The sequence below is a fragment of the uncultured Oscillibacter sp. genome (assembly GCF_910587525.1).
In the GTDB taxonomy this organism is placed as follows: domain Bacteria; phylum Bacillota; class Clostridia; order Oscillospirales; family Oscillospiraceae; genus Oscillibacter.
On record NZ_CAJULS010000001.1, the window covers coordinates 1 to 57335 of the forward strand.

The 57335-nt window shown below is 60.0% G+C and carries 55 protein-coding genes (1 of these 55 running past the window's edge); 27 read left to right on the forward strand and 28 right to left on the reverse strand.

The features are described 5' to 3' along the window. From QZ326_RS00005 to QZ326_RS00085, 17 genes are all read right to left on the reverse strand, one after another. A partial coding sequence (locus QZ326_RS00005) for a chemotaxis protein CheC (RefSeq protein WP_295739785.1) occupies positions 1-685 on the reverse strand: 685 nt, incomplete at its 3' end. 5 nt (positions 686-690) lie between these two features. Continuing rightward, positions 691-1695, reverse strand: a complete 1005-nt coding sequence (locus QZ326_RS00010; RefSeq protein ID WP_295739788.1) for a flagellar motor switch protein FliM — start codon at positions 1693-1695, stop codon at positions 691-693. Between the two features lie 48 nt (positions 1696-1743). Beyond that, a complete protein-coding gene (locus QZ326_RS00015; RefSeq protein WP_295739791.1) occupies positions 1744-2526 on the reverse strand; it encodes a flagellar motor protein MotB in 783 nt (260 codons plus the stop codon). 27 nt (positions 2527-2553) lie between these two features. Then, complete coding sequence (locus QZ326_RS00020; RefSeq protein WP_295739792.1) at positions 2554-3381, reverse strand: motility protein A; 828 nt, start codon at positions 3379-3381, stop codon at positions 2554-2556. A 58-nt stretch (positions 3382-3439) separates the two neighbouring features. Then, the gene (locus tag QZ326_RS00025) at positions 3440-3655 is read right to left on the reverse strand and encodes a flagellar FlbD family protein (protein WP_016322654.1); all 216 of its coding nucleotides are present in this window, start codon (positions 3653-3655) and stop codon (positions 3440-3442) included. 82 nt (positions 3656-3737) lie between these two features. Further along, a complete protein-coding gene (locus tag QZ326_RS00030) occupies positions 3738-5048 on the reverse strand; it encodes a flagellar hook-basal body complex protein (protein WP_295739797.1) in 1311 nt (436 codons plus the stop codon). A 101-nt stretch (positions 5049-5149) separates the two neighbouring features. Further along, positions 5150-5530, reverse strand: coding sequence for a TIGR02530 family flagellar biosynthesis protein (locus QZ326_RS00035; protein WP_295739800.1), 381 nt, complete (start codon positions 5528-5530; stop codon positions 5150-5152). 6 nt (positions 5531-5536) lie between these two features. Next, entirely contained in the window at positions 5537-6145 is a 609-nt protein-coding gene (locus tag QZ326_RS00040) for a flagellar hook capping FlgD N-terminal domain-containing protein (RefSeq protein ID WP_295739802.1), read from the reverse strand. 27 nt (positions 6146-6172) lie between these two features. Further along, positions 6173-7249, reverse strand: coding sequence for a flagellar hook-length control protein FliK (locus QZ326_RS00045; RefSeq protein ID WP_295739804.1), 1077 nt, complete (start codon positions 7247-7249; stop codon positions 6173-6175). Positions 7250-7352: 103 nt separating this feature from the next. Next, entirely contained in the window at positions 7353-7802 is a 450-nt protein-coding gene (gene fliJ / locus QZ326_RS00050; protein WP_295739806.1) for a flagellar export protein FliJ, read from the reverse strand. A 35-nt stretch (positions 7803-7837) separates the two neighbouring features. Then, positions 7838-9139, reverse strand: coding sequence for a flagellar protein export ATPase FliI (gene fliI, locus QZ326_RS00055; RefSeq protein ID WP_295739809.1), 1302 nt, complete (start codon positions 9137-9139; stop codon positions 7838-7840). Then, complete coding sequence (locus QZ326_RS00060) at positions 9108-10022, reverse strand: FliH/SctL family protein (protein ID WP_295739812.1); 915 nt, start codon at positions 10020-10022, stop codon at positions 9108-9110. The genes fliI and QZ326_RS00060 overlap by 32 nt, the downstream gene beginning before the upstream one ends. Further along, complete coding sequence (gene fliG / locus QZ326_RS00065) at positions 10015-11076, reverse strand: flagellar motor switch protein FliG (RefSeq protein ID WP_295739814.1); 1062 nt, start codon at positions 11074-11076, stop codon at positions 10015-10017. The genes QZ326_RS00060 and fliG overlap by 8 nt, the downstream gene beginning before the upstream one ends. Further along, the gene (locus QZ326_RS00070; RefSeq protein ID WP_295739816.1) at positions 11069-12745 is read right to left on the reverse strand and encodes a flagellar M-ring protein FliF C-terminal domain-containing protein; all 1677 of its coding nucleotides are present in this window, start codon (positions 12743-12745) and stop codon (positions 11069-11071) included. The genes fliG and QZ326_RS00070 overlap by 8 nt, the downstream gene beginning before the upstream one ends. Before the next feature lie 136 nt (positions 12746-12881). Further along, positions 12882-13181 carry a flagellar hook-basal body complex protein FliE gene (locus tag QZ326_RS00075; protein ID WP_295739817.1) on the reverse strand — a complete coding sequence of 100 codons (300 nt, stop codon included), beginning with the start codon at positions 13179-13181 and terminating at the stop codon, positions 12882-12884. 20 nt (positions 13182-13201) lie between these two features. Continuing rightward, positions 13202-13666: a flagellar basal body rod protein FlgC gene (flgC, locus tag QZ326_RS00080; RefSeq protein WP_295739819.1), complete on the reverse strand. Its 465-nt coding sequence runs from the start codon at positions 13664-13666 to the stop codon at positions 13202-13204. Positions 13667-13754: 88 nt separating this feature from the next. Further along, entirely contained in the window at positions 13755-14138 is a 384-nt protein-coding gene (locus QZ326_RS00085; RefSeq protein ID WP_295739822.1) for a flagellar biosynthesis protein FlgB, read from the reverse strand. A gap of 648 nt (positions 14139-14786) precedes the next feature. On the opposite strand from QZ326_RS00085, the gene QZ326_RS00090 reads away from it, so the two are divergent. The 3 genes from QZ326_RS00090 to QZ326_RS00100 are packed head-to-tail and all read left to right on the forward strand — an operon-like array spanning position 14787 to position 19853. Beyond that, positions 14787-16901 carry a diguanylate cyclase gene (locus tag QZ326_RS00090; protein WP_295739825.1) on the forward strand — a complete coding sequence of 705 codons (2115 nt, stop codon included), beginning with the start codon at positions 14787-14789 and terminating at the stop codon, positions 16899-16901. Continuing rightward, positions 16898-17260: an Hpt domain-containing protein gene (locus QZ326_RS00095; protein ID WP_295739828.1), complete on the forward strand. Its 363-nt coding sequence runs from the start codon at positions 16898-16900 to the stop codon at positions 17258-17260. Before QZ326_RS00090 ends, QZ326_RS00095 begins: the two co-directional genes overlap by 4 nt. A gap of 40 nt (positions 17261-17300) precedes the next feature. Next, positions 17301-19853 (forward strand): hybrid sensor histidine kinase/response regulator, encoded by a 2553-nt coding sequence (locus QZ326_RS00100; protein ID WP_295739830.1) that lies wholly within the window; start codon positions 17301-17303, stop codon positions 19851-19853. A gap of 51 nt (positions 19854-19904) precedes the next feature. Here QZ326_RS00100 and QZ326_RS00105 read toward each other — a convergent pair whose 3' ends face one another. Next, positions 19905-20189 (reverse strand): hypothetical protein, encoded by a 285-nt coding sequence (locus tag QZ326_RS00105; RefSeq protein WP_295739832.1) that lies wholly within the window; start codon positions 20187-20189, stop codon positions 19905-19907. Positions 20190-20280: 91 nt separating this feature from the next. Here QZ326_RS00105 and QZ326_RS00110 point away from each other — a divergent pair, with 91 nt between their 5' ends. Then, entirely contained in the window at positions 20281-21075 is a 795-nt protein-coding gene (locus tag QZ326_RS00110) for a sensor histidine kinase KdpD (protein ID WP_295739835.1), read from the forward strand. A 439-nt stretch (positions 21076-21514) separates the two neighbouring features. Then, positions 21515-22576, forward strand: a complete 1062-nt coding sequence (mnmA, locus tag QZ326_RS00115) for a tRNA 2-thiouridine(34) synthase MnmA (protein ID WP_295739837.1) — start codon at positions 21515-21517, stop codon at positions 22574-22576. Positions 22577-23142: 566 nt separating this feature from the next. Here mnmA and QZ326_RS00120 read toward each other — a convergent pair. Both QZ326_RS00120 and ftsH read right to left on the reverse strand, forming a co-directional pair. Further along, positions 23143-25344, reverse strand: a complete 2202-nt coding sequence (locus QZ326_RS00120) for a PAS domain-containing hybrid sensor histidine kinase/response regulator (RefSeq protein ID WP_295739840.1) — start codon at positions 25342-25344, stop codon at positions 23143-23145. A gap of 307 nt (positions 25345-25651) precedes the next feature. Further along, positions 25652-27886 (reverse strand): ATP-dependent zinc metalloprotease FtsH, encoded by a 2235-nt coding sequence (gene ftsH, locus QZ326_RS00125; RefSeq protein ID WP_295739842.1) that lies wholly within the window; start codon positions 27884-27886, stop codon positions 25652-25654. Between the two features lie 219 nt (positions 27887-28105). Here ftsH and rlmB point away from each other — a divergent pair, with 219 nt between their 5' ends. From rlmB to QZ326_RS00140, 3 genes are read left to right on the forward strand one after another with little or no spacing between them, the layout of a single operon-like run. Then, positions 28106-28876 carry a 23S rRNA (guanosine(2251)-2'-O)-methyltransferase RlmB gene (gene rlmB / locus QZ326_RS00130; RefSeq protein WP_295739844.1) on the forward strand — a complete coding sequence of 257 codons (771 nt, stop codon included), beginning with the start codon at positions 28106-28108 and terminating at the stop codon, positions 28874-28876. Between the two features lie 13 nt (positions 28877-28889). Continuing rightward, on the forward strand, positions 28890-31115 hold the full coding sequence (locus QZ326_RS00135) for a hypothetical protein (protein ID WP_295739847.1): 2226 nt from the start codon (positions 28890-28892) through the stop codon (positions 31113-31115). A gap of 13 nt (positions 31116-31128) precedes the next feature. Then, entirely contained in the window at positions 31129-31719 is a 591-nt protein-coding gene (locus QZ326_RS00140) for a hypothetical protein (protein WP_295739850.1), read from the forward strand. Positions 31720-31772: 53 nt separating this feature from the next. Here the strand turns inward: QZ326_RS00140 and QZ326_RS00145 are convergent, their stop codons facing one another. The 3 genes from QZ326_RS00145 to QZ326_RS00155 form a co-directional block, all read right to left on the reverse strand. Further along, entirely contained in the window at positions 31773-33566 is a 1794-nt protein-coding gene (locus QZ326_RS00145) for an ABC transporter ATP-binding protein (RefSeq protein ID WP_295739929.1), read from the reverse strand. A gap of 97 nt (positions 33567-33663) precedes the next feature. Further along, positions 33664-35427: an ABC transporter ATP-binding protein gene (locus tag QZ326_RS00150; protein ID WP_295739853.1), complete on the reverse strand. Its 1764-nt coding sequence runs from the start codon at positions 35425-35427 to the stop codon at positions 33664-33666. Further along, positions 35424-35867 carry a MarR family winged helix-turn-helix transcriptional regulator gene (locus tag QZ326_RS00155; protein ID WP_295739856.1) on the reverse strand — a complete coding sequence of 148 codons (444 nt, stop codon included), beginning with the start codon at positions 35865-35867 and terminating at the stop codon, positions 35424-35426. Before QZ326_RS00155 ends, QZ326_RS00150 begins: the two co-directional genes overlap by 4 nt. 504 nt (positions 35868-36371) lie before the next feature. On the opposite strand from QZ326_RS00155, the gene QZ326_RS00160 reads away from it, so the two are divergent. From QZ326_RS00160 to QZ326_RS00175, 4 genes are read left to right on the forward strand one after another with little or no spacing between them, the layout of a single operon-like run. Further along, entirely contained in the window at positions 36372-36551 is a 180-nt protein-coding gene (locus tag QZ326_RS00160) for a hypothetical protein (RefSeq protein ID WP_295739858.1), read from the forward strand. A 14-nt stretch (positions 36552-36565) separates the two neighbouring features. After that, complete coding sequence (locus QZ326_RS00165) at positions 36566-37117, forward strand: DUF2975 domain-containing protein (RefSeq protein ID WP_295739859.1); 552 nt, start codon at positions 36566-36568, stop codon at positions 37115-37117. An 8-nt stretch (positions 37118-37125) separates the two neighbouring features. After that, entirely contained in the window at positions 37126-37347 is a 222-nt protein-coding gene (locus QZ326_RS00170; RefSeq protein WP_295739861.1) for a helix-turn-helix transcriptional regulator, read from the forward strand. Between the two features lie 48 nt (positions 37348-37395). Beyond that, positions 37396-38916 (forward strand): DUF4153 domain-containing protein, encoded by a 1521-nt coding sequence (locus QZ326_RS00175; protein ID WP_295739864.1) that lies wholly within the window; start codon positions 37396-37398, stop codon positions 38914-38916. 71 nt (positions 38917-38987) lie between these two features. Here the strand turns inward: QZ326_RS00175 and QZ326_RS00180 are convergent, their stop codons facing one another. Beyond that, positions 38988-39839: a GDSL-type esterase/lipase family protein gene (locus tag QZ326_RS00180; protein WP_295739868.1), complete on the reverse strand. Its 852-nt coding sequence runs from the start codon at positions 39837-39839 to the stop codon at positions 38988-38990. 297 nt (positions 39840-40136) lie between these two features. After that, positions 40137-41054: a sugar phosphate nucleotidyltransferase gene (locus QZ326_RS00185; protein WP_295739870.1), complete on the reverse strand. Its 918-nt coding sequence runs from the start codon at positions 41052-41054 to the stop codon at positions 40137-40139. A gap of 184 nt (positions 41055-41238) precedes the next feature. On the opposite strand from QZ326_RS00185, the gene QZ326_RS00190 reads away from it, so the two are divergent. From QZ326_RS00190 to QZ326_RS00200, 3 genes are read left to right on the forward strand one after another with little or no spacing between them, the layout of a single operon-like run. Then, complete coding sequence (locus QZ326_RS00190; RefSeq protein WP_295739873.1) at positions 41239-41652, forward strand: Fur family transcriptional regulator; 414 nt, start codon at positions 41239-41241, stop codon at positions 41650-41652. Beyond that, positions 41639-42352, forward strand: a complete 714-nt coding sequence (locus QZ326_RS00195; protein ID WP_295739876.1) for a metal ABC transporter ATP-binding protein — start codon at positions 41639-41641, stop codon at positions 42350-42352. The genes QZ326_RS00190 and QZ326_RS00195 overlap by 14 nt, the downstream gene beginning before the upstream one ends. Next, positions 42349-43158, forward strand: coding sequence for a metal ABC transporter permease (locus QZ326_RS00200; RefSeq protein WP_295739879.1), 810 nt, complete (start codon positions 42349-42351; stop codon positions 43156-43158). Before QZ326_RS00195 ends, QZ326_RS00200 begins: the two co-directional genes overlap by 4 nt. Positions 43159-43480: 322 nt before the next feature. Here the strand turns inward: QZ326_RS00200 and QZ326_RS00205 are convergent, their stop codons facing one another. After that, the gene (locus QZ326_RS00205; RefSeq protein ID WP_295739882.1) at positions 43481-43825 is read right to left on the reverse strand and encodes a hypothetical protein; all 345 of its coding nucleotides are present in this window, start codon (positions 43823-43825) and stop codon (positions 43481-43483) included. A gap of 999 nt (positions 43826-44824) precedes the next feature. Further along, on the reverse strand, positions 44825-45430 hold the full coding sequence (locus QZ326_RS00210; RefSeq protein WP_295739885.1) for a hypothetical protein: 606 nt from the start codon (positions 45428-45430) through the stop codon (positions 44825-44827). 322 nt (positions 45431-45752) lie between these two features. Between QZ326_RS00210 and QZ326_RS00215 the strand changes: the two genes are divergently transcribed. Then, on the forward strand, positions 45753-45911 hold the full coding sequence (locus QZ326_RS00215; RefSeq protein ID WP_295739886.1) for a hypothetical protein: 159 nt from the start codon (positions 45753-45755) through the stop codon (positions 45909-45911). A gap of 153 nt (positions 45912-46064) precedes the next feature. Here the strand turns inward: QZ326_RS00215 and pta are convergent, their stop codons facing one another. Then, a complete protein-coding gene (pta, locus tag QZ326_RS00220; protein ID WP_295739889.1) occupies positions 46065-47045 on the reverse strand; it encodes a phosphate acetyltransferase in 981 nt (326 codons plus the stop codon). A gap of 302 nt (positions 47046-47347) precedes the next feature. On the opposite strand from pta, the gene QZ326_RS00225 reads away from it, so the two are divergent. The 11 genes from QZ326_RS00225 to QZ326_RS00275 all read left to right on the forward strand — a co-directional run. Then, on the forward strand, positions 47348-49261 hold the full coding sequence (locus QZ326_RS00225) for a peptidoglycan DD-metalloendopeptidase family protein (protein WP_295739891.1): 1914 nt from the start codon (positions 47348-47350) through the stop codon (positions 49259-49261). A gap of 664 nt (positions 49262-49925) precedes the next feature. Continuing rightward, positions 49926-50219 carry a helix-turn-helix transcriptional regulator gene (locus QZ326_RS00230; protein WP_295739893.1) on the forward strand — a complete coding sequence of 98 codons (294 nt, stop codon included), beginning with the start codon at positions 49926-49928 and terminating at the stop codon, positions 50217-50219. Positions 50220-50353: 134 nt separating this feature from the next. After that, positions 50354-50872 carry an RNA polymerase sigma factor gene (locus tag QZ326_RS00235; RefSeq protein WP_295739896.1) on the forward strand — a complete coding sequence of 173 codons (519 nt, stop codon included), beginning with the start codon at positions 50354-50356 and terminating at the stop codon, positions 50870-50872. Further along, positions 50853-51323 (forward strand): hypothetical protein, encoded by a 471-nt coding sequence (locus QZ326_RS00240; protein ID WP_295739899.1) that lies wholly within the window; start codon positions 50853-50855, stop codon positions 51321-51323. Before QZ326_RS00235 ends, QZ326_RS00240 begins: the two co-directional genes overlap by 20 nt. Continuing rightward, the gene (locus QZ326_RS00245) at positions 51320-51982 is read left to right on the forward strand and encodes a hypothetical protein (protein WP_295739902.1); all 663 of its coding nucleotides are present in this window, start codon (positions 51320-51322) and stop codon (positions 51980-51982) included. The genes QZ326_RS00240 and QZ326_RS00245 overlap by 4 nt, the downstream gene beginning before the upstream one ends. Then, positions 51969-52664, forward strand: coding sequence for a hypothetical protein (locus QZ326_RS00250; protein ID WP_295739905.1), 696 nt, complete (start codon positions 51969-51971; stop codon positions 52662-52664). The genes QZ326_RS00245 and QZ326_RS00250 overlap by 14 nt, the downstream gene beginning before the upstream one ends. Before the next feature lie 74 nt (positions 52665-52738). After that, positions 52739-53611: a CPBP family intramembrane glutamic endopeptidase gene (locus QZ326_RS00255; protein WP_295739908.1), complete on the forward strand. Its 873-nt coding sequence runs from the start codon at positions 52739-52741 to the stop codon at positions 53609-53611. 159 nt (positions 53612-53770) lie between these two features. Continuing rightward, the gene (locus QZ326_RS00260; RefSeq protein WP_295739931.1) at positions 53771-55255 is read left to right on the forward strand and encodes a DUF1846 domain-containing protein; all 1485 of its coding nucleotides are present in this window, start codon (positions 53771-53773) and stop codon (positions 55253-55255) included. A gap of 233 nt (positions 55256-55488) precedes the next feature. Further along, positions 55489-55872, forward strand: coding sequence for a hypothetical protein (locus QZ326_RS00265; RefSeq protein ID WP_295739911.1), 384 nt, complete (start codon positions 55489-55491; stop codon positions 55870-55872). Positions 55873-55942: 70 nt separating this feature from the next. Next, positions 55943-56293 carry a hypothetical protein gene (locus QZ326_RS00270; RefSeq protein WP_295739914.1) on the forward strand — a complete coding sequence of 117 codons (351 nt, stop codon included), beginning with the start codon at positions 55943-55945 and terminating at the stop codon, positions 56291-56293. A gap of 171 nt (positions 56294-56464) precedes the next feature. Continuing rightward, on the forward strand, positions 56465-57335 hold the start of the coding sequence (locus QZ326_RS00275) for a Tex family protein (RefSeq protein ID WP_295739917.1). Its footprint extends 1298 nt past the window's final position; only the first 871 of its 2169 coding nucleotides appear in the window; its start codon is at positions 56465-56467; its stop codon lies beyond the right edge, outside the window.

Below are 57335 nucleotides of genomic sequence, written 5' to 3' on the forward strand. Positions count from 1 at the left end.
TCATCATCCGGCTGCTGCCGCCGGAGGGCTCCTCCGCGGGGGCGGGGGCCGGGGCAGGAGCGGGAGGCGGCGCGGCCTCTTCCCCGTCGTCACTGAGGCCAAGTCCTTTCAGCAGCTCCTTGGCCAGCCTGACGGTGATGACATTCATGAACTCGCTCTCCAGCGCATCCTCAATCTTCAAGGCGAACCGCACCACTACCAGGGTGTCCTCTCCCTTGGGCAGGTGATTTTCCTTAAAGGCCTGGAGGTCTTCCAGCTCAAAGGGCTTGGGGGTGGAGATGTCCACCGGAAAGCCCAGAAAATCGCTCATAGCCGTGGCCGCCGCGCCCATCATCTGGTTCATGACCTCGCACACGGCGCTAATAGTCAGATCATTGAGCTCGAACTCCTCCTCCGGCGTCTCCGAGCCCATCAGGATATCGACAATGACCTTGATGTCCCGGCGGCGCAGCAGCATGATGTTGCTTCCCTCCAGGCCCTCCACATATTTGATTTCAACGCCCATGGCGGGCTCCAGGTTGCCGATGGTAAACTCGTCCGTGGGTACCACTGTCACCTTGGGCGTGGTGATGTCAACCCGGTGGTCCAGCAAATTGGAAACCGCTGTCGCAGAGGAGCCAAGGCTGATATTCATCATTTCGCCGAGGGCGTCGATATCCATCGGACTGAATAACTCTTTCTCCATACCGTCTATTCGCTCCTTTGCTCGGCCGGATAGCATACGTCATCTATCTTCACAGCCATATTTTTCTTATGGGTTCCCATGCGGCCTGTAAACCATTGGTAGCCGCCAATCTCCAGATAAATGGGGGAGTCTTTGGAGTATCCCAGGTCTATGACGTCTCCCACATTCAAATGATAAATATCGCTGAGATACAGCTGCGTGTTCGCCATCTCCGCCACAACCTCCAGAGTGGAGTCCTGCAGGCTGTCAAAGATTTCATCCGATTTGTCTTCAACCGCCACTTTCCGCACGGGGTTCTCCCGGCTGATCTCCGCAAAGACGGCCATCAGCATATCTCCCGGAAAGCAGATACTCATGCGGCCCGACAGATTGGTGAACTGCATCTTCAGATCCACAATCACCACGGTCTCGTCTACACCCAGCAGCTGGCTCAGCGTGGGGTTGGCGTCCGTGTGGTTATAGGTAAATCGAATGGGAACATAATTCTCCCAGCTGACGCCCAATACAGAGATAATGTCCTGCACCAGATCCTCATACAGTCTGAGCTCCAACTCCGTGTAACTGTACTCTGAATCCAGGTCGTCGTCCACCGAACCCTCGCCGCCCATCAGGCGGTCCATCATACTCAGAGCCGTTGCGGTGGAGAGGTAGAACATCACCGGCTGCTCCTGCGGGGCGTCCTTGATATCCACATCCGCCAATGCCAGCACGTCTCCCTCGGTCAAAGCGTTGGAGAACTCGTAGTAGTGCTGTTCCTCCACACTCTCCACCGTGATCTCGCAGCTCGCCCGGAGACGGGCATTCAGGCGGGAACCGATTACCCGAGAGTAGTTCTCAAAGATGCCGTTCAACATCTTGATCCGGTCCTTGGTGAACTTCCGCGGACTGGCAAAGTCGTATTTGGCGTATTTTTTCTCCTGCTCGGCAGGCGACTTTTTCAAATCCTTCTCGCCGCTGCGGACAGAATTCAGCAAAGCGTCTATTTGAGCTTGTGATAATACATCTGCCATAAGTCCCCCTGCCTGTGCTTGCTCCGCGGCAAAGCGCCGCGGACGGATTTACTGGGTCGTTGTGTAGGTCGTTGTATAATAGGTGGTCACGCCCTCGGCCTCCATCTGGAGGTCCCGGCCGCTGATAATCATCTCCACCCGGCGGTTCTGGGCCCGACCCTCGGCGGTGTCGTTGGTGGCCACCGGCCGCCACTGGCCGATACCCTCGCTGATGAGCTTCACCGGCGAGATGATGCTGTGCTCCTGAATGAAAATGACCACGTTGGTGGCTCGCTCACTGGACAGTGACCGATCTGTCTGCACTCGGTTGGGTCTCTTGGGATTGCCCTGGGCGGTATGCCCCAAAACCCGCACCTCACTGATGGAGTTGGACGCGGTGTCCAGCATGCCGCTGACCGCCTCCAGTACCGGCGTGGCCTCCGGCCGCAGATAGGAGCTCTCTCCGTCAAAGAACACGGTATCTCCAAAGGAGATGTAAATCTTTCCCCCGTCCTTAGAGGCAGTGATGGTGCTCTGCTGATCCGTCTGCTGGATATAGGCCTGAATGGCCTGGAACAGCTCCTCAATGTCCTCGTCGATCTCTGCCTGCGCCTCCATGACGCCGCCTTCATCGGCGTCGGCACTGGGGCCCTCGCCGCCCTCCGGCGTCTCTGTCGTGGTCTGCTTTGCCATGGGGTTAAAGCTCATGACCAGAGCCTCCCACTTGGCCGAGTCGATGGTGGACATGGAATAAAGCAGCACAAAGAAGCACAGCAGCAGCGTCACCATGTCGCCGTATGTATCCATCCAGTTGGCGCCGCCTCCGCCGCCGCTTTTTTTCTTTAGGGCCACTGCTTCTCACCTCTCCTCAAGTCTGTCTCACTCTCCGCCGCCCTTGCTCTCGCCCATCTCACGCTCACGCTGAGCCATGTAGGTCAAAAGGCGCTCTTTTAGGGCCTTGGGGTTCTCGCCGGCCTGAATGGCCATAACGCCCTCCACAATGATCTGCTTGCAGAGGACCTCCTCCTCGTCCCGGCCGCGCAGCAGCTGGGCCACAGGGCCGAAGACCATGTGGGCCATGATGCAGCCGTACAGCGTGGTAATCAGGGCGGTACCCATGGCGCCGCCCAGGTCGCCTGCGCCGCCTTCCACGTCCATGGACTTGAGCATGTTAATCAGACCCACCAGCGTACCCACCATGCCGAAGGCCGGGGCCACGCTGGATGCCTTGTCGTACATAGCCGCCGCGTCCTCATGGCGGGCGTTCATACACTCGATGTCATTCTCCAGAATGGCCCGCACCTTATCCTGGTCGTTGGCGTCCACGATCAGCATGATGGCCTGCTTGAAAAACGGATCCGTCTGCTCGTTGGCCTTCTCCTCCAGGGACAGCAGGCCGTTCTTACGGGCGATCTGCGCCAGCTCCACCAACTGCTCAATGTACTGCACGGGGTCGAAGACCTTGGTCTTCAGGATAATCCCGAAGTGCTTGGGCATGGCCTTCAGCATAGAGCCGGGGAAGCTGGCCGCCACAATGAACAGCGTACACCCGATGACGATCAGAATACTGGCCGCGTCGAAGAAGTTCCAGAGGTTGGCAATGTTGACCGAAAAGCTGAACTCCGGGTACACCGTCAGCGAGGTAATACAGCCGAACAGGAACACCGCCAAGGCGCCCACCAAACCAATGATATAGTTGATATTCATGTCATGGTACACCCTTTCGCCCGGAGGGTCAAGCCCGGGCCGCAAATTTTCTATCTATTCAACGCTTGTCCGTCACCGAGATTTCCCGGTGAATATCCTGGACCTTGGCGTTGTAGACGGCGATTTTATCGATGATCTCCTCCACACTTTCGCGGACGAGGTAATAATCGTGGTTCATCATGGTAATTTTGGACTCAGGAATGCATTCGATGTGCTCGATCTGTAAATGGTTCACCAGAAATTTCTCGTGGTTTCTTTTTGTCAGAAGGATCATAGCATACCGTCCTTTCCGGCGTGTCCGCCGGGGCGCCTCACGCGCCCCGGCCGGCCGCGTTGTCAAATCTCAGGTCCGGGGATTATCGCTTCATGTTGACCAGTTCCTCCAGCATGGAGTCGGTCACGGTGATGATACGGGTGTTGGCCTGATAGCCGCGCTGGGTGGTGATAAGCTCAGAGATCTCGGTGGCCAGGTCCACGTTAGGGGCCTCCAGGAAACCCACCATCAGCGAGGTGGAACCGCCGCTGTTGAGGCGGGACTCCTCAGGCAGGTCGCTCTCGCTGGCCGGGTCGCCCTGGTTGCCATCGTTCTCATCGCGGTACAGGCTCTGGATGCTGCCGTTGACATACTTCATGCCCTTGACCACGTTGCCCTCGGCGTCATAGGTCATAACCTCCTTGGCCGCGCCGCCCAGCATGGTGACGCTCAGGTCGCCGGAGCCGGCGCTGGCGTTGTAGTAGGAGTTGCCGATGTGGCTGACGCCGTTGGGGTTGGTCACATTGCCAATGGCGATATAGCCGATGACGATATCCTCTTTGGTGTTCTTGGTCCTGGCGGTGATGCAGCCCGTTCCTGCGTCAATGGTAATGTTGTCGATGCTGGCGGGGGGGAGGGGCTCTGTGGTAGTGGTGGCGGTTCCGTCGGCGCCGGTTCCGGTGACCGTCTTTTCCGCGTCCTTAATCTTAATGCCTGCGATGCCTCCGTCCGCACCCGCCTCCTTTAAGCATTGGGGCCAGCGGACCACATTGCGGTACTCCCACTTCACGCCCTCCGCGTAATCCTCCCCGTTTTGGTTCGGTATGCCGTCGGCGTCCAGGTCCTTAATCTCAAGGCCAGTCTCGATATCTACCGGCACATTCTCCATGCGGGGCGCCCGCAGGGGAACCAGCTGGTCGCTGATGATGGGCTCGCCGCTCTCCTCATCGATGCCCACGCACAAAAAGCCATACACGCAGCCCTGGTTGCCGTCCACGAAATAGCCCTGGGCATCCTGGTGAAAATCGCCCACCCGGCTCAGGTTCAGGCTCTTAAAGCTGTTGGGGTTGGTGGGGTCGATAATCTGCGCCACATCCTTGTCGCCCACCAGGAAAAAACCGTCGCCCGAGATGGCCACATCCGTGGGGTTGCCGGGGTTGTAGGTGGAAGAGGACATATCCAGGTCGATGCTGGCCACCATGGAGCCGTAGCCCAACTGGGAGGGGTTCTTGCCGCCCACCACCTGGGTGCCGTCGCTGCCGCTGCGGTACATGCTGTACACGCTGTCCCGGAACACGGTGCGCTGGGTTTTGTAACCCTGGGTGTTGACGTTTGCCACATTGTTGCCGATGACGCTCAGCTTCTGCATGTGCGCCTTCAGGCCGCCAATGGATGCGTACATTGATCCAGTCATAGGAAAAAATAGTCTCCTTTCGATTTCTGGCGCCGTCCGCGCCCCGTCAGTCGGGCGGGGCGCGAAGGCCTCCGAAAAACCGGTCCTGCCTTCTGTAAAATTTACAGGAACACGGCGCCGTCAATGTTGGTAAACACGCTGTCTTTCATCTCATCCTGTGTAATAGCCGTGATGACTTTTGCGTGGGGCACGTTGATGATAAACGCTTTTTCGGCGTCCATGGCCAGGATGTTGGTCGCGCCCTTGGCCTGGGCCCGCACCATGCTACCCCGGATCTGATCCATCAGACTGGGGGTAATCTCGATGCCCCGCTCCTCAGCTCGGGTCATCGCGTGCTTGGAAAACGCCACGTCCTGGGCCGGAGCGGTCCTTTGCAGCTCCTGCTGCAGCATCCCGCCGAAGCCGCCGCCCTGCATGGCCCGCTGGGCCGCCGCGGATACTGGCTGTTGGACCGCGCCCTGTCTCAATACCCGTTCGATCATCTCATATCACGCCCCCTGGTCATCAGGAGAGCCGTCTCCGCCGTTATAGTCTGAGCCGTTCCCGTCGGGCTTCTGGGTCTGTTCAGGCTTCTTCGTTTCGTCGGGCGTTTCATCAGGCTTCTCGGTCTCGCCGGGTTTCTCCGTATCCTCGACCTTGTCGTCGTCCTCCTCTTCCTTCTTGGGAGGCAGCTTGCCCACGGCCAGGATCTCGCTCATCTGGTAGTACTCGTTGTTGTCGACAAAAATCACCTGGCTGCCGTTCATGGTGCCCGTACCGGTGACCTGGCCATAGCTCTCCTGGAGGTTGCCCTCGGAGTCGTACTTTCCCACGGTGACGTACTGTTCCACCAGAGACGCCGCGTAGCTCATAACGGAGGCGTCGGTCAGCGTGGCGATGGTCTCTACCATCTGCATCTGGATCATCTGATTCAGCATGTCGGAGGTGTCCACCGTCTCGTCAATGCCCTGGTTGGTGAGCTGTGTGATCATCAGCATGATAAAGTCGGTCATATCCAGGTTCAGGTTGTCGCCCTTCTTCTGGATCTTGATGTTTTTATTGGCTACCGCGCTGCTGCCATAGATGCTGCTGAGATCACCCGATGAAAAATCTGCCATTGTCTCACTTCCTTTCCGGTGTGTCTCTTACTCCCCGTCCCCGGGGACCAAACCCAGGCGCAGCTGGTGGAGGAAATCCTCACCGCTCCGCTGTTCCTGGCGGCGCTCCTGCTGCCCATGCTCCTGCTGTCCGCGGCCCTGCCGGCCGTCGTCATAGAAATTCTGCTGCTGGCTCTCCTGCTGGCGGGGAACCTCCACCTGGACCTCCTGCCGCGCGTCTCTGCCCAGCATGGCCATCAGGTTGTCGGCGCTCCGCTCCAGAAGGCCGCGGGTCTGGCTGCTCTCTGCGTGAAGTGCTACGTGCAGCGTCCCGTCCTCCCGGAGGGTCACCTCCACGGTCACCTTGCCCAGGCTCTCGGGGGCCAGCTGAATCTCTACACGGGTGTCTCCGGCGTCCAGCGCCTCGGCCAGCTTGGGCGCGATCTGGTCCTCCACAGGGGTCTCCTCCGCCACAGGGGCCTCGCCCACCTTCACGGGGATCTCCCGCACGTCCCGGAACACCGGGGCCTCGGCCATCCCCTCCTCAGGGGTATCCTGATCGCCGGTCTCCTGCCCGGCTCCGCTGGTCTCGCCGGTGGTCGCCTTGACCTCCAGCTCCATGCCGGTATCCTCCGCAGTCTGGGGCTGCGCCTCCACGGGCTTCGCCTGCTCCTGGGGCAGCTGTTCCACGGCCTCCTCCGCGCCCTCCTCGGGCACGATCTCCGCCGCCTCAGCCGTTACGGGGGCAGCTGTCACCGGGACATCCGCTGTCTCTGTAACGATCTCCACATTGGATACATCCGCCACTGCAGTCTCCGCCATCTCCTCCGGCGCTGTCACCTGCTCCACCGGAACCACCGGGTTCTGCATCACCGCCATGGCCGCCAGGGCCATCTGGTTTTCCAGCTCCTTAGGGTCCTCTGCCGCCGTGATCTGGCCCTCCCCGGTCTGGGGCTGATCCTGCACCGCAGTCTCCGTCTTGGTCCCGGTCTCGCCGCTTTGTCCGGCGGCCTGCTTCATCTGGCTTTGGAAGCTGTCCTTTTCCTGAGACTGGGCAGGTTTGGACGGCTGGCGCTCCGGCATGGCCGGCATCATGTTCAGCATGCTGTTGTATACCTGATCCATCTCTCTTTCACCTCCTTCCGAATATCATATGTATATTCCAAACGGCGGTTTTATGCGCCGCATTGGACCCATAACCCCGGAGCGGAGCGCTCCGGACGCCCCGTCAGGCGTTGGCGGCGTTGATCCGCATGGTGCTGACGAACTCCTCGATAAAAGCCTCTTCGCTCTTCGCCTCCGCCTTGTGATAGGCGTCCAGCTTCTTCTCCTTCAGCTTTTCAATAGAGGAGGTATCCTTCTTGGCCTCCACTACCCTTTCCCGCTTCTTCTCCTCTTCCGCCCGCAGCTCCTCCAGCCGTTGGGTCTGACGCTGGATCTCCTGCTCCGCAGCCCGCAGGCCGTTCTGGTACATCAGCGCCTCGGTGAGAACCAGTCCCTCCTCCGCCCGGCGGCGGTATTCGGCGTTGTACTCCCGGTACTCCTGCCAGAGGTCTTCCAGCAGTGTCTCCTGCTCCCGCACCGCGGCCAGGGCCAGGGCGTGTTCGCCCTGGAGTGCCTCCAGCACCTGCTGCTTGTAGGAGAGGACCGTGTCCAGAGAGAATTTAAACTTCTTCAACCGGTTTCAGCCTCTTTTCTCTTGATTGGTAAAATCTATTTCAATATGGCCCGCATCCTGGCGACGCACTGGTCATAGCTGAACGCCTCGTTGACATCCTGGGTCAAAAACTCGTTGACTGCGTCAATTTTCGACAACGCATAGTCAAGGTTGCGGTTGGTCCCCGGCTTATAGGCGCCGATGGCCACCAGATCCGCGTTCTTCTCATACACGCTCATAATATCCCGAATCCGGGAGGCCAGCTTCCGGTGCTCCGGATCCACGATCTCCACCATCAGACGGGAGATGCTGGCGCTGACGTCGATGGCCGGGTAGTGGTTGCCGTTAGCCAGAGCCCGGGAGAGGACGATGTGCCCGTCCAGGATACCCCGGACCGTGTCGGCGATGGGTTCGTTGGTATCGTCGCCCTCCACCAGTACAGTATATACGCCGGTGATGGAGCCCTTGTCAAAATTGCCGCTTCGCTCCAGGAGCTTGGGCATCTCCGCGTACATGGAGGGGGTGTAACCTCTGGAAACCGGCGGTTCGCCAATGGCAAGGCCGATCTCACGCTGGGCCATGGCGAACCGGGTCAGGGAGTCCATCATCAGGAGCACGTCGTACCCCTGGTCCCGAAAGTACTCTGCAATGCCCGTGGCCACGCTGGGACATTTCATCCGCAGCATGGCGGGCTGGTCGCTGGTGGCCACCACCAGCACGGAGCGGCGCATTCCCTCCTCGCCCAGGTCCTTCTGGACGAATTCCAAAACTTCCCGTCCCCGCTCGCCCACCAGGGCGATGACGTTGATGTCGGCTTTCACATTTTTAGCAATCATACCCATCAGCGTGGACTTGCCCACGCCGGAGCCGGCAAAAATGCCGATTCTCTGGCCCTTGCCGATGGTAATCATGCCGTCTATGGCTTTTACGCCAAACTCCATGCGCTCCCGAATAGGGGGACGCTGGAGGGGGTTGACATAGGAGCCGCTGACGCAGTAGGGATCGCCGCCGTCAAAGGGCGCCTTGCCGTCGATGGGCTGGCCCATGGCGTTGATGATGCGGCCCCGGAGAAACTCTCCTACCCGCAGCGTCAGCTGCCGTCCGGTGTTTCGGACAAAGTTTCCGGCGGAGATGCCGTTCATGTCCGAGTAGGGCATCAGCAGGATGTGGTCATTCTTGAAGCCCACCACCTCCGCAGTAACCTGCCCGCCGGAGTCGCCGTTGTAGATCCGGCAGATGTCTCCCACGGCCGCGTGGCCGCCGGAGGCCTCGATGGACATGCCCACAATATTCTCGATCTTTCCTGTCAGGCTGTACGTTTCCGCGTTATAGACCTGGCGGATCATCTGTCGGAACATGGAACCCTCCGCCTAAATTCAGATTGGTGTCCATCCCGCCGGTAGGCGTGTCGGACAGCATCGTTCGGATGTTGTTCAGCTGGGTGGCCGCACTGGCGTCAATGATCTCGTCCGGCATCTCAATGACGCAGGTGCCGGCTTCGTCGTCCGCCATGGGGATGATGCGCACCCGCCCGGACAGGGCGGACAGCGCCGACATCAGGGACTGCGGGATCTTCACCAGCTGTTTGGCGTCACATTCGGCGATATAGATGTGAACCCACTCCCGCCGCTTGCGCTTGTCGATAGCGGTCTGAATCATCCGGCAGATAACCTCGGAACTGCTCTTCAGGCTGACGCTCACAACTTTTTCAGCGATGGCCAGAGCCAGGTCCCGCAGCTCCTCCACATTGTCGTCCATCTGGCGGTCCAGCGCCTGACCAGCCCGCTCCAGAAACTGAGCCACCTCAGCCTCCTGGGCCTGGGCCTGGTGCTCCCGGGCCTCGCGGCCCTCCTCCAGAGCCTGCTGGACGCCCAAGGCAACGCCCTCGGCCCGCCCGGCCTCCAAGCCCGCCCGGCGGCTCTCCTCCAGGATAACCGCAGACTGCTCCTGGGCCTCCCGCCGGGCCGTCTCCAGGATCTCCGCCGCCCGCTGCTCCGCATCCCGCAGAATTTGATCCGCCTGAATCTGGGCGTAGCTGACGGGGTCCTGGGCAGGCTGGGACCCTTTTGCCGCGGACTCCGCCACAGGGACTGTTTCCGTCTCCGGCTCCGCTTCCGCTGAAACTCCGGCTGGCGGCGGCTCTGGAGCGGTCTCCGGCTCTGCAGTCACCAGCTCCCCAGCGTCCGGAAAGCGGTAGGGCTCTGCCTTTGGGCGAGATATGAATTTCCAAACACTAGGCAATGATATCGTCCTTTCCGCCCTTCAGGATAATGATCTCTCCCTTTTCCTCCAAACCGCGGATGATTCCCACAATTCTCTGCTGGGCCTCCTCTACGTCCTTCATGCGGACATTGGAGGTGATCTCCAAGTCGTCCTTGATATTCTGCGCCATACGGCTGGACATGTTGGTAAACAGCTTGTTGGCCACCTCGGCGTTGGCCGCCTTGAGGGCCAGCACCAGGTCTCTGGGGTCGCAGTCCCGCACAAAGCGCTGGACAGACCGGTCGTCCATGGTGATGATATCCTCGAACACGAACATCCGCTTGCGGATCTCGTCGGCCAGCTCCTGGTCGTAATCGGACAGCCCGTCGAAGATGTTTTTCTCGCTGGTGCGGTCCAGGTTGTTCATGACGCTGGCCACATAGTCTACGCCGCCCACCTTGATATTGGAGGTGACCATGATATTGTCGAACTGGCCGCGCAACTGGCTTTCAATGATCTTCACGGCGGTGGGGGACACACCCTCCAGCTTCGCCATGCTCTTGACCACCTGCACCTGCCGGCTCTCGTCTAGGCTGGCCAGCACGTCCGCTGCCTTGTCCGGGTCCACGTGGGCCAGTACCAGGGCGATGGTCTGGGGCCGCTCATTGCGCAGGGTGGACACCATGGATTTCACATCCACTTTATCCATAAAGGAGAAAGGCCGGTGCTTCAGGGACTTGGTGACCTTGCCCAGCATCTCCTCTGCCGCCTGAGGTCCGTAGGCCTTCTCCAGGACCGCTCTGGCGTATTCCAGACCGCCCTCGGTGACCGCCTTATTGCTCAGGCACATCATGTAGAACTCGTTGAGAATCTCCTCGGTAATCTCCGAGTCTAGGATTCCCATCCGGGCCACCTCAAGAGTCAGCTGCTCGACTTCCTCAGGCTCCATAAACCGGTACAGGAGGGACGCCTTCTCCGCGCCCAGGGCGACAACCACTGCCGCGGCCTTCTGTGCGCTGGTGAGCTCCACCTTGGGCTTTTGCTTCTGCTTCGCGGCGGGTTTCGCCTGCGCTGCCGTTGCCGCCTCAGCCATCGTCGTCCCCTCCTCTCAGCCAGTTCCGGACCATCTGCGCCGCAATCTCCGGGTTCTCGCTGGCGAACTGCCGGATGTCCTTGCGCAGCTGCATACTCTGTTCGGTCTGAATCTCCATCACATCGGCGCCGTTGTCGTCGGTGGCCTGGCCGCCCAGGCCCACCGCCGCCAGCAGGGCGTCCACCTCGCTGGCCTGCGCCTCCGCTTCCTGGGCCTCCAGTCTCTTCCGGCGCCGCCGGCGGGCCAGCAGAATCACCACCAGCAGGATGATAAACAGCAACAGTCCGCCTGCCGCCGCGATCAGTACCCACAGGGGGATGCCGGCGATCTCTATATCCAAGATGCCGGGAACCGGCGCGGGAGGCTCTTCCCGGAAGAAGGGATAGGAGATGACGGAGATGCGCCCGTCCAGGATCTCCAGGCCGCTTTCCTCGTCCACCTCGCCGTAGATGCCCGCCGCCCGGGCCACATGCTGCTGCCACGCCGCCGTGTCTACGTTGCCGGCGGTAGTGGAGTTGATGCTCACCGCCACCGAGCAGTCCTTCAAATAGCCGGCGGTGGTGACGATGTGCTTTTCACTGCGGGAGTTGTCGTAGTCAATCTGTCCGCTGGCGTCCGCCGCGGACTCCGTCCCGTCCAGGTTGGGGGTGTTCTCCACGTACTGGGAGAAATCCTGGTTGGGGATGTTGGAGTTCGACTCCGTGCCCACTACACCGCCGACGGTTTCGTCGCCGTCCCGGTTGTAGGACCACTGGTAGATCAAAGATCCGATGATGCCCCGGCCGTTGGTCTCGCCGTTCTGGGCGTACTCCGGCAGGTATACGTCCACCCGGTTCTCGGTGACGTTGCCCACCTCTACCACGCAGTTGACGGCCACGTCCACATTCTCCTCGCCGAAGGCGGGCGCCAGCACCTGCATGACCTGGGTGCGGATCTTGTTGGACTGCTCCTCCTCCAGCTGCATTTTCAGGGCGGAGGCGTCGCTGTCGGCGGTGAGGCTTCCGCCGCTGTATGTATTTCCGTAGTCGTCCGTGATGCTGACCCGGCTGATCTCCAGCCCCTGAAGGGAGTTGCTCACAAACTCCCGGATGGCCGCAGCCTGCTGGGTGGTGAGCTTTTTGCCGTCCCGCATGGACACCTTCACAGCGGCGGTTGCGTTGACCACGTTGCCGCTGTCCAGGATATAGCCCCGGTCCTCGCCGGGCGTCAGGCTGACAACGGCGTCCTGCACATTCTCAAAGCTGCGAATGGTCGCCCGCAGCTTCTCCTCCAGGTCCATCAAAATGGCGGTGTTCCGCTCCTGGTTGGTGGAGAGGGCACTGAGATTGTCAAAATACTTCGTCTGGCCGGACTGGAACACGTTCTCCATCAGCACCCGGGCCTGCAGCTGGCTCTGCTGGCTCTCCAGCACCAGGATCGTGTCTCCGTTCTCCACTTTGTAATCCCGGACTCCCCAGGCCTCCAGGAGCTGCAGCACACTGGACATCTCATCCATGCTCACATTGGTGACCAGCGTGGAGTACGGCTTGTTGTTCAGAACGATTACCAGGATAACGGCGAGAACCACCAGCGCCGCAGCGGCCGCGATGTAGATCTTCTTGGAGATCTTTTTCAGCCGCTCCCAGACCTTGCCCCAAATGGCCTTGGCCTTATCAACTACCTTGTTCAAACGCCGTCACCTCCTTCTCCCGTCTTGTTTCTTTCATCTCTCCAAAACTCCGTGCCGTGAAGATCCCGCTCAGAATCCGCCGGCAAATACTCAAGCACGACAAATAGGGGGAGGCCTTCCCCCTATTTGTTTCACATCAGAGACTGATCCTCGTCAGCTCGGAGTAGGCATCCAGCGCCTTGTTCCGCAGCTGGATCAAAAGGTCCAGCGCGATGGACTCTTTCTCGGCGGCAATGGTTTCCGCGGCAGGGTTATCCAGCTGTCCCGTAGACAGCAGGTATTGGGCCTCCCGCACCTCCAGATCGGCCTGCTTCACATTGTCGATGGCAGACTGGAACACTGCCCCAAACAGGCTCTGGTCCCCCCGGACCGCTTCCACCGGCTTGGCGCTCTTGACTCCGGAAATCGGCGCCAGCTGTTCAATGGGTGTAATCATAGCTCAATTCCTCCCCGCGCTTACTTGCCGATCTCCAGTCCCTGGGCGATCACAGTTTTTAAGGTATTAAAGGCCGTCACGTTAGAGGCGTAGGCCTGGGCGGCCGCCATGGCGTCCGTCATCTCCTTGACCATGTCTACGTTGGGCATCTCCACATATCCCTCCTCGTTGGCGTCGGGGTGGGTGGGATCGTAGACCAGGGGCAGATCAGAGGGGTCCTCCACAATGTTCGTCACCCGCACGCCGCCGGCTGTGGTCTTCCCGCTGGCGGGGGCCAGGCCGTAGGCCGCCCGGGCCATGGCGGCCCGGAAGCCGTCCTTCCCCGTCTCGGCCTCAAACACCACCACCTTGCGGCGGTATGGGCCCTCTCCGTTCTCCACCCGGGTGGTGGTGGAGTTGGTCACATTTTCCGCAATAACATCCAGCCGCAGCTGCTGGGCCGTCAGTCCGGAACCCACGATGTTCATGGTGCTTAAAAAACCCATAATGCTCTCCATTTCCCGCCGGATGGCAGCCCGGCGCGCAGTCAGCTCAGTTCTACCTCGCAAAACTTTCCTGAAATATTCCTAAAATTCATCCCCGGACCGCCGCGTGCAGCAGCTTTAGATCGCTGTTGATGGCGTTAAGCACGTAGCGCATCTGATAGGCGTTGCGCATGGCCTCCACGCTCTGGGCAGTGACGTTGACGCCGTTCTCGTCCATGCGGGTGGAATCCAGGTGCTCGGTCACAGCGAACTCCGACTCCTCCAGCACCTGCCGCACGGTCTGCCGGGGCTTTATGCCCGAGCGGGCCGTCTCCAGCTTGGACTGGATCGTCTCCTCAAAGGTGACCACCTTGGCTTTGTAATTGGGCGTCTCGGCGTTTGCAATGTTGTCCAGAATGGCCGCCTGCTTCGTCCACAAAAAGCCCAGGGACTTCTCCATCAATAAAAAGGAATTGGTCGACAGAAAATCCAATTTAACCCCTCCCAAAAACGATAAAAACAATGAAAAAGATTATAGTGTGCCATCTCGCGGTTGATTTGAACTTCTACCGCATGGTACACTATAACAGTACTTTTTCAAAATAATAATTGCCACCCCCGCTGGAATTCCTCATGTGCCGCCGCCCCCGGAGAAACCCGCGGCGGGAAGAGGCTCATGCGCAGAACAATTTTTCCTTGTCTATTATAGCGCGGACTATCTGGAAAATGCAAGAGGTTTTTCCGCATTTCCACCTTCCATATTTTTGATTTTCAAAAAAATGAACATATTATAATTCTGTTTTCGATTCATTATCATTCCGTTTTTTTGGAATTTTCACAAAAAAATCCGTTTTTAAAGTGGATTTTCGTGACGCTTTTTTTGCCTATTCGTTTTTTTGTATACTCTTCCATATATTCCTTTTTCTGCGGTATGCCTTTCGGCAAAAACGTCAGTTTGGCGAATCACGTTTAATATTTGACATAAATCGAGAACCGGCTCTTTAATTTTTCACCCTTTTCACAATACAACTGCTTGCCAGTTTCTATTTCTTATGGTAAGATGGGCGTGGAATTTTATCCTTCCCCAACGTCCACTGGCAGCGAGTACCATGTTTAAATTTAAGGATGTGACTCTGCACATATGAAACAGACCCGAAAAGAAAAGATTTTAATTGTAGACGACTCTGAGCTGAACCGGGCGATCCTCGCCGATATGCTGGGAGAGGAATATGACATTGTAGAGGCAGAAAACGGCCTGGAGGGCGTTGGTATCCTCCAGAAGATGGGCACAGATCTCTCTCTGGTCCTGCTGGACATCGTCATGCCGGAGATGGACGGCTTCGGCATGCTGGACATCATGCACCAGAACCACTGGATCGACGACATCCCCGTCATCATGATCTCCGCCGAGAGCGGCTCCAGCCACATCGAGCGGGCCTATGAGCTGGGAGTCACAGACTTCATCGCCCGTCCCTTTGACGCGCTGATCGTCCACCGCCGGGTGGTGAACACCATTCTGCTCTACGCCAAGCAGAAAAAGCTGGTGGGCATGGTGGCAGACCAGATCTATGAGAAGGAGCGCCAGGGCAACCTGATGATCGACATTCTCAGCCACATCGTGGAGTTCCGCAACGGCGAGAGCGGCCTCCACGTGCTCCATGTCCGCACCCTGACGGAGCTGCTGCTGCACAGACTCTCTCAGAAGACGGACCGCTACAGCCTCACCCCCGCGGAGATCAGCATCATCACCACCGCCTCCTCCCTTCACGATATCGGCAAGATTGCCATTGACGAAAACATCCTCAACAAGCCCGGCAGGCTGACGGATGAGGAGTTCGCCGTGATGAAGACCCACACCACCGTGGGTGCGGATATGCTGGAAAATCTCCCCATCCACCAGCACGACCCCCTGGTGAAGGTGGCCTACCAGATCTGCCGCTGGCACCACGAGCGCTACGACGGCCGGGGCTATCCTGACGGACTGAAGGGAGACGACATCCCCATCTCCGCCCAGGTGGTTGCTCTGGCGGACGTGTACGACGCCCTTACCAGCGTGCGCGTATACAAGCCGCCCTTCCCCCATGACGAGGCCGTTCAGATGATCCTGGACGGCAAGTGCGGCACTTTCAATCCCCTGCTGCTGGAGTGTCTCCAGGAAAACTCTGAAATCATCCGCTCCGGCCTTGCCGGCAGCGACTCACAGACTCAGCGGGACCAGCGGGAGATGCGGAATATCTCCCAGGAGATGCACCGTTATGAGGAGCTCACCGCCTCGGAGCGCACGCTCCAGCTGCTGGAACACGAGCGGATGAAATACAGTTTCTTCGCCGCCATGACCCAGGAGATTCAGTTCGAATACACTGCCTCCCCCGCCATGGTGACCATCTCCGCCTGGGGTGCGGAGAAACTGGGCCTGGGGGAGACCGTTATGGACCCGCTCCACAACGACGACGTTCTGTCTCTGATGGCCCCGGAGTGGACCCAGGGCCTGTCCAACGCCCTGCACAGCACCTGTCCGGATCAGCCGGTGGTGACCTACGACTGCCAGCTGAACCTGAACGGCGAAATACGCTGGTTCCGGATTGTGGCCCGGGCCACCTGGTCCGCCGACGAGCCTGCCCGTTACATGGGCGCCATCGGCAAGGCCATCGACATCCACGACTCCCGGATGAAGCTCCACGCCCTGGAGCAGATGGCCTCTCACGACACCCTCACTGGCCTTTTGAACCACGCCTACGCCAAAAAGCGCATATTGGAGCGGATCGAAAGCCGGCCCACCGGCAGCTTTGCCCTGGCCATTTTCGATCTGGACCACTTTAAGTCCGCCAACGACACCTATGGGCACTCCTTCGGCGACCATGTTCTGACCTATGTGGCGGAGAAGCTGCGCCAGAGCATCCGCGACGGCGACATTGCCGCCCGGGTGGGCGGGGACGAGTTCCTCATCTTCCTCGAACACAAGGGGGACGTGGAGCCGGTGGTGTCCCGGATCTTTGAAGCCCTCTGCGGTACATACGAAGATTTCACCATTTCCGTCAGCATGGGCATTGCCCCGACATCCACGGCGGGCTGCGACTATGAAACCCTGTTTCACGCGGCGGATCAGGCCCTGTACACCGTAAAGCGCGGCGGCCGGGGACAGTACCGTTTTTATGACGAATCTATGAAACAGACGCTCTCCGCCATCTCCCCCATTGACAGCGGCGGCGGGGCGGACACCGCTTCGGCGGATCAGAAAGGAGAAGGGCAGACATGACATTGCAGGAATGCTACGCCGCCATGGGCGGCAACTATGAGGAAGTCCTCGGGCGCCTTCGCAGCGACCGCCTGATCCAGAAATTTGTGCTGAAATTCATGGACGACGGCAGCTACCAGCTGCTGCTGGATTCCATGGCCTCCCAAAACTATGAAGACGCCTTCCGGGCCGCCCACACCATCAAGGGCGTGTGCCAAAATCTGGGCCTCACCCGGCTGCTGAACTCCAGCGGCCAGCTCAGTGAGGCCCTGCGCCACGGCTATACTCCGGAGGCGGACAGTCTCGCGGAGCAGGTGGGCCGGGACTATCAGGACACCGTCGGTGCCATCCGGGCCTTCCAGGCGTCCGCCGGAATATGATGCAAAGCAGCGTCATCCGCGGACACGGAGGTACTGACACATGAACAAAAACAAAAAAACGCTCCGCTTTCTGATGGTGAGCCTTATCGCCGTCTCGCTTCTCTGCGTCTGCATCTTTTCCTTTCTGGCGTTCTATATGAACCAGCGGAGCGGAGACACCATCAGCAACGTGGGCAGGATCTATATGTCCGGCATGAGCCAGCAGATCTCCATGCACTTTGAGACCACCATGGACCTGCGGCTGAGCCAGGTGGAGGCCCTGGTGGAGACCAACCATCCCGGCTCCAAGGACCAGGACATTTTGATGGAGGAGCTGGTTTACAGCGCCAGGGCCCGGGGCTTTGAGCACTTGGCCCTCTACTCCACGGACGGCAGCTTTGAGACCCTCTACGGCAGCAACCTGGCCGTGACCGACCCGGAGCCCTTTCTGAACTCCCTGAATGCCGGCGAAAAAAAGATCGCCGTGGGCACCGATCCGTCCGGAAACCGCCTGGTCCTGATGGGCGTCCCCTCCGTCTATCCCATGTCCGGCGGAAAGACCTGCGCCGCCCTGGTGGCGGCCCTGCCGGTGGATTACATCAGCGATACGCTCTCCCTTGACAATGAGGACGGCATGATGTACTCCCATATCATCCGGCAGGACGGCTCCTTTGTCATCCGCAGCGGTGATGCATACAGGGACAACTACTTTGACCGGATTTACGCCATCTACGACGAGTTGGGCGGCCGCGATGCCGTCCGGCATATCCAGGAGCTCCAGACCGCCATGGACGCGGGAGAGGACTACTCCACTGTGCTGGTTATCGGCAAGGAGCGCCGCCACCTGCTCTGTACCAAGCTGCCCTACTCGGAGTGGTATCTGGTGGTGGTTATGCCCTACGGCTCTTTGAATGAGGAAATCATCCATCTCGGCCACCAGTGGAGCTCTATGGCCGTCGCCGGGTGCGCAGTGGTGCTGGCCGCGCTGCTGCTGATCTTTTTCCGGTACATTCAGATCACCAAGCAGCAGATGGCCGAGCTGGATCAGGCCCGGCAGGACGCAGTCTTTGCCAACAAGGCCAAAAGTGAGTTCCTTTCCAATATGAGCCATGACATCCGCACGCCTATGAACGCCATCGTGGGCATGACGGCCATTGCCACAGCCAATATTGATAACCAGCAGCAGGTACAGCACTGTCTGAAAAAGATCGCCCTGTCCAGCAAGCACCTGTTAAACCTCATCAACGACGTACTGGACATGTCCAAAATCGAAAGCGGGAAGATGACGCTGAACCTTGACCAGCTCTCCCTGCGGGAGATGATGGACGGCATTGTCAACATCGTCCAGCCCCAGGTGCGGGCCAAGCAGCAGCAGTTTGACATCTTCATCCATGACATTGTGTCGGAGAACGTCTGCTGCGACAGTGTGCGGCTGAACCAGGTGGTCCTGAACCTTCTGTCCAACGCCGTGAAATTCACGCCGGTGGAGGGCAGCATTCATATCGCTTTGTACCAGGAGCCCTCCCCCAAGGGTGAGGACTTCATCCGCACCCATCTGCTGGTAAAGGACAGCGGCATTGGTATGTCCCCGGAGTTCCAGGCAAAAATCTTCGACTCCTTCTCCCGGGAGGACAACCGCCGTGTCCAGCGGACCGAGGGCACTGGTCTGGGCATGGCCATCACCAAATTTATTGTGGACGCCATGGGCGGCACCATCCAGCTCCACAGCGAACAGGGCAAGGGAACTGAGTTCCATGTGACGCTGGACCTGGAAAAGACCACCGTGGAGGAGGCGGACATGGTCCTGCCGGACTGGAACATGCTGGTGGTGGATGATGACAAGGAGCTGTGCGAGAGCACGGTGGCCTCCCTGAAGTCCATCGGTCTCCACGCCGAGTGGACCCTGGACGGCGAGAGCGCCGTCCGCATGGCGGAGGAGCGCTTCCTGCGGCATGACGGCTATCACATCGTCCTGCTGGATTGGAAACTGCCCGGCATGGACGGCATTGAGACCGCCCGGGAGCTGCGCCGCCGTCTGGGCGAGAATATCCCCATCCTGCTGATCTCCGCCTATGACTGGGGCGACATTGAGGCGGAAGCCAAAAGCGTCGGCATTAGCGGCTTTATTTCCAAGCCCCTGTTCAAATCCACTCTCTTCTACGGTCTGCGTCCCTTTGTGGACATCGGCGAAACGGCACCGGAGATCCTGCCCCAGGAGCACGAGGCCGATTTCACCGGCAGGCGCATCCTGCTGGCGGAGGACAACGAGCTCAACTGGGAGATTGCTGACGAGCTGCTCAGCAGTCTGGGACTGGAGCTGGACTGGGCGGAAAACGGCAAAATCTGCGTGGAGAAGTTCAGCGCCGCCGCCCAGGGGTATTACGACGCGGTCCTCATGGACCTGCGGATGCCCATCATGACGGGCTATGAGGCCACTCAGGCCATCCGGGCCCTGGACCGCCCCGACGCTTCTCTGCCCATCATCGCCATGACCGCCGATGCCTTTTCCGAGGACATTCAGCGGTGTTTGGACGCGGGCATGAACGCCCACATCGCAAAACCCATCGATCTTCGGGAGGTCTCCCGCCTGCTGGAGAAATATTTCCATCCCTAAAGCTGTCCATTAGGCTGTCAAAAAAGACCAGGGGCTTTTTTGACAGCCTGTCTAATATTTCTCATCCGCTCTGTCTCCCGAAAATGTGCCGCTGTGCGGCATTCCGGGCCGTATAAGGGCTCCGTATTTGACTTCGTGCGGTCCCCAGTCCGCCGGCTGGAGAGGAAGGCCACCCTCCTTTTCAGCCGCATTAACTATACACATAAGGCGGCGGGCTTTACTGCCCGGTATCTTTTTTGTTTCTCCATTCGACAAATTCTGATAAAATTCGACAAAAACCTTGTTTTTATCCATTCCTTTTGCTATCCTGTTATTGTCGCAGGCATTGTTTTCCATGGTTTTTCATCCCGTCCGCGGCAAATGCTACTGCCAACGCTGGAACCTTGCCTCAGCCGCCTGAAAGGAGTTTGCCATGGAACCTCATTATATGCAACCTGAGTCCCTGTTTCCCGCCATTACCGCCCAGTTGCGGGCGGCCCTCGGCACCTTTCACTTGGCGGCTTTGCAGGCAGTCCCACCCGAAGCCCGGGAGAAAGACCCGGACCTGGACCGCAGGGCCGCTGTCATGGACCAGAGCTACTACCGGCTGCTGCGGCTGGTAAATCTTCTCTCCGCCGCCGCCCTTTCGGATGACGCCCCCCTCTCTCTCCAGAACCGGGACCTGGTGGAACTGGTAGGGGATGTCTGCGACCGGGCCGGCGGCCTGGCCCGGCTGCTGGGATTGGAAGTGCGGTTTTCCTGCACACTTCCCCGCCACATCTGTGCAGTGGAGCCCCAACTGTTGGAACAGCTGCTTTTCCACCTGCTCTCCAACGCCTTCAAATTTACTCCACCCGGCGGCACTGTTACTGTGGAGCTGCGGGCACAAACCAAGCGGGTCCTCCTCTCCGTCACCGACACCGGTCAGGGCATTCCCCCGGAGCGCCTGACCTCTCTGTTTGACGGTTATCTCCATACAGACCGCCAGGACCTCGCCCCCCCCCACGGCCTGGGGCTGGGCCTGTCTCTGTGCCGCCGGATCGCGGCGCGCCACGGCGGCATGCTGATGGCGGAATCCCAAATGGGCAAGGGCAGCCGTTTCACCCTCTCTCTGCCGGACCGGCAGGTGGACGGCACGGTGTCCGACATCCCCTTTGACTATACCGGCGGCTTTAACCACACCCTGCTGGCCCTGGCGGATGCTCTGCCCGTTCAGGCATTTCTCATCTGCAATCAGGATTAGGCCTTGTTTGAAAATGTCAAAACGCCCAGGCCACGGCTCTTTTCCGCTGTACCGCGTTAAAAATTTTGAAGAGCACAAAGTATCCCTGCGAATTTTTGTCTTGCCCGGTAAAAAGATCTCTCACCGTTGGCCATTCCGCCTTTTATCAAACAAGGCCTAGTCCGAAAACCGGCAGGTCAGACGGCGGATATGGATATCTTGAACACGAAAATGCCGGAGAGAATTTGCCGGGCGCCCTCATTGCCTCAGCATCCCCCAACATTCCGGTTTCGCCGCCGCGGAACCGGAATGTTTTTCTTTTCTTTTTCTCCTCCATAGTCTACAATATAGTCAGTACAGTTGAGGGAATCCCCCGGGTTCTTTTCAGCAACACGCCTGCGGGCCTCAGGTCTGCCAGTTGACTATATCAGTATGTCCTTGATTGAAAGGAGGGCCCCATATGGCCTTTAAGCGTGTCTTTGTAGCTATGAGCGGCGGTGTGGACAGCACCGGTGCCGCCCTTTTACTGCTGCGTCAGGGGTATGACGTCTCCGGCGTCACCCTGCGCCTGCGGCCGGACTGTCCCAACGGGCAGGGGCCGGAGACGGAAATCGAGGCCGCCCGGACCGCAGCCGCTGCGCTGGGTATCTCCCACACGGTCCTGGATCTCCGGGAGCTGTTCCAAACGGCGGTCATGGACCGCTTCGTCTCCGAGTATGCCCAAGGCCGCACCCCCAACCCCTGTCTGGACTGCAACCGGGCCATCAAATTCGGTGCCATGCTGGACTGGGCCCTGGAACAGGGGGCCGACGCCCTGGCCACCGGCCATTACGCCAATGTCTCCTTTGACAGTGCTTCCGGCCGCTGGCGGCTCTTACGGGGCCGGGACCGCCGGAAAGATCAGAGCTACTTCCTCTATCAGCTGACCCAGCATCAGCTCGCCCACCTGATGCTGCCGGTGGGACAGTATGAGAAGCCCGCCCTGCGGACTCTGGCGGCAGAGGCGGGCCTGGCCAATGCCCACCGGGCGGACAGCCAGGATATCTGCTTTATTCCGGAGGGAGACTATGTGGCCTTTCTGCGGCATCATGGCGGCGCGGAGCTGGTCCCCGGCGACTTTGTGGACCAGACCGGCCGGGTGCTGGGCCGCCACAAAGGCCTGCCCTGTTATACCGCCGGCCAGCGGAAAGGTCTGGGCGTCAGCGCGGACGCACCGCTGTATGTGCTGAGAAAGGACTCCGCCGCCAATACCGTGACTCTGGGGCCTGACAGCGCCCTCTACACCCGGGAGCTGACGGCGGACCGTCCGAACTGGATCTCCATCCCGGCTCTAGAATCCCCCATATCCGTTACCGCCAAAACAAGACACAGCCAGAGGGAAGCGGCGGCTGTGGCGGAACCCCTGCCGGATGGCCGCATACAGGTTGTCTTCCAGGAGCCCCAGCGGGCCGTCACTCCGGGACAGGCCGTGGTGTTTTACGACGGCGAGTCTGTGGTTGGAGGCGGAACCATTGTGAAATGAGAAAAGGACGCCTCTAGGAGGCGTCCTTTTCAACGGTCGCTGGCCAGCCAACAGTCTTGAAAGATCAGATCATCCACATCTCCAAGGATGTCGTTTTCAAAAAACCGCACAGTCATATCCTCCTTTGCATTTTGCGCTTCCTGCCAGTATATGCGGCGGCACGGTAAAAGTTGCACGAAATCAGAAGCCTCAGGAAAATATTTTTTAGGCTTTGTCTGCTATGGTCAGTGAAGTTGAAAAATGGCCGGCTTATGGGCGGCCATTGCGCAAAGCGCACGGTTACTGAACTATTATGAAGTCCAATAAACTGGCCGCTTTCAGCGGCCCCGGCGGAATTCTCCGGAAAAAGCATTTTTGATGCTTTTCAAGTTAACTGCCTATAAATGCCAAAGCGAACAGGAGGCCCTCATACGGGGCCTCCTGTTGCCTCTTTCCAAACGTACCCGCTGAAGGAACGACATATCCGCTTTTGCAGTCAGCGGCGGCGATATCGCCAAGCACGGAGAGCCGCACTTCGGTGTTTCACATTGAAAAGAACCCGGAGAATCCCTTTTCAGCCGCACTGACTATAAAAGATCCTCGATGGTCTTTTGCACCTCTGTCACGTCCATAGGCTTTGCCAGGTGGGCATTCATCCCACTCTCGGCGGATTTGCGCAGATCGCTCTCAAGCACGTTGGCCGACAGCGCAATGATGGGGATCTTCGCCACCGCCGAATCTGGAAGTGCGCGGATCTCCTTGGCGGCCTCCCAGCCGTCCATGACTGGCATCTGAATGTCCATTAAAATCGCGTCATAATCCCCGGGCCGGGCCTGGCGCATTCTCTCCACGGCCACGCTGCCGTCCGGTGCCGTGTCAATGATAAAATCCAGCTCCTGGAGAAGCTCCGTGGCAATCTCCCGGTTGATCTCGTTGTCCTCCACCAGCAGAATCCGCCTGGGCCGGACAGCCGTCCCCTCTGTGGACAGATGCGCCGTATCCGGCTGAATACGGAAATCCAGGGTTGCCGTAAAAATACTGCCCCTGCCCACCTCGCTGCGCACGGAGATGGTCCCGCCCATCTTGTCCACAATGCTCTTGGCAATGGACATGCCCAGCCCGATGCCATGGACACCGCTGTAGGTGGTGTTCCTCTCCCGGGAGAAGGGTTCGAATATCCGCTCCAGAAACTCCTGGCTGATGCCGATGCCGGTATCTGCCACCTCCAGCTGGTAAACCGCATATTGCCCCGGCATCAGCTCCCGCTCCATAAGCGTCACCCGCACCTCACCGCCGGGCTTTGTATACGTCACAGCGTTGTTGGTAAGATACAACGCCAGCTGCCGCAGCTTCTCCCTGTCGCCGTAAATTCCGCTGTGGCGTACACCGGAACAGTCCAGCGAGAAGCCTATGTTCTTTTCCTCTGCCTGGGGCGCCATGAAATGGTAAATCTCCCGGACAATGCCGCACAGATCACAGGCCTCCTCCAGGGTATTGGAATCCCCGGATACCGCCGCCGAGATCTCCAGCACCCGCTCAATCATCCCCATCAGCTGCCGGGCGGAGGCCTCCATCCGATCAATATAGTCCCGGGCTGCGGCAGGGTTTCCCAGGTTCTTTCTGGCCAGGGCCGCGAAGCCAAAAATAGCATTCATTGGCGTACGCATGTCGTGGGACATGTTGGAGAGGAATATGTCCTTAGCCGCCATGGCCTGGTTCGCCTTTTCCAGCGCCTCCGCCAGCAGCTGTTTCTGCTCCAGCTCGTGGTGGACCTCCTCATCCATCCGCCGGGAGGCCATCACAATCTGAGCGGCCTGCCGCTCACGGCCCACATCCACCAGCCACAGCTGCAAATACCGCTCCTCATCATCCTCCAGAACCCGGTAATTTACATAAAAGCTCCTGTCTGCCAGCAGCCTCTTGCGGACAGTTTCCAAGTTGAGCACCGCGCCCACCGTCTCCTGTTCCTCCGGACAAACCCAGCTGTTCACATACTCTGCCATATAGCCGCTCATGGAGCGGACGCCGCAGTCCTTCCCAAACATCCGGCAGGTCCGGCTGCTGAGGCGATAGGGACGGACCCGGTCGCTGTCCAGCTCTCCATATAAAATGGTCTCGTAATTAGCGCTGAGGCCCTCGATCACCCTCAGCCGCCGCAGATACTCCTGATTGATCTGCATCCGTTCTCTGTCATATTCCTCCGTCAAAGACTGGAGCTTCTGGTTCTCGTCAAGCAGGAGGCTTCGCTCCGCCAGCCGCTGATTCCATTTGTCCGTGGCATCGCTCAAAAACACATAGAAGATATCCCGCCCGGAACCGCCCCGGACAAAGTGTCCATGATCCTCGATCCACCGGATCTCTCCGTCCTTCCGGCGCACCCGGTACTCCACATAATCCAGATCGTACTGGCTGCCCGCCACCTGCTCCTGAATGCTCCGCTCCACCTCGTCCAGATCCTCCGGGTGCACCATCCCCCGAAAGGAATTCCCAGCCAGCGTTCGAAGCTCCTCCATGCTGCCACACTGAAATATCCGAAGCAGGGCGCGGTTGGCGTAGATGATTTCCTCGCCGCCGTCGGCGTAGTAAATCAGCACACCGCCGGGCATCTCCTCCATAAACCGGAGGTTTTCCCATGCCGCCTGAAACGTCTCTCTCTCCAGCAGGGTATGCAGGCGCTCGGCTCCGTTCCCGTTCAGCAGATACCCGATATCCAGGTGACTGTCCTGAAGGGCGCTCAGCAGTTCCGCGATATGACCCATCAGATGGTTGTCCCGATCCCAATTCCTCATAGCGCCCTCCTCATCTAAAACCCCGTATTCGCAGCCCCAAACGCCGTCCGTGAGGGGGCTTTTGTCTCCACTCTCCATAAAATTTCCCACAGGGCGTCAGTCTGCCGATAAAATTCGCCTTGATTGGAGGCAAAGTCTCTCGCACAGCCGGCTTTTCCCGGTTATGAATACGGGTTCTAAATCTGACATGGAGATTTTACCACAACGTCTCACATTTGTCATTATAATTATTATTTCCCATTCTGTCACAAAAAAGGCGCGCCTGACGGCGCGCCTTTCAGCTCTATTCTGCATAAACAGACAGGCCTTATTCCGTCCCCTCGCCAGTCTCTTCCGGTTTCTCCGTCTGGCCGGGCTCCGCCTCCTGAGCAGTCTCCCCTCCCGGAGCCTCGATCTTCTGAGAAATCATGTGGACCTTCTTGGCGGGTGCCTCAATCCCCTCCGGCGCGGAGGGGCGGAAGCCCTCCTCCGCCGGCTTGGCAGAAGCGTACGGGTTTTCCACCAGCTCCGGGTCCCGGCCCTCAATGATGGCCACCATCTCGCCGCCGGTGATGGTCTCCTTCTCCAGCAGATACGCCACCACCCTGTCCATGTCCTCCCGGTTCTCCCGGATAACCTCCACGGCGGTCTTGTAGCACTGGTCCAAGATCTCCTTCACCGCCGAATCCATGCGGGCGGCGGTGTCCTGGGCGCAGTCCATTCCGTAGCCCCCGTCCAGATACTGATTTCTCCGGGAGGCCAGAGCCATCATGCCGAACTCGTCGCTCATTCCGAACATGGCCACCATATTCCGGGCCACGTTGGTGGCATCCTGAATGTCCTGAGACGCACCGTTGGTCATGGTGTCCATCACCACCTCCTCGGCAGCACGGCCGCCCATGGAAACGGTAATTTTCGCCATCAGCTCCTCTTTTGTCCGCAGCTCCGTCTTGTCCTCCTCAGGCATCAGGAGCGTATAGCCCAGAGAGCCCTGTGTGTGGGGGACAATGGTGATTTTCTGCACCGGCTCGGTGTTCTTCTGTTTATAGGCAACCATGGCGTGGCCCACCTCGTGGTACGCCACCAGCTTCTTCTCAAACTCCGTGAGGACACTGCCCTTTTTCTCCGTGCCGGCAATCACCAGTTCGAAGGCGGCCAGCATATCCTCCTGGGTCACCAGCTTGCGGCCCTTGCGCACGGCCCGCAACGCGGCCTCATTCACAAGGTTCGCAAGGTCTGCGCCCACACAGCCGGCCGTGGCCAGGGCCACTTTTTTCAGGTTCACATCCTCGGCCAGCTTGATGTTCCGGGTGTGGACCTGGAGCGTGGCAATGCGCCCCGCCAGGTTGGGCCGGTCAATGGTGATCCGGCGGTCAAACCGCCCCGGCCGCAGCAGGGCCTGGTCCAGCACCTCCGGGCGGTTGGTAGCCGCCAGGAGGATAACGCCTTTTGTGGGGTCGAAACCGTCCATCTCCGCCAGGAGCTGGTTCAGGGTCTGCTCCCGCTCGTCGTTGCCACCCATGCGGTTGTCACGGGACTTGCCGATGGTGTCCACCTCGTCGATGAACACGATGCAGGGGGCCACCTTGCTGGCCTCCTTGAAAAGGTCCCGAACACGGCTGGCGCCCACGCCCACGAACATCTCCACAAAGTCGGAGCCGCTGATGGAGAAAAATGGTACGTCGGCTTCGCCGGCCACGGCCTTTGCAAGCAGTGTCTTGCCGGTGCCCGGGGGGCCCACCAGCAGCGCACCCTTGGGGAGCTTTGCGCCGATCTCCGTATACTTTCCGGGGTTGTGGAGGAAGTCGATAATCTCGGTAAGGGATTCCTTGGCCTCGTCCTGGCCCGCTACGTCGGCGAAGGTAACGCCGGTCTGCTTCTCCATATACACCTTGGCGTTGGACTTGCCCACGCCGCCGATGCCGCCCATACCCCCCATACCGCTCTTGCTTGCCACCCAGCGCATCACCAGCATGAACACCAGCATCAGCACCACAAATGGCAGCATGTACTCGATCAGGAAGAGCATAATGGGGCTGACCTGAGCCTGATAGTCCTTGTTAACGCGGATGTTGGCATCCCCCGTATGCCCCAGCGCTCTGTCCGCCTCTTCCGCCCGCTCGATTACCTTTTCGTAGGACTCCAGCTGCACGGTGAACAGCCGCAGGGAGACCGGCCGCTCCTGTGCAGAGTAGGCGCCGTTTTCCTCCGAGACAGACGCAAGGACCGTGTAGGCGGCGGAACCGTCCTCCAGGGTGATTTTTTTATACTCCCTGCCCTCGCTGTCGGTGTAGACATACCCGTCCACCGGCGTGATGATCAAAATGGCCTCGCTGTTATCGAAGTCCACGGCGGCGATATCGCCCCGCTCCAGCATCTCCAAAAAGTCCTTTTTGTACTCCAGCTCCACGGAGGAGGACTGACGTCCCGCACTGGTCATGTAAGTGGAGGCGTAGCTGATGACAATGGTCAGCAGCAGCGCCCAGCACACCAGCTGGACAACGCCCCGCCAGCTGCCGCCGCTCTTGCCGCCGCGTTTGTTCTTGTTGTCGTTTTGATCCATTTATTGGAACTCCTTTCAGAGGAAAAATAGCCGAAAAACCGCTTATCCTCCATATACCTATATGACAGGCAGTATATCGCAGTATAACACACAACCGAAAAGGCTACAAGGACCAGAGATGTTTTTTCTATGAAATTTCTGTGAATTCCACTTTATTGTCTCCCGCTTGTATGGTATACTGGTTTTTAAATACGGCAAAATCTGCTGCAAGGAGACACTATGGACGAAAAGAGAAGAGACGGCCTCACCGCCGGGGCCGATGGCATCATCGAGGGACGCAACGCCGTCATCGAGGCGCTGCGGGCAGGGACCGTAATCGATAAAATCTACCTCCAGAAGGGGGAGACGGACCGCACCCTGGGCCACATCGCCTCCAGGGCCCGCTCCGCCGGCGCCGTAGTGGTAGAGGCAGACCGGCGGAAGCTGGACGCCATGAGCCGCACCCACGCCCATCAGGGCGTCATCGCCCTGGCCGCCGTGCGGGAATATGCCGGTGTGGAGGACATTCTCCGCGCCGCGGAAGAGAGGGGGGAACCCCCCCTGATCGTGGTGTGCGACGAGATCTCCGATCCCCAGAATCTGGGCGCCATCATCCGCACCGCCGAGTGCGCCGGGGCCCACGGGGTCATCATCCCCAAGCGCCGCAGCGCCGGACTGACGGCCATCGTGGCCAAGACCTCCGCCGGGGCGGTGGCCCACGTGCCGGTGGCCCGGGTGCCCAACATCCCCTCCCTTCTGAAGGACCTGAAAAAGCAGGGCGTGTGGATCTTCGGCACGGCGGCGGACGGAAACACCGCCCTCTATGACGCCGATTTAAAGGGCCCCGCTGCCATTGTCATTGGCAGCGAGGGCGAGGGCATGACCCGCCTGGCATCGGAGAACTGCGACTTTCTGGTCAGCATCCCCATGCGGGGGAAGCTCTCCTCCCTGAACGCCTCCGCCGCGGCGGCCATTTTGCTCTATGAGGCGGTCCGCCAGCGGATCGGCTGAGGAAAGGATACCTATGGACCCCAAAGAAGAGAAAACCCAATACGGCCTGGACAACGTCACGGACATCCCCGCCTCCGACGAGGAGTACTCTCTGGAGGAGATTCTGGCGGAGTTCGGCGGCAGTCTGGAGCATACGCTTCTCAAGGGCACGGCGGCGGCTCCGCCGGAGGAGGAGCCCCCGCCGCCCCCGCCGGACCTGGTACCTCCGCCGCCGCAGCCGGTGCCCTCCAGGGCGCAGCCCCTTCCGCCGGAGGGGGAACCACCCAAGCCGAAGCCTGCCCCGCCGCCCCCGCTGGAGGAGACGCCCGCACCGGCGGGGGCCCCCACACCGGAAGAGGAACCCAAACTGGAGGATATCCTGGCGGACCCCTCTTTTCGAAAGCCCGCCTCCCCTACTGTGGAGATGGACATTCTGGACATGGCTCTGCCCAAAGCACCCCGCCCCGTGTCCCTGGAGGACATGGTGGGCAGCACTGTGGACGCGGTGATGGAGGAGTCGTCGGAGCCCCTGCTGCCCCCCAAGCGGCGGGGTCTGTTCTCCCGGAAGCCTCTGGAGGAGACGGAACAGCTCTACGGTCCCCCGGAGCCGGAACCCGAACCGGAGCCGGAGCCCATCGGCCCGGAGCCGGAATTGTTCCGGACAGCGGCGGAGTACCGGGCAGCGTACCACCGCCGCAGGCGCCTTCTGCCCGCGGCGGCTGTCGTCTCCCTGGTTCCCACGCTGCTGCTGGCGCTGGAGCGTTTCGGCATCGCCGTCCCCGGCTGGAGCGACGACCCCCGGCGGCAGACATATATCCTGCTGGCGTGCCTGGCTGTGACGGCTCTGCTGTGCCGCCATGTCTTTTTCAAGGGAGTAAAACTGCTGGTCCGGGGCCGCTGTACCGGAGAGCTGCTGATCGCACTCTCCTCTCTGGTCTCGGCGGCGGACTGCGTCTGCCGCCTGATGGAAAACCAGCGGACAGACACCGTGCCCTACGCCTCCGTCAGCTGTCTGGCCCTGGCCTTTGCCCTGTGGGGCTGCCAGCGGGAGAGCAGCGGAATGTACGACACCTTCCGCTCCGCCTCGCTGGACGACGATCCCCCTTATCTTGTGACGGACACCCCCCATGGGGCCTGCAAGCAGCGCGGCGCCGTCTCCGGCTTCTACACCGCCGCCATGCGGGACAACGGCGCGGTCCTGTGGCAGACGGTCTTCCTGCCCTTGGTGCTGGCGGCCTCCATGGTGTTCGCGGGCCTCAGTTCCCTGAGCCAGGAGCGGGTAGACGACTTTTTTCTGAACTGGTCCGCCATTCTGGCGGCGGGCGCCTCCTTTGCTTTGCCCCTAGGCTGGGGGCTGGCCTACGGCAATTTGGCCCGGCACCTGCAAAAGGCGGGCTGCACCGTGGCGGGGTGGTTCGGCGCGGAGCGTGTCAGCCGGAGACGGAAGATGATCCTGACGGACGCGGACCTCTTTCCCCCCGGCACCATGCAGCTGGGCGGCGTGAAGGTCTTTGGCGAGGTGCTGTCCGTAGCGGTGTCCTATGCCGCCTCCATGGCCCGGGCCGCCGGCAGCGGACTGGAGCGGCTGTTTGACGAGCTGCTCCGCAGTGAGCTGGGCAGCTACGAGGAGGTATCCGGCTTCGCCTTCTACGAGGAGGGCGGCTGGTCCGGCACCATTCGCGGGGAGTCCATTCTCATGGGCACCGCCTCCTTTATGCGGAAGATGGACGTGCGCCTGCCCGGGGATATCAACCTGAAAACCGGGCTGTTCCTCTCCGTGGATCACCATCTCATCGCCGTGTTCGCGGTGAAGTACAACGCCTCGGAAAATGTGGACTTTGCCCTGCGGATGATGACTCGAAGCCGTGTCTTCCCCATTCTGGCCTCCCGGGACCCCAACCTCGTCCCGGAGCTGCTGCGCCGGAAGTTCTACAAGGGCGTGAAGGTGGAGTTTCCGGACCTGACCACGCGAGTGGCCCTCAGTGAGGCGGAGCTGGACCGGGGCCTCCCCCGGGCGCTGATCTTCCGGGAAGGTCTGCTGCCCTACGCCGAGACGGTGGTGGGCAGCCGCCGGATGTGCAGGGCGGTCCGCCGCTCCACCATCTTCTCCCTGTTGGGCAGCGCGGCGGGAACACTGCTGGCCTTCTATCTGGTGTTTCTGCAGCAGTATACCCTGCTGACGCCCCTGGCCCTGGAGCTCTTTTTGCTGCTGTGGACCTTGCCGGTACTGCTGATGGTGGACTGGGCGGGCCGGTACTGAGGAGGCATCCTTTGTGACGGATTTTCAAAAATACGAGAAACTGAATATTGACGGTTCCTGGATCAATCTGGAGAGGGGACCCAAAAAGGGCGGCTGTTTCTGCACGCCCAAAGGCGCGGAGGTCATCGGCTGGGAGAACGGCATCCACTACTGCTTCATCCGGGGCTATGGAGAGATGGTCTTTGCCGTAAATCCGGAGAGCTGTGCGGAGGAAAACGTCTACCCCCTGGCGGCGGATTTCCGGGACTTCCTCCGCCTTCTGCTGTCCTGCGGCACCACCACCGCCCTGGAACAGATCGTCTGGTGGACGGAGGCGCAGTTCCTGGCTTTTTTGGCGGAGGAGGCACGCCAAACGCCGCCGGAGCGGACGGCAGTCCTGGCGCGGATTCAGGAGGCGTTTCAGCTGGAACCCATGGATCATCCTTTCCAATACGTCAAAACGCTTCAGGCCGGTTTTGACCGGAGCAGGCTGCGCTACACCGGCGAGTATTACGAGGTGACTGGCCGGGCACGGCCGGACGGCGCCTGTGCGGAGAGCCGGGGCTTTGAATTTCCCCCGGTTACCCTTACCTTTTTCCGCCGGGAGCAAGACGGCAGAGAATGATTACCCTGTCAAAAAGAGCGGCATGGCGTCTGCCATGCCGCTCTTTTTATCTTTCACGCCAATTCCGCCTGGCCGGTGTACAGCTGGTAGTACCTGCCGTGCTGTCCGATCAGGTCGTCGTGGTCGCCCCGCTCGACGATCCGCCCCTGCTCCAGCACCATGATGGCCTTGGCGTTGCGGACCGTGGAGAGGCGGTGGGCGATGACAAACACCGTCCGCCCCCCCATGAGCCGGTCCATGCCCTGCTCGATGAGCTTCTCTGTCCGGGTGTCGATGGAGCTGGTGGCCTCATCCAAAATCAGCACTGGCGGGTTGGCGCAGGCCGCCCGGGCGATGTTCAAAAGCTGTCGCTCTCCCTGGCTCAGGCTGCTGCCGCCGCCGCTGAGCACGGTGTCATATCCCTTTGGCAGATGCCGGATAAAGCTGTCCGCCCCGGCCAGACGGGCAGCGGCGCGGACCTCCTCGTCCGAGGCGTCCAAACGGCCGTAACGGATATTGTCCGCCACGGTGCCGGTGAAAAGGTGGGTATCCTGCAAAACCACGCCCAGGGACCGGCGCAGGGAGTCCTTGGCAATATCCCGCACATCGATGCCGTCGTAGGTAATGGCACCGCTCTGGATCTCATAAAAGCGGTTGATGAGGCTGGTGATGGTGGTCTTGCCCGCGCCGGTGGAGCCCACAAAGGCGATCTTCTGCCCGGGCTTTGCAAAGAGGGATACGTCGTTCAAAACGACCCGATCTTCGTTGTAACCAAACACCACATGATCGAACCGCACGTCTCCCCGGAGGGGGACCAGCGTACCGTCCGGCTTCAGCCAGGCCCAGGTGTTGTTGTCATAGTGGACCCGGGTGAGGCCGCCGGAGGCATCTTCTGCCGCCCGCACCAGCACCACTTTGCCCTCGTCTGTCTCCGGCTGGGCCTCCATCACCTCAAAAACCCGTTCCGCGCCGGCCATAGCGGAGAGGATGGTGTTCATCTGCTGGGAAATCTGGGTGATGGGCTGGCCCACCTGCCGGGTGTACTGGAGGAAAGCCCCCAGATCTCCCAGCCGGAAGGTCCCGCCGCTGTGAATGGCGAACATGGCCCCCAGACAGCAGCTGACGGCGTAGTTGATATAGTTCAGGTTTCCCATGGCGGGCATCATAGCTCCGGCGTAGGCGTGGGCCCGGGAGGCCGCCTGGCGGTACGCCTCGTTCCGGGTATAGAAGCCCTCCTTTGCGGCGGTCTCATGGTTGAAGACTTTGATGACCTTCTGACCCTCGATCATCTCCTCGATGTATCCGTTGACCTCACCCAAGGCCTGCTGCTGAGCCGCGAAATACCGCCGGCTGCGGCCGCCGATGGTCCGCACTACCAGCAGCATCACCGCCAGCACGGCAAAGGTGATGAGCGTCAGGGCGGGACTCAGCACCAGCATCATGACAATGGTGCCCAAAAAATTCAGCGTGCAGGAGACCACACTGCCAAAGCTGTTGTTCAGAGCCTCGGAGATGGTCTCAATATCGTTGGTATAGCGGCTCATCAGCTCGCCGTGGGTGTGGGCGTCGAAGTATTTCAGCGGCAGTCTCTGCATCCGTTCAAAGAGATCCGTCCTGATTTTCGCCACACAGGTCTGGGCGACATGCACCATAATCCGGGCGTAGCCAAAAGAGCACACCGCCCCGGTAATATACACTGCCGCCATGAGGCACAGCATTTTCGCAAGCCCCGGAAAATCTCCGGGCAGGATATAGTCATTGATCAAGGGCTTGATAAGATAGGAGCCCCCCACGGTGCAGGCGGAGCTGACACAAAGCAGCACTACCACCACCGCCAGCAGCGCTTTGTACCGCCCCAGGTAACCCATCAGCTTCCCCAGCGTGCCGCGGATATTCTTCGGTTTTTGAAAGCCGCCTTTCGGACCATGATGTCCCGGGCCGCCCGGCCCCACAGGTCTTTTATTCTCAGCCACCGATGCTCACCCCTTCCTGCTGGGACCGGTATACGTCCCGGTATATCTCACAGCTCTCCATCAGCTCCTCATGGGTCCCCTGGGCGGCAATCCGGCCGCCGTCCATCACCAGAATCATGTCCGCGTCCCGCACGGAGGCCACCCGCTGGGCGATGATGAGCTTTGTGGCGTCCTTCAGCTCATTGGCAAAGGCCGACCGTATTTTGGCGTCCGTGGCCGTGTCCACGGCGCTGGTGGAGTCGTCCAGGATCAATACCCTGGGCTTTTTCAAAATCGCCCGGGCGATGCACAGCCGCTGCTTCTGCCCGCCGGAGACGTTGACGCCTCCCTGACCAAGGTCGGTGTCCAGGCCGTCGGGCATCCGCTCCAGAAACTCGTCGGCGCAGGCGGCGCGGCAGGCCGCCCACAGCTCCTCCTCCGAGGCATTGGGATCGCCCCAGAGGAGGTTCTCCCGAATGGTGCCGGAGAACAGCGTGTTCTTCTGCAAAACCACGCTCACCGCATCCCGCAGGTGCTCCATGGTGTAGGCCTCCACCGGCCGGCCGCCCACGGACACGGCGCCCTCTCCCGCCTCGTAAAGCCTGGGAATCAGAGACACCAATGTGGTCTTAGCGCTGCCGGTGCCTCCCAGAATGCCCACGGTGGCTCCGGAGGGAATGTGGAGGCTCACGTCCCGCAGGACCCACTCCGGGCTCTCCGCGCTGTACTTAAAGGACACATGGTCAAAGTCGATACTGCCGTCCTTCACGGCGGCGGGCGTCTCAGCGCCATTCTCATCGGTATCGGTCTCCGCCCGCTGGTCGGTAATGGCGGGCCGTTCCTCCAGCACCTCCACAATGCGGCGGGCACAGGCCACGGAGCGGCTGAGCATCATAAAGATCATGGAGACCATCATCAGAGACACCATGATCTGGGAGATATAGGTGAAGTAGGTCATCAGCTTTCCCGCCTCCAGGGTTCCGGCGTAGACCATCTGTCCGCCAAACCACATGACGGCGATGATGGTACCGTAGACAATCAGCATCATGATGGGCATGTTGATGACCACTACGCCGAAGGCCCGCAGGGAGGTGTCCTTCAAATCGTGGTTGCGGGCGGTGAATTTCTCCTTCTCATGCTCCTCCCGGACAAAGGACTTCACCACCCGGATGCCCGCCAGATTCTCCTGTACCACCAGGTTCAGCGCATCGGTCTTCTCCTGGAGAGAGCGGAACATGGGCCCCACCCGGGTCAAAATCAGCGCCACCACAATCAGCAGCAGCGGCAGCGCCGCCAAAAACACGCTGCTCAGCCGCAGGCTGATCCGGATGGACAGCACCAGGGCAGACACCAGCATCACCGGGGCCCGCACCAGCAGGCGCATGCCCATCATCAGCGTCATCTGCATGGCGTTGACGTCGTTGGTGAGCCTTGTCACCAGGGAGGCCGTGGAGAACTTCTCAATGTTGGAGAAGGCAAACTCCTGGATATGCTCATACTCCGCCCTGCGAAGATTGGCGCCAAATCCCTGGCCCGCTACGGAGGAAAACACCGCCGCCCCCAGGCCGAAGGCCAGAGACACCATGGCCATGACCACCATCAGTCCGCCCTTTTGCAGAATAAACGCCTGGTCGGCGTTTTTGATGCCGATGTCCACAATGTCGCTCATCACCAGGGGAATCAGCAGCTCAAACACCGCCTCCAGGGCGCTGCAAAGCACGCCGGCGGCAATCCATCTGCCGTACGGTCTGGCGTGCGGCCACAGTTTTTTTATCATGTATGCAGTTCCTCCTTTAAGTTCTCAACAATCCGGTCCAGCAGCCGCAGCAGTGTCTCCCGCTCCTCCGCGGAAAGGCCCCGGACCATAGCCTCCTCGCTGTCCAGAAAGCTCTCCACAAACCGGGCCTGCTGTTCTCTGCCCTTATCCGTCAGGGTGATAAGCCGCCGCCGGGCGTCCGTGTCGCTGACGGTCCGCTGCACCAGTCCCTTCTCCTCCATCCGGTCCAGAATACCGTTGACGGTGGAGGGCTTCGCCCGCATGAACTCCGTGAGCTCCCGCTGGGGAACCTGGCCGCCGTGCTGGTTGAGATACATCAGAACGCGGGTCTGGACCGGCGTCACGTCATAACGGGACACTCTCGCGTCCATGGCGCATTTTGCCATCTGCGCCGCCCAGCCCAGGGTGGGCCCCAGGCGGCGGGAATCATCCTGCCACATCGCCGCGCCTCCTTTCTCTGGCCTGGCAAAATATTTAGCCAGCTAAATATTAGCGGGCTAAATAATAACACACACTCCCGTGTCCTGTCAACGTGCAAAATGCCAATATTTTTGAACGATTTATGAACAAAATCAGAAGAATTTGGTCGAAATTGGAAGTGTTGTAAACAAATTGTGAAGGATGGGCAAAGACAGTTGACTTTTGGGTAAGCCTCGGATATGATGGACCCATCAAGCAGAAAGCTTGAGCTACACACACCATTTTCCCTCTCCTTTCTCTATAATCATACGGGGAACCGGGCAGTCCGCGAGGACTGCCCGGTTCCCCGTTTCCGGCAGATTGCGGCGGGAGGGGAGGAATGGCCCGCACAGAGGGGGGCGGCCATTCCTCCCCTCCCACCGCTCACTTTTGAATATCAACTTATTTTTATCGAAAAACAATAAAATTTTATTGACATTCAGCGTATCCCGTGGTAGGATACCAGAAAAAGGAGGTGTCCCGCCATGTGCTTGACTGCTTTTCTGATTCCCGCCGGACTGGCGCTGTTCATCCTGGCCGCGGTCCTGCTGGTACAGGGGATACGGCACAATCACAGGGGAAAGATGTTCTCCTCCGTAGGAATTCTGGCGATTTTGGCGGCCGGGTGCGCGGTGATGATGGAGTTCATCACCCGGCCGCTGTGAGAGGAGGATGCTTTGTGGAAAGGATTCCGGTACAGAAACTTGCGAAAGTGCTGTACGTTCTGGTACTGATCGCCCTGGCGTGCAACATCATTGCCGTGTATCTGGTGCCCGCTGTTGTTCTGGTGGGCGGCACCCAGAGGTTTGTGGCGCACCCGGAGTGGTGGGGCGGGCTGCAGGGGGCCACCGCAGCCTGGACCCACGGCTGGATTTGGTTCAGCGGCCACGAGTGGGCTTTGACTCTGTTTCTCGTCTTTGCCGGCGCCAATACCGCCGTCATCCTCTGGCAGGCCCGCCGGGTGCTGAAAACCGTTCTGGCTGGGACCCCTTTTGCGTCAGAGAATGCCGTCAGCCTCCGGCGGGCCGCCGTGTGCTGCTTCCTCATTGCCGCCGCGGCCCTGGCCCGGGTCATTTTCAGCGTCTGCTGCTACCGCTCTCCCCTACCCCTGGCCACCTACAATGCCCTGTTCGTCCCCATGTTCGCCATGGCAGGCCTCCTATGCCTGGTTATGTCCGCCCTCTTCCGCCAGGCGGCGGAGATGAAGGCGGAAAACGACCTGACGATTTGAGGTGGGCCATGATCGTGGTGAATTTGGATGTGATGATGGCCAAGCGGAAAATAACCCTCTCCCAGCTGTCGGAGAAGGTAGACGTGACGCTGGCCAACCTCTCGATTTTGAAAAACAACAAGGCCAAGGCGGTGCGTTTTTCCACCCTGGAGGCCATTTGCGCCGCCCTGGACTGCCAGCCGGGGGACATTCTGGAATTCGTGCCGGACCGGGAGCCCGGTCAATCATGAGACTTTTGCTGTCCGCAGATAACAGACAGCCCGAACAGGAGAATTGATATGGATCAGATGAAAAACGCCCTCATTCCGGAGGGTACGGCGAAGCCTGCCCAAAAGGCCCCCAGAATCTACAAGACCACCGCTCTCAGCCGCCTCATTCTGGCCGCGTCCCTGGCCCTGTGTCTCCTGCTGGTGAACGCCGCCACCTGGCCCTGGGGTATGGGAAACACCGTCACCGTCTTTGCCTGGTACGCCCTCCTCCTGCCCGCCATGGGCCGGGAGGCCCTGCTCCGCCGCCGGGAGAGCAGGGTCCTGCTGGCATACAACCTGCTGCTGGCCGCCTCCTTCGCCCTGACCTCCAATCCCTGGTTCCGGCTCTGGAATTTCCTGGCCCTGGTGCTGCTGGTCCCCATCCACACCGCCTCCCTGGCCTTCGGGGACCTGCTGCCCTGGTGGCGGCCCGCCATGGTGGGGGAGCGGCTGGGACTGCTGTGCCGCGGCGCCTTCTGCCACCTGGGCGCGGCGCCCGCGGCCATCTCCGCGGGGCGGGAGAAAAAAAGTCTGAGCCTCACGGTGGTGCTGGGCGCCGCCGCCGCGTTGGCGCTGGTGTCCGCCCTGCTACCGGTGCTGGCCTCCGCAGACGCCCTGTTTGCCGCTGCCACCCAAGGGCTGGTGGAGTTCATCCGCCTTCACTTCGCCCGGGAGCTCTGGAAACTCTTCTGGGCCCTGGCGCTGACGCCCTTTTTGTTCGGGCTCCTGTACTGCCTCCGCCACGTGCCGGTCCAGACCAAGGCCCGCACGCTCTACACCGTGGACAGCGCCCTCTTTGCCATTATCCTGGGGGCCCTGGACGTGCTGTACCTGCTGTTTCTGGCGGTGCAGTCCGCTGGGCTCTTCGGCGGACCGGAGTACCTGGCCCAGCGGGGTATCTCCTACGCCGACTGGGCCCGCAACGGCTTTTTCCAGATGGTGGGCGTCACCATCCTCAATCTGGCGGCGGTCATGGCGTCCCTGACCTTCTCCCAGCAGGAGAGCCGGGGCTGGCGGGCCGTCCAGGGACTGTCCGCAGCGCTGGTGGGGGAGAGTTTGATTCTTCTTGCCTCCGCCGCCTGGCGGATGACACTGTACGTCTCCGCCTACGGCCTCAGCTTCAAGCGCTTCATGACCTACTGGGGCATGGTGATGATGGCGCTGTTCCTGCTCTCGGCCCTGGAGAAAACCCGGAGGCCGGACCGCTCCTTCTGCCGCCGGGCCCTTCCCCTGGCCCTGGCGGGGTGGCTGGCAATCAACTGCATTCCCGTGGACTATCTGGTGGCGAAAAACCAAGTGGACCGGTATCTCTCAGGGGAGAGCCCCATTCTCAGCGTCCACTATCTGGCCTACGCTCTGTCCTATGACACCTTCTCCCAGCTGGAACGGCTGGACCCTGCGCTGCCCTTGGCAATCTGCGAGGGAGATTGGTGGAGCAGGCAGCATACGGCGGGCAGTCTGGTGGAGAAGCGGCGCGCGGCGGCCCAAGAGGACTGCGCCGACTGGCGCAGCTGGAACCTCTCCGCCTGTCTCGCCGCCGGAAGGAACTGATCCTCCCGGTCACAGAAAAGGAAAGGCCCGCTCTCTGAGCGGGCCTTTCCTAAAGTCCTGGCTTCTGACTCCTAATCCCCCACGCTGTGGGTCCGCAGATAGTCCAGCCAAATTCTGCACCCCGCCGGATTCAAATGCACGCCGTCGAAGTTCAGGTCCTTGGGCAAACACCCGTCTTCCCCGGTCAGCACCTCCGTCACATCCACCAGGGAGCACGCCTTCTCCTCCGCCAGGGCCCGGATAACCCCATTGTAGACGCCGATACGCTCGTTGTTCACATAGCTTCCCTTGGCGTCCTGCTTGGCGCTGACCGGCAGGATGGTCTGGAGAACAATTTCCGCGTCCGGATGGTCCTCCCGGATGCGGTCGATGACCCTGGCGTACTGGTCGTGGAAGGTCTCCTTTCTGCTCCAGCCCAGCTCGTTGATTCCCAGCATCAGATACACCTTGCCGCACTCAATTTCTGTCAAAGCGTCCAGCAGGGGGACCTTCTCCTTTCCGCCGGCAGGCCAGACCTTCTTGGTGAACACGGACTCCACCGTGGCCCCCACGCCGTAGAGATAGGTGCCGGTCTTCAATCCGCTGTAAAGGTGGAACCCCTCTGTGCGGGAGTCCCCCAGAAAGACGGCGTCCTCAAAATATGTATCGTCCACGGCCTCGCTCTCTGGCACCGGGGCAAAGGGCTCTTCCAAAACCGCTGCGGCCGTTTTAAGCTGCACCTGTTTTACCGCCGCGGCAGCATCCCGTTTTGTGTCTCCGGCCAGGCGAACAATTGCCGCAGCTTCTCTTGCCTTTTCCGGAAGCGGCTCTCGGGCGGCGCCCGCCGGCCCCGCCGGCGTCAGCAGCTCCGCGGACACCACCAGCATCACCAAAACTGCCGGCGTCCTCTTCCAATTTCGTTTTTTTCCCCGTTTTCCTGCCATGTGACTCCCCGCTCCCACTCTGTGATTTTTCCGCCGCTCTTATGCGCTTTTTATTATACATCATTTTGTCGGAAAATGTCGAAACAAATCAATAAAATTTTGATGACAAATTCTTTACAATTCTTACAAAATACAGGGAGTTTTTTACCGGTTCCTGCTGTGGCAGGACAAAAAGCGCCCGCGGACGGTCCGTCCGCGGGCGCTCAGAATTCAGAAGCTGCTTTCACAGGCGTTGAACACCGTCTGAACGGGGATTTCCGCGCCCATCCAGCATTCCCCACCTGTGAATACAGCTTCTTATTTCCTCAGATTCTCCGGGTAGGCTCCCGCCCGGTGGAGTTTCCTCAGTTCCTCCGCCACAGTCTCCCGGTCCTCCCGGTAGGTCATGCCAAACCACTTGTCCGCAGACCGGAGGACCGAGACCTCCAGCTCGTTTGTCCTCAACAGGTCGTCTACCATGATGGGCAAAAGGCACTCCGATTTCGGGTCCTGTCCCCCCTCCCCATGCAGAAAAGCGGCAAAATAACGCTCCAACACCGGAAAGATGGAGGGCATGAAGCCCCAGTAATTCATGGACACCGGGGACTGGGGGTCCAGAGGACAATCCGCTGTCAGATCCCGCAGGGTCCCGTCGGGATAGAGCTGGATTTTCTTCGTCTCCCGGACGGAGCGCAGCTGCCCGTCCTCCACCGTACAAATACCCCGGGAGACAGTGCCGTGGAGACTGGCTGTGTTTTTCAGCAGATATCCCACCATGGCGGCCTTCCTCTCCGCCGGGAGGCGCTTGAGCTCTCCATACATCGCCCGGTAAGCGTCGATGCCGTAGTAGTCGTCAGCGTTGATGACACAGCAGGGCTCATGGACCACGTCCGCGGCGCACAGCAGGGCGTGAACGGTGCCAAAGGGCTTGGTCCGCTCCGGCGGGAGCCGGTAAAAATCCGGCAGGGATGTAAAATCCTGGAAAGCATAAGCCACCTCCACAGGGCTTCCGTCCCCGGAGGTCCTCCTCTCCAAATAATCTCCGCATAGGCGGCGCACCAGACCCTCCATCTCCGGTTTGATGATAAATACCACCTTATTGAATCCCGCCCGCAGCGCATCGTAAATGGAGTACTCCATCAAAATCTCCCCATTGGGGCCAATGCCGTCCACCTGCTTGCTGCCGCCATAGCGGGACCCCAGACCCGCCGCCATGATGATCAGGGAAACCTTCATAAACATCCTCCGTACCCGGTCCGCCGCCTCAGACCACAGTGCGCAAACCGGCCTTTTGTACATAAGATCGCAGAATTACTATACCCCATCCTTCCCGGCTTTTCAACCACCCTTGACTTTTTCTTTGGAAGATTTATAATGGGGAATGCAAAACTGAGAATAATTTTCAAATTGGAGATGCCATATGCCATACAACACGAGACAAAGACAGGCCGTCCTCCACTGTCTGGAGGAACGGCCGGAGGAGGCTCTCTCCGCCTGTGAGATCGCGGAGACCCTGCGGCAGGACCAGTGCCCGGTGGGGCTGGCCACCGTGTACCGCCAGCTGGAACGGCTGGAGAAGACGGGCCGTGTCCACCGGATAGACACCGGAGAGGGCGCGCTGTACCAATTCTGCGTCCACGGCGGCGCCCGGGCCTGCTTTTTGCTCCGGTGCGAACACTGCGGCCGCATGGTCCATCTGGACTGCTCCCATCTGGAGGAGCTCTGCCGCCATCTGGCGGCAGACCACCGTTTCCGTATGGACCCCCGCCGGACCATTTTGACGGGGCTCTGCAGCGCCTGTGACGGAGAGGAGGTGCCCTATGGAACGGCCTGAACTGCTGGCCTGCCGGGACGTGTCCCTGGGCTATGAGGGGCAAAACGTCCTGACCCATCTGGATCTCTCCATCCGGGCGGGGGACTATCTCTGCATTGTGGGGGACAACGGCTCCGGAAAGTCCACGCTGCTGCGGGGCCTGCTGGGCCTGCTGACCCCTCAATCCGGCAAGATCTGGCGGGCGCCGGAGCTGCGGCGGGGGGCCATCGGCTACCTGCCCCAGCAGACCCGGGCCCAGCGGGACTTTCCCGCCACAGTGTACGAGGTGGTGCTCTCCGGCTGTCTCAACCAGCGGGGAACCCATTTTTTCTACTCCGGCGCCCAAAAATCGGCAGCACTGATGAATATGGGGAAGCTGGGCGTCCTGGAGCTGAAGGACGAGAGTTACCGCAGCCTCTCCGGCGGCCAACAGCAGCGGGTCCTGCTGGCCCGGGCGCTGTGCGCCGCCGGCCGCCTGCTGATTCTGGACGAGCCCATCACCGGCCTGGACCCTGCCGCCGCCCAGGATCTGTATAAGACGCTGGCCTACCTCAACGAAAAAGAGGGCATGGCTGTGGTCATGGTGACCCACGACCTGCGGCCCGCCCTGCGTCAGGCCCGTACCGTGCTCCATATCGGCCGCGGCAGTCTGTTCTACGGCACCGCGGCGGAATATCTGGCCTCCCCCCAGGGGCGGCGCTTTCAGGAGGTGGAGCCATGAGCCTGCTCCAGATGTTATCCTTCCCCTTCATGCAGCGGGCGCTGATCGCCGGGGTACTGGTGTCGCTGTGCTGCGCTCTGCTTGGGGTATCCCTTGTGTTAAAACGGTACTCTATGATCGGCGACGGGCTGAGTCATGTCTCCTTCGGAGCCCTGGCCATTGCCGTGGCCCTGGGCTTTACGCCGCTGTATTTCTCCATTCCCGTGGTGGTGCTGGCTGCCTTCTTCCTGCTGCGCATGGCGGGCAATCCCCGCTGGAACAGCGACGCGGCCATCGCCGCCGTCAGCGCCTCGTCTCTGGCCGTCGGAATCATGGTCATCTCCCGCACCACCGGCATGACCACCGATGTGGACAACTATATGTTTGGCAGCGTCCTGGCCATGTCCCGAGCGGATGTGGCGCTGTCCGTCCTGGTGTCGATTGCGGTGCTGAGCCTGTTCGTGCTGTTCTACCACAAACTGTTCGCCGTCACCTTTGACGAGAGCTTCTCCCGGGCCGCGGGGCTGAACGTGGACCGCTACAACACATTGCTGGCCGTTCTCACTGCGTTGACCATCGTGCTGGGCATGCGGATGATGGGGGCCATGCTGATCTCCTCCCTGATCATCTTCCCCGCCCTGACGGCCATGCGGCTCTTCAAGAGCTTCCGCGGCGTGATCCTCTGCGCCGCCGTCACCTCAGTGTCCTGCTTCTGCACCGGACTAACGGTGTCCTTTGTCTGTTCCACCCCGGTGGGCGCCACGGTGGTGTGCGCCAATCTAGCGCTGTTTTTGATCTCCTGCGCCGTCAGCGCCCTGCGGCGCTGACGGCGTGCGAGAAACCCGGTTTCATAACTCGCCGCCGGTCAAGAGGCAATCAAGGGTTCAGAATTTTACCTTCCCATCCGGCGCTACACCGATCCACGGCGATGGGCTTACTCGTCCCTGTCGGAAACGGCATATTCTAAAATAACCGCGGACCATTTGTCTGGCAAAACAAACCATTCAAGCTCCTTATTTTGGCAGCAGGCTGTTTCCTGCTCCAGCCAGCAGCGGCAGGCAACCTCGTATTGAAGAAAAATCCTTATGGCGCATAATCAGAGAGCAGTTTACCCAGTCTCCGCTATTTGGTGTCTGGACGCTGTCACCATTATACACTTCCAGCAAGACGGCAATCATAACGGGGCCGTCCGCCTGGTCCGAAGTGCCCTCCCGCATTTTTAGAAATAACCGTGATAAAAGATACCATTTCTGCAGCAGGCGCTTCCAGGGTCACACCGTCCCGCATCCAAAGGCGGCTTTCTACCCCGCCGGAATAAAACTTGCGGGGAGCGGTATACAGGAACGTGCGGCCCTCGTCATCCACTATTTCATAGATGGCAAATCCACCGCCCTTGTCCACATCTGCGCCACATACGCCGATCTGCTCCCTGATGCCCCCCCGCAGGCGTCCAAACATATTGAGCGCCGTCACTGTAATAGTGGGCCTGTTCATCCCAGCCGCCGCTCAACGGCGGGTCTGGGACATCATCCCCCGCCAGGATTGAGCCGGAGGACAAATGAGCCGGGGTCAATCTTACTCCGGGTTTGCTGGCAATCCAAAAATAATATTATCCTTTTTTGTAAAACACAAATGTTAATTTGTTGTTGATGATCTCTGTTTTTCCTGTTTGATAATAGCCCATTTTCATAATAAATGGCAATTTTATTTATTCTTGTAAAATAGTATCTAACTCCCAGCCCGAACAGCCATGAATACTTTCAGCTAACTGTAACGCCTTTTACGCATAGCCTTTATTCCTATATTTTTCCCTTGTGAAAATGGGGGATATCCTTTTGATCTTGCCTTCTTCCTTCTTGTCAACGACTCGTATAGCCCCTACCATTACACTATTTACCTCTATAAAAGTAATAATAAGTAAATGGTTGATCTAATCTCATTATTATCTTATCGATCTTTTCGGTTGCTGGACTCGTTTCTGTATCTTGATACTTCTCATATAAGCCTTGAAATGCCTTAACCTGCATTTTCCATAATTTCTCTGCGTCATCGCGTCATCAACACCTATTTTGATCAGATTCATTTCCATATCCATTCTCCAGATTCCAGTTTGTCACCTGATTATATTACGACCGATTCTTTATTTCGAGTTGCTGCTGATAAAATTGCTAATGCTTAGAACCATCAACACAAAAAGTAAAAGCGACTTATTTTATGGTGTGCAAAATCAAGTTGTTTCCACATAAGTATAGCAATTTACAGAATGGCCTTTAAGTAATTTTTGATAATATGATCAACATTGGAATAGCGTGGCAGCTGTCAATTGGGCAAAATGTTCCTGTGATACCTTACCTCACCCGAGCATCAGGAAAAGGGTCCCTGTTCTCCTCACACTTCCCCTGCCTGACCGAAGGGTCCACTCTTCTGAAAGGCGCCCTCACTCCGCCGCACAGCGGCGGAGTGAGGGCGCCTGTTCCTTCGGGGCGGACATTGTCAAAATAGATTTTTGTTGTTCTCGTCCACCACCTCTACCAGCTGGCCACGCTCAAAGAGGCCAATGGTCCCCAGTGGCAGCGGCATCAGCGCCAGGGCCGCCTCGCAGAAGGAGAGAAGCTGGTATGTGCAGATGCGGGTGTAGTCGTTGGGGTCCTCGGAGCCATCCTCGCCGATGACGCCCATGTACCAGCCGGAGTCCCCCTCGCAGGTGGGCTCCAGCCGCTGGAGATAGACGGTGTCCGCCTTTCTGGCGGTCTTCTTCATAAGCATGGTGTCCTGGAAGGAGGTGGTCACCGCCTGGACCGCAGCCTTATTCAGAACCTCCGTCTGCTCATGGAAGATCCGCAGGCTGAGGGACAGGTCCTCCTCTGTGGCGGAGAAGGGGTCCCCCACATAGTCGAAGGTCACCATCCGGAACTCCGGCCCCTGCTTTACAAACTTGTAAAAGCTCCACCCGATCTGGATGATGCTGCCATCCTCCAATATGCCGCCGGCCTTCTCCTCCTCCAGCAGGACCCCCGCCAGGAAGTCCGCCGTGGGCTTCCACTCCTCCCGGCAGGAGAGGGATACGGGCTTTCCATTAATATTGTAGGTGTATTTCATACGCTGCCTCCCAATCATATTGAATTGAAATGCCGTTGCACTTTCCTTGTTTCCTGTTTTTTTATCATATCAGATTCTGTCCCTCAGCGCAATCCCCCCAGCTCTGCGCCCGCAGGTGCAGACGGCGGTGCGCATTCGGTCGGGAAAATCAGCCATAACCTGCGTTTTTTCGTTGAGTCTCCCAACCAATCTCGGTCCTTTTATATTTTTTTTCAGATTCCTGTTTTCCTCGACAAATTGAGACAAGTTTTCCGCATGATTTTGTGTATTATAAAGATACTCCAATCCACATTTTGTGGTCGTTTAGAAAGGACGAAGAAAAATGCAGACGATTGCCAAAGAATATCTTTTGCTGTTCAACACACTGACAGACGCGGAAGAGACGCTTCGCAGGCTGGAGGCCCGGTTGATGGAGGCACAGCGGCAGGCCGAGGAGCTCTTTATGGAAAATACGGATCCCAACATACAGAATCCGGATTAAATACAGCGGCCCCGCTGGCAGCGGGGCCGCTCCTTTATGAATCCTCTCTCCTCGGCCCAGGCCGCGCACTCCACATCGCCCCGCGGTATCAGTCAAAAAGACGGGAACGCCAGGAGGCGTTCCCGTCTTTTCAGCAGGGGCATTTTCCCGATGTCAGTCCTCGCACAGACCGGCGGTGATCAGGGCCATGGAGTAGACCTCCTGGCCGTTGCAGCCCCGGGAAAGGTCGTTGATGGGGGCGTTCAGGCCCTGGAGAATGGGTCCGTAGGCCTCGAAGCCGCCCATGCGCTGGCAGATCTTGTAGCCGATGTTGCCGGCGTTGATATCCGGGAAGATGAAGGTGTTGGCCCGGCCCGCCAGGGGAGACTCGGGGCACTTGGTCTCCGCCACACGGTGGGACACGGCGGCGTCAAACTGCAGCTCACCGTCGATGATGATATCGGGGGCCTGGGCCTTGGCCTTGGCGCAGGCGTTGCGCATCTTGTCCACATCCTCGCCGGAGCCGGATCCGTGGGTGGAGTAGCTCAGGAACGCCATATGGGGGTCAATGCCGAAGAGGCGGGCCGTGCCGGCGGTCTCCAGGGCAATCTCCACCAGCTCATCCTCGTTCGGCTTGATATTGATGGCGCAGTCCGCCATAGCGATGACCTCGCGGTCGCCCACGGTGGTGGAGCGGACCAGAATGAAGCAGGAGGAGACGATCTTGCAGCCGGGCTTAGTCTTAATCAGCTGGAGTGCGGGGCGGACCGTGTCGGCGGTGGAGTAGGTGGCTCCACCCAGCAGCGCGTCGGCGTAGCCCATCTTCACCAGCATGGTGCCGAAGTAGTTGCCCTGCTTCAGCATGGAGCGGCACTGCTCCTCGGTCATCTTGCCCTTGCGCAGCTCCACCATGGCGGCCACCATCTTGTCCATGTCCTCAAAGGCCTCGGGGTCCACAATCTCGGCGCCCCGGATGTTAAAACCGGCCTCCTCCGCGGCGGCAAAGACCTCTTCGGGCCTGCCCACCAGGACAGGGGTCAGGAACGTACCGGACAGCAGGCGGGCGGAGGCCTCCAGAATACGGGGGTCCGTGCCCTCGGTGAACACAATCCTGCGGGGATGCGCCTTCAGCTTTTTGATAAGAAATTCAAACATGTTTCTATTACCTCCATAAAAGTCCACAGTACATGGATCAAGTTATCCTCATTATACACCACTGACCCGCCGGGTCAATTGAAAAATGAAAATCCTCACAAAAAAATTTACATTTATTCCACTGCCAGCCAAATAAAATATGCAAATTATACAAAATACACCCCTGAATTCTAGGCATACAGCCTCTTTTTTTCTCTAAAAATGCCGATCCTCGCCATTTTCCAGGGTTGACGGGAGCCGTAAAACGCGGTATGATACCAATGGTAACAAATTGTAACTTTTATGCCTTTTTCAGGAGTATTATGAGTCAACGACCAAGATCAAAGAAGTCGCCGTCCGGCGGGCGGCGCATTGCAAACCCCCGGGCAGAGCGCCAGGAAGACCGGCGGGAGGAGCACCGCCTGGACCCCTCGGTATCCACCGGCGCTACGGCGGGCCTCTATTCCCGGGGTCTTGCGCCGGAGCCCCCTGCGGTCACATCGGAAACTGCCCCCCAGGAACACGCGGTGGAGAACCGCCTCCGCCGCACGGCCAGGCGGCGGGCCGCCATCCCCGCCTGGGAGGAACCGGACCCAAAGAAGACCGCCGGAAAAACCGCCACTTCCCCGCGCAGATCCGGCGAGCCCCGGCCCACGGTTACCTGGTATCAGGCCATCGCTTGGAATCTAAAGCGGGCCAAACGCCGCTGGCGCCACATTCTGCGGGAAAAACGGGCTTCCCGCTTCCCTGAGTCCAACCGCTTTCCCATTCAAATCCTGCTGTTGATCTGGGGCATTTTTCCCATGTGGGGCAGTCTGCTGCAGGAGCGTCTCTGGGGCCACCGGAAACGGGCCATCAGCCGGGGCACCTCCCGGCCGGAGCGGCCGGAACGGGCCGGACACCGTGTGCTGTTCCCCCTGCTGTTCCTGGGGGGCACAGCCTGTATCGCTTTGGCAGCTCTGTTCCTCTCCACTTACACCTATGGCACCACGGTCAGTTACAATGGCGAGGTCATCGCCGCCATGAGCTCCCAGACCGCCGCCGAAGAGGTTCGCCACGATCTGGAGCAGATCACCACCCGCACTCTGGGTGAGAGCTTCACCATTGACGACTCCCTGATCCAATACTCCTCCGGCCTGCTGCGCCGGCAGGACCTGGTGGACCCGGAGACCTACGCCGAAGACCTCTCCCAGGAGGTGGGCCTGGTAACCGCCGCATACTGTCTGTATGTGGAAGGGGAATTTATTGGGGCCACGCCCTACGCTGGAGCCCTGGATGAACTCCTAAAGCAGCTGAAAGCCGCCGGCACCGACGAGGACACCATCTTCTGCGACTTCTCAGAGACTGTGAATATCAAAGAGGAGTACGTCCCCAGCGACCAGATCATGAATCTAGGGTATCTGGCAGAGACGCTGTACAGCACCAAGACCGCCGAGGTCACCTATGAGGTGAAACAGGGCGACACCTGGTCCGAGATCGCCGAGGACCACGGCCTGACTTCCAAGGAGCTGGAAGCCCTGAACCCCGGCTATGACATCAACAAGCTGCAGATCGGCGAAATCCTGACCATGTCCTCCTCCGTGCCCTACCTGACTAGGACGGTGGTCCAAAAGGAACGGTATGTAGCCGAGGTAAACTACGACGTGGAGTACACCGACGATAACAGCATGTACAAGGGCGACACCAAGGTGACCTCCAAGGGCGTCTTCGGCGCGGCGGACGTAGTGGCCAACGTCACCTACGTCAACGGCGAGGAGGTGGAGCGGACAGTCCTCTCCTCCGTCACTCTCCGGGAACCTGTGACGGAGCACCAGCTCCGGGGCACGAAGGAGCGTCCCACCTGGTATCCCACCGGCACGTTCCGCTGGCCCATTACGGGCCGTATTACCTCCCGCTTCGGCGGACGGAAGTCCCCCGGCGGCATCGGCTCCACCAACCACCAGGGCATCGACATCGCGGCCCCGCGTGGCACGCCGGTCTACGCCGCCGACGGCGGCACCGTCACCTACTCCGGCTGGATGGGCGGCTACGGCTATCTGGTGGAAATCGACCACGGCAACGGCTACAAGACTCGCTACGGCCATAACAGCAGCCTGACGGTCTCCGTGGGCCAGCACGTCTACAAGGGCCAGCAGATTGCACGGGTGGGCTCCACCGGCAACTCCACCGGCAACCACTGTCACTTTGAGGTCCGCTACAACGGCGTGGCCCGCAATCCGCTGAACTATCTGCCCTAGCGCGGCATATACGATGAAACGGGCCTCCCCTATCCGGGGAGGCCCGTTTTCTTTGCGCCAAAATCCTCTGTGTTCTCCATCTGCTCCAGCAGCGCCGCCATACTCTCCGGGGCCGGGCCGCAGCCCTCCCGGATCCACTTCTCCAGCTGGGAGAGGAGGATGGCGCAGGCGCCGCCCCGTCCTCCCGGACAGACCAGGTAAAGAGCTCATAGACGTCAGCAAAGTGGCAGTAAAAAGTCTGGCGGTGGATGCCGCACCGGTCCGTCAGGGGGTGGACCTGTACCCGCTCCAAGGGCGTGGTCTCCAGCAGCTCCCACAGAGCGTCCGCCAATTTGCGCTTTGTCCGTGTCCCCTTCAAGACTGTCTGCATACCGGCTTTCCCTCTATCTCTCCCGCAAAAATACGGTCTCACTCCCTGCTCTCCAGATATCTCTGCCCATATCTGCCCAAAATATAGGTTAAACCTGTATGTGATATAGCGCAAACCTCTGCTAAATACAAGTGTAACTTATAAAATTTCATTAAGGAGAAGCACATCCCATTTTTAAACTATTGGAATATCAATCGATTCCATTTGCCCTCCAAATATAGCATAAACCCATATAGGCTCCCCGTCTCATGTCTCGGGCGGCGGGCAGCGCGGGGAGGTTGCAGGGAGGGTATTATGGAGAACCATATCAGGCAGCTGCGGGAAGAATTTCACATGACCCAGGCCCGTCTCAGCATCGAGCTGGGAGCCTCCCAGGAGACAGTGAGCGCCTACGAAAACCGGAAGCATTACCCCAGTTTTCCACAATTGCAGAAGATGTCCGCTATCTTCCACGCCAGCATCGACTATGCCATGGGCCTCTCCGAAATCCGCCGCCCCGCTCTGCCCCGGGAAGCCGGGGATCTCTCCGCCCTGCTGGATCTGGCCCCGACCTATATCCTGGGAATGCTGGACACCTCCGCCCCGTGAAACGCGCCGGCCCGGCCGCCGAAGGCAGCCGGGCCCTCACCTCTTGAAAAATTTCACGAAAAGTTGAAGAAATCCGGGCCCCTGTCCCGTAATATAGGCATCAGGCGCACGGGAGGGAGGTGGCGGCAGGAAACATGACAAAAGAGCAGTTTTCGGAGTTGGTATCCCAGTACGAACGGCTGGTCTATACCGTCTGCTTTCAGTTGGTGCGGGACGCCTCCGCTGCCGAGGACCTGACCCAGGAGACATTCCTCTCTGCCTGGCTCCACCGGGGTTCCCTCCCCCAGGGCTATGAGCGGCAGTGGCTGGGACGCATCGCCGCCAACAAGGCCAAGGACCACCTGCAAAGCGCCTGGTCCCGTCACAGCGTGCTTCCGGGGGACGGGGCCATGCCCCCGGGCCTGGCCCCGCCCGCCGAGGAAATCGCCCTGCAAAAGACCGGAGCGGCCTCCATTGCGGCAGAAATCGAAGCCCTCAAGGAGCCTTACCGGCCGGTGTGCCGCCTGTGCCTGCTGGAGGAGAAGTCCCCGGAGGAGGCGGCCCTGGCCCTGGGCAGGCCGGTAAAGACAGTACATACACAGCTCTCCCGGGGCAAACGGCTGCTGCGGGAGCGATTGGAAAGGAGCGGAGGATATGGAACGGTTTCGCGCTGACGGACATCTGACAAACGAGGCGCTGGCGGCCCTGGTCCGGGACGATGGCCTGGACGAACTGGGCCGCCTGGAGATCGCGGAGCACCTGTCCTTCTGCGATCTGTGCCTCCAGCGGTACACGGACGCCTTGGCCGGCACGGTGCTGCTGGAGCCGGAGCGGTCCTGCCAGAAGACCCTCTGGGTCCGCGTCAGAACGCGGACCCTCCGGCTGGTGACCAGCCGGTACGCCACGGCCGCCGCCGCCGTGGCCCTGGCGCTGACCCTGCTGTGGAGCGGCCAGGAGATTCAGCTCTCCCGTCCCGCCCTGCCGGAGACCCGCTCCGCCGCGGAGCGGCTCCACACCTGGCCGGAGCGCTGGAACGACGCCCTCAGCGAGACGCTGTCGGGCGTGACGGACTTCTTTGACGGCCTGAGGCCGGGAAACAACTCTCGAGGAGGGATTTCATCATGAGACTGATCCGAGGCATTTTATTCTTTATCTTCTCCTGCGTCCCCGGGTGCGGGCAGATGCACCAGGGACTTATGAAGCGGGGCATCTCCCAGACCATTGTGTTCTGCGGCGTGCTGGCCATTGCCATCTTCCTGGAGATCGGAACTCTGGCGGTATTCCTGCTGCCGCTGTGGCTTTACTCCTTTTTTGACAGCTACAACCTCCGCCGCCAGCGGATGGAGGGCACGGAGGACGAGGACGCCTACCTCTTCGGCATGTCGGACCTGGACGCCCAGCGCCTCTCGGAGCTCCTGGCCAAGCGGCACAGCGTCATCGGCTGGGCGCTGGTGCTGGTGGGCCTGTATGTGCTGTATAACACCGTGGTCCAGCAGTTCATGCGGGGGATTTGGAATCTGTTCCCCTGGCTGGACTGGCTGTATGACCTGCTGGTGTGGGACGCCCCCCGCATCGCGGTGACACTGCTGATCATTGCCCTGGGCATGTGGTTCATCCGGGGGCCCAAGCGGACGGCCCCGGATGACATCCCCGTCTTCACCCCCGGCCCGGAGGCTGAGGGTCCGGCCTATCAGCCGGAGTTCTTCCAGGAGGCTCCCCACGCGCCGGACGTCCCCGGCGGCGGGCCGGAAACAGAAGAGGAGGACGCCCATGGAAACGGCTGAGCAGGCGGTGCAGACCGCAGTTCCCCGGCAGCGCCGGGTGGGCACCTTCACCCTGGGGATCGTATTGGTCATTGCCGGCGCGGGGATGCTGGCGTCCATGTTCTGGCCCCAGTTCCAGCCGGAGTGGCTGCTGAAAGCCTCCCCCTGCATTCTGATTCTCCTGGGAATCGAGACGCTGCTCTCCGCCCGGGGCGGCGGACGGGTGAAATACGACTGGCTGGGGATGTTCCTCTGCTTCATCCTCACCGGGGCGGCGCTGTGTATGTACTGTGCGGCCTGGTGGGTCGTCAACGGGAATTCCCTCGTCAGCGCCTCCCGCTGGGCCAACGAATACCTTTACGAGATGACCTACGACCGGTTGGACGGCGCAGACTCCCACACCATGCGCCTGGAGGCGGGGGACACGCTCCAGTGCCAAATCTACACCTATTACGGCCGGTTGGAGGTGGAGATCAGCGACGAGGACGGGAACACCCTCTGCGAGGGCAATGCCCTGGAGGGGAACCACACGATTGAGATCCCCAGAACCGGGGACTACACCATTTTGGTCTGGGGCCGCCATGCCGGCGGGGGATTTTCCTTCGTCCGCGCCGTTGCCGGGGAGGTCCCGCCGGCGGAGGAGGCGCCGCCGGAGACCGAGCGTTACTCGGAAATCGAGACCGTTCCCCAAGAGGACGGCTGAACCATCTGGCATCCGCCGGAACGACACTTGTTTCCGGCGGATGCCGTTTTCATCTGAGAAAGGAGCGCTTGAAAATGGAACAGCATCCCTTTTCAACAGCAGAAACCCTCTCCCACGCAGCCATCTATTTTTTGCTGTTTCTGGCCGGGGACCTCTCCAGCAGCCTGATCTTTGACGGGCTCTTCTCCGTCATCACATTTCAAAGCTGGGAGTGGTATGTCATTCTCCGAATGACCGGGTGTCTGCTGGTCACGTGGGGCTTTTTCCGGCTCTATACGGAAAAGCGCCTCCATTTGAAAATGGAAGACTTTGGAATCACCTTTCGGATCCCGGTGTGGAGCGCCGTCCTGTCCCTCCTGCTCCCCGCCTTTGCAGCCGCCGCCTTTTGGACGGTGGGAACGGCGGAGGCAAACGCCTTTTCCCCCGGTGAACTGCTTCTGACCACGGCCACCTCCGCGGCCATGGCCCTGAAAGCCGGCATTCTGGAGGAGATGCTGTTCCGAGGCTTTATCATGCGGCTGCTTGAGCGCCGCTGGAACCGGTCTGCTGCGATTCTGGTCCCGTCGCTGCTGTTCAGCCTGGCCCACATCCCCTCCATGGAGGTCTTCACCGCCGGGGGCCTTGCGCTGCTGGCTGTCAGCGGTACGCTGGTGGGGGTCATGTTCTCCCTGGCCGCCTGCCGGGGAAACTCCATCGGCGGCAGCGCCCTCATGCATGCCGTGTGGAATTTTGTCATGGCGACCAACATTCTGCACATCACAACGGCGGAGGGCGCCTACGGCAGCCCGCTGTTTCAAATCACGCTCCCGCTGGACAACATCCTGCTGACCGGGGCGGGATTCGGCGCGGAAGCCTCTCTCATCGCCATCGCCGGATACGCCCTTGTCTGCCTGGTCCTCCTCTTTCCAAAGGGGCGGACGGCTCTCTTCCGGCCTGCCTCCGAATAACCCCGCCGCAAGCGGCGGCACAGCCCCGGCCGGATCGGCCGGGGCTTTTTCCGACCTGCCAGACTCCGTCCATTTCCCCGCTCTATTTTTCTTTCCAAATCCGCCCGAATGTGGTATACTTGTCCGGGAAAATTTTTGTATGAAGGGGGAATCTCCATCATGGCGGCTATCGGCTTTGACAACGAATTATATCTCACCACCCAGTCGGAGCAGATCAAAAAACGGATTGCCCAGTTCGGCGGCAAACTGTACCTGGAGTTTGGCGGCAAGCTCTTTGACGACTACCACGCTTCCCGGGTGCTGCCCGGCTTCGCGCCGGACAGCAAAATCCGGATGCTCCAGCAGCTGCGGGACGATGTGGAGATCGTCATCGCCATCAACGCGGCGGACATTGAGAAAAACAAGATCCGGGGGGACCTGGGCATCGCCTACGACGACGATGTGCTGCGTCTCATTGATATCTTCCGGGGCATGGACCTGTATGTGGGCAGCGTGGTGCTGAACCGCTACAACGGCCAGACCGCCGCCGACGCCTTTTTGAAGCGGCTGACCGCCCTGGGCATCCGGTGCTGCCGCCACTACCCTATCGCGGGCTATCCCTCCGACGTGCCCCATATCGTCAGCGACGACGGCCTTGGAAAAAACGACTACATCGAGACTACACACTCCCTGGTGGTGGTCACGGCCCCGGGCCCCGGCAGCGGCAAGATGGCCACCTGCCTCAGCCAGCTCTACCATGACCACAAACGGGGCATCACCGCCGGATACGCCAAGTTTGAGACCTTCCCCATCTGGAACCTGCCGCTGAGGCACCCGGTGAATCTGGCCTACGAGGCCGCCACAGCAGACCTGAACGACGTGAACATGATCGACCCCTTCCACCTGGAGGCCTACGGTGAGACCGCCGTGAACTACAACCGGGACGTGGAGATCTTCCCGGTGCTCAACGCCATCTTCGAGAAAATTCAAGGCGCCTCCCCCTACAAATCCCCCACGGACATGGGGGTAAACATGGCGGGAAACTGCATCGTGGACGACGGGGTATGCCGGGAGGCCTCCCGGCAGGAGATTCTCCGCCGCTACTACACCGCCTGTGTGGAGAAAATCCAGGGAAAGGCCGGGGACGAGCCGGTGCGGAAACTGGAGCTGGTGATGAACCAGGCCGGCGTCACGCCGGAAATCTGTCCCGCTGTGTCCGCCGCCCTTTTGAAGGCCGAGGCCACCGGGGCCCCTGCCGGGGCCATGGTCCTGCCGGATGGCCGGGTGGTGACAGGCAAAACCTCCGAAACATTGGGCGCGGCCTCCGCCCTGCTGCTGAACGCCCTGAAGGCCCTGGGGAACATCGACCACCACTTTGAGCTGATCTCCGCCCAGGTCCTGGAGCCGGTGTGCCGCCTGAAGACCGGATATCTGGGCCATAAGAACCCCCGCCTTCACACCGACGAGGTGCTGCTGGCCCTGACCATCTCCGCTCTGACCAACCCCCTGGCGGACCTGGCCCAGCAGCAGATGCCAAAGCTCCGGGGCTGCGACGCCCACTTCTCCGTCATTCTCAGCGACGAGGACGAGCGGCTGCTGCGGCAGCTGGGCATCAACGTCAGCTTTGAGCCCAAGTACGAGACGAAGAAGCTGTACCACAAGTAAAGAGGTATCTTATGGAAACGAAATTGCTCTGCGCCTCTAGTTACGGACTGCTCAGCCTATACCGCAGCAGGCTGATGGGGCTGGCCTGCTGTTCCATGCCTATGAGCTGAAATTTGGCCTCCTCCCGCTGGATGCCTTTAAGGCCGCCGGTTTTGCGGGGGTGGACGTCTTCTTTCTGCTATCGGGCATGGGGCTGTATGTCTCTCTTTCACAGGCAAACAAGGCGGGGGCTATTGTCCGCATACTACGCACGCCCGGCTGTTCGGATCCTGCCGTCCTACTGGCTTGTGGTGGGAACCTATAGCCTGTGGCTGCGCCTCTGCGGCCGTATCTCCCTGAAAACGGCGGCGTGGAGCATGTCCGCGCTGTACTATTGGTTTCACATCCCTGGCTCGTTTAACTGGTATGTGCCTGCCCTGCTGGCCTTTTATCTGCTCTCGCCCCTCTTTTTCCGGATGTTCCGCCGCAGCGGTCATCCGCTGGCGCTGGTGTTGGCGGCTTTCCCTGTGTCCTATGGGCTGTACCGCCTGTCCATTGCTCTGGAGCTGAACTATATGGAGGACTTTCTCTACCGGATTCCCACCTTTTCCCTGGGGGCTTTGCCGGGCGCTGTCTGACGGAGGACCGCCCCCTTGACCGGCGGCATGAGGCAGTCTGGGCCCTTCTCGCGGTCTGCGGAGCGCTCCTTTGGGTGCTGGTATCCGCCGGGGCTTTTACATCAACTTTTGCTACATCGCCATCTCCATGCTCATGCCGGGGTGTCTGCTGCTGAGTTGGCTGCTGGACGGCCTCCGCATTGAGGGACCGCACCGCTTTCTGCGCCTGCTGGGGAAAAACAGTCTGGAGATCTATCTTTTGAACGTAGTGTTCACCCGGGAATTTGACACTCTGGCCCCGCTTTTGGACCACGGTCCGCGGTGCCTCTTCTTCTCCCTCTCCTGCTGGACGCTGAATATCCTGCTGGGACTGGCGCTGCACCGGGGCATAGAGGCGGCAAAGGCCCGGCTGAGTTGCCGCCGGGAGGCGGCGCGCCGCTGAATGGAGGAGCTGTACCGGAAAACCATGCGCAGAGACCCGGATGGGGAGAATTTTTTGTAGACTTTTTTGTGGGGCTGGATACCCCGTCCGATGTCCGCGGCAGTACACTGGACAAGCTGGCGGAGACCACCCACAGCTTTTGGAATTGATTGGAATGGAAAGGAACACTTTATGGACCCGATTATTTTACAAATTGCACGGGAATTGGACAAGCGGCCGGAGCATGTGGAAAACGTGGTGCGCCTCCTGGACGAGGGCAACACTATCCCCTTCATCGCCCGGTACCGCAAGGAGCTCCACGGCGCCATGGACGACACCGCCCTCCGGACCCTGGAGGAACGGCTCCAGTACCTCCGGGGCCTCCAGGAACGGCGGGAGACGGTGAAATTCGCCATCGAGGAGCAGGGCAAGCTGACGGAGGAGCTGGCCGCCGCCATCGACAGCGCCCAAACGCTGGCGGAGGTGGAGGACCTGTACCGCCCCTACAAGCAAAAGCGCCGCACCCGGGCCACGATGGCGAAGGAGAAGGGCCTGGAGCCGTTGGCAGAGCTCCTCTTCGCCCAGGGGCCGGACTGCCCGGACCCGCTGGAGGAAGCGGCGAAGTACGTCGACCTGGAAAAGGGCGTGGAGACAGCGGAGGACGCCCTTCAAGGGGCATCCGACATTATCGCCGAGCAGATTTCCGACGACGCGGAGCTGCGCAAGCGGCTGCGGGAGCTGCTGATGAAAAACGGGATCCTCCGCAGCGCCGCCGCCACAGAGGAGGACAGCGTCTATCGCCTGTACTATGACTTTTCCCAGGCCCTCTCCAGGCTCCAGGGCCACCAGATCCTGGCCGTCAACCGGGGAGAGAAGGAGGAACTGCTGAAGGTCTCCATCGAACTGGACCGGGAGCTGGCCCTGCGGACCGTCCGCCGCCATGTGGTGGTCCCCGGCAGCCGGGCCATGGAATTTGTGAAGGCCGCCGCCGAAGACGCCTACGACCGTCTGATCTTTCCCTCCCTGGAGCGGGAGGCCCGCTCTGAGCTGACCGACCGGGCCA

Bases quoted from the DNA above. Each gene is read 5' to 3' on its own strand.
- QZ326_RS00010 (WP_295739788.1), bottom strand. From the start codon at position 1,695: ATGGCAGATGTATTATCACAAGCTCAAATAGACGCTTTGCTGAATTCT.
- QZ326_RS00020 (WP_295739792.1), bottom strand. From the start codon at position 3,381: ATGAATATCAACTATATCATTGGTTTGGTGGGCGCCTTGGCGGTGTTC.
- QZ326_RS00025 (WP_016322654.1), bottom strand. From the start codon at position 3,655: ATGATCCTTCTGACAAAAAGAAACCACGAGAAATTTCTGGTGAACCAT.
- QZ326_RS00030 (WP_295739797.1), bottom strand. From the start codon at position 5,048: ATGACTGGATCAATGTACGCATCCATTGGCGGCCTGAAGGCGCACATG.
- QZ326_RS00035 (WP_295739800.1), bottom strand. From the start codon at position 5,530: ATGATCGAACGGGTATTGAGACAGGGCGCGGTCCAACAGCCAGTATCC.
- QZ326_RS00040 (WP_295739802.1), bottom strand. From the start codon at position 6,145: ATGGCAGATTTTTCATCGGGTGATCTCAGCAGCATCTATGGCAGCAGC.
- QZ326_RS00045 (WP_295739804.1), bottom strand. From the start codon at position 7,249: ATGGATCAGGTATACAACAGCATGCTGAACATGATGCCGGCCATGCCG.
- fliI (WP_295739809.1), bottom strand. From the start codon at position 9,139: ATGTTCCGACAGATGATCCGCCAGGTCTATAACGCGGAAACGTACAGC.
- fliG (WP_295739814.1), bottom strand. From the start codon at position 11,076: ATGGCTGAGGCGGCAACGGCAGCGCAGGCGAAACCCGCCGCGAAGCAG.
- QZ326_RS00075 (WP_295739817.1), bottom strand. From the start codon at position 13,181: ATGATTACACCCATTGAACAGCTGGCGCCGATTTCCGGAGTCAAGAGC.
- flgC (WP_295739819.1), bottom strand. From the start codon at position 13,666: ATGGGTTTTTTAAGCACCATGAACATCGTGGGTTCCGGACTGACGGCC.
- QZ326_RS00090 (WP_295739825.1), top strand. From the start codon at position 14,787: ATGAAACAGACCCGAAAAGAAAAGATTTTAATTGTAGACGACTCTGAG.
- QZ326_RS00095 (WP_295739828.1), top strand. From the start codon at position 16,898: ATGACATTGCAGGAATGCTACGCCGCCATGGGCGGCAACTATGAGGAA.
- QZ326_RS00100 (WP_295739830.1), top strand. From the start codon at position 17,301: ATGAACAAAAACAAAAAAACGCTCCGCTTTCTGATGGTGAGCCTTATC.
- QZ326_RS00105 (WP_295739832.1), bottom strand. From the start codon at position 20,189: ATGGAAAACAATGCCTGCGACAATAACAGGATAGCAAAAGGAATGGAT.
- QZ326_RS00110 (WP_295739835.1), top strand. From the start codon at position 20,281: ATGCAACCTGAGTCCCTGTTTCCCGCCATTACCGCCCAGTTGCGGGCG.
- mnmA (WP_295739837.1), top strand. From the start codon at position 21,515: ATGGCCTTTAAGCGTGTCTTTGTAGCTATGAGCGGCGGTGTGGACAGC.
- QZ326_RS00120 (WP_295739840.1), bottom strand. From the start codon at position 25,344: ATGAGGAATTGGGATCGGGACAACCATCTGATGGGTCATATCGCGGAA.
- ftsH (WP_295739842.1), bottom strand. From the start codon at position 27,886: ATGGATCAAAACGACAACAAGAACAAACGCGGCGGCAAGAGCGGCGGC.
- rlmB (WP_295739844.1), top strand. From the start codon at position 28,106: ATGGACGAAAAGAGAAGAGACGGCCTCACCGCCGGGGCCGATGGCATC.
- QZ326_RS00135 (WP_295739847.1), top strand. From the start codon at position 28,890: ATGGACCCCAAAGAAGAGAAAACCCAATACGGCCTGGACAACGTCACG.
- QZ326_RS00145 (WP_295739929.1), bottom strand. From the start codon at position 33,566: ATGGGTTACCTGGGGCGGTACAAAGCGCTGCTGGCGGTGGTGGTAGTG.
- QZ326_RS00150 (WP_295739853.1), bottom strand. From the start codon at position 35,427: ATGATAAAAAAACTGTGGCCGCACGCCAGACCGTACGGCAGATGGATT.
- QZ326_RS00155 (WP_295739856.1), bottom strand. From the start codon at position 35,867: ATGTGGCAGGATGATTCCCGCCGCCTGGGGCCCACCCTGGGCTGGGCG.
- QZ326_RS00160 (WP_295739858.1), top strand. From the start codon at position 36,372: ATGTGCTTGACTGCTTTTCTGATTCCCGCCGGACTGGCGCTGTTCATC.
- QZ326_RS00170 (WP_295739861.1), top strand. From the start codon at position 37,126: ATGATCGTGGTGAATTTGGATGTGATGATGGCCAAGCGGAAAATAACC.
- QZ326_RS00175 (WP_295739864.1), top strand. From the start codon at position 37,396: ATGGATCAGATGAAAAACGCCCTCATTCCGGAGGGTACGGCGAAGCCT.
- QZ326_RS00180 (WP_295739868.1), bottom strand. From the start codon at position 39,839: ATGGCAGGAAAACGGGGAAAAAAACGAAATTGGAAGAGGACGCCGGCA.
- QZ326_RS00185 (WP_295739870.1), bottom strand. From the start codon at position 41,054: ATGAAGGTTTCCCTGATCATCATGGCGGCGGGTCTGGGGTCCCGCTAT.
- QZ326_RS00190 (WP_295739873.1), top strand. From the start codon at position 41,239: ATGCCATACAACACGAGACAAAGACAGGCCGTCCTCCACTGTCTGGAG.
- QZ326_RS00195 (WP_295739876.1), top strand. From the start codon at position 41,639: ATGGAACGGCCTGAACTGCTGGCCTGCCGGGACGTGTCCCTGGGCTAT.
- QZ326_RS00200 (WP_295739879.1), top strand. From the start codon at position 42,349: ATGAGCCTGCTCCAGATGTTATCCTTCCCCTTCATGCAGCGGGCGCTG.
- QZ326_RS00205 (WP_295739882.1), bottom strand. From the start codon at position 43,825: ATGAACAGGCCCACTATTACAGTGACGGCGCTCAATATGTTTGGACGC.
- QZ326_RS00210 (WP_295739885.1), bottom strand. From the start codon at position 45,430: ATGAAATACACCTACAATATTAATGGAAAGCCCGTATCCCTCTCCTGC.
- QZ326_RS00215 (WP_295739886.1), top strand. From the start codon at position 45,753: ATGCAGACGATTGCCAAAGAATATCTTTTGCTGTTCAACACACTGACA.
- pta (WP_295739889.1), bottom strand. From the start codon at position 47,045: ATGTTTGAATTTCTTATCAAAAAGCTGAAGGCGCATCCCCGCAGGATT.
- QZ326_RS00225 (WP_295739891.1), top strand. From the start codon at position 47,348: ATGAGTCAACGACCAAGATCAAAGAAGTCGCCGTCCGGCGGGCGGCGC.
- QZ326_RS00230 (WP_295739893.1), top strand. From the start codon at position 49,926: ATGGAGAACCATATCAGGCAGCTGCGGGAAGAATTTCACATGACCCAG.
- QZ326_RS00235 (WP_295739896.1), top strand. From the start codon at position 50,354: ATGACAAAAGAGCAGTTTTCGGAGTTGGTATCCCAGTACGAACGGCTG.
- QZ326_RS00240 (WP_295739899.1), top strand. From the start codon at position 50,853: ATGGAACGGTTTCGCGCTGACGGACATCTGACAAACGAGGCGCTGGCG.
- QZ326_RS00245 (WP_295739902.1), top strand. From the start codon at position 51,320: ATGAGACTGATCCGAGGCATTTTATTCTTTATCTTCTCCTGCGTCCCC.
- QZ326_RS00250 (WP_295739905.1), top strand. From the start codon at position 51,969: ATGGAAACGGCTGAGCAGGCGGTGCAGACCGCAGTTCCCCGGCAGCGC.
- QZ326_RS00255 (WP_295739908.1), top strand. From the start codon at position 52,739: ATGGAACAGCATCCCTTTTCAACAGCAGAAACCCTCTCCCACGCAGCC.
- QZ326_RS00260 (WP_295739931.1), top strand. From the start codon at position 53,771: ATGGCGGCTATCGGCTTTGACAACGAATTATATCTCACCACCCAGTCG.